The 57,671-nt window shown below is 55.6% G+C and carries 50 protein-coding genes, 1 pseudogene and 1 riboswitch (1 of these 52 running past the window's edge); of the genes and pseudogenes, 22 read left to right on the forward strand and 29 right to left on the reverse strand.

Annotated features, from left to right (window positions below; all coding sequences use genetic code 11):
• Positions 1 to 382: 382 nt before the first annotated feature.
• Complete coding sequence (gene murI / locus G6Q29_RS18835; protein ID WP_165466700.1) at positions 383 to 1,264, reverse strand: glutamate racemase; 882 nt, start codon at positions 1,262 to 1,264, stop codon at positions 383 to 385.
• Positions 1,209 to 3,059, reverse strand: a complete 1,851-nt coding sequence (btuB, locus tag G6Q29_RS18840; RefSeq protein WP_165466701.1) for a TonB-dependent vitamin B12 receptor BtuB — start codon at positions 3,057 to 3,059, stop codon at positions 1,209 to 1,211. The genes murI and btuB overlap by 56 nt, the downstream gene beginning before the upstream one ends.
• A gap of 66 nt (positions 3,060 to 3,125) precedes the next feature.
• Positions 3,126 to 3,301: riboswitch (cobalamin riboswitch) on the reverse strand.
• 104 nt (positions 3,302 to 3,405) lie between these two features.
• Between btuB and trmA the strand changes: the two genes are divergently transcribed.
• On the forward strand, positions 3,406 to 4,506 hold the full coding sequence (gene trmA, locus G6Q29_RS18845; protein ID WP_165466702.1) for a tRNA (uridine(54)-C5)-methyltransferase TrmA: 1,101 nt from the start codon (positions 3,406 to 3,408) through the stop codon (positions 4,504 to 4,506).
• Between the two features lie 72 nt (positions 4,507 to 4,578).
• Here trmA and G6Q29_RS18850 read toward each other — a convergent pair whose 3' ends face one another.
• Both G6Q29_RS18850 and fabR read right to left on the reverse strand, forming a co-directional pair.
• Positions 4,579 to 4,938, reverse strand: coding sequence for a YijD family membrane protein (locus G6Q29_RS18850; RefSeq protein ID WP_165466703.1), 360 nt, complete (start codon positions 4,936 to 4,938; stop codon positions 4,579 to 4,581).
• 9 nt (positions 4,939 to 4,947) lie between these two features.
• A complete protein-coding gene (gene fabR / locus G6Q29_RS18855; protein ID WP_003862059.1) occupies positions 4,948 to 5,586 on the reverse strand; it encodes an HTH-type transcriptional repressor FabR in 639 nt (212 codons plus the stop codon).
• A gap of 196 nt (positions 5,587 to 5,782) precedes the next feature.
• Between fabR and sthA the strand changes: the two genes are divergently transcribed.
• Positions 5,783 to 7,183 (forward strand): Si-specific NAD(P)(+) transhydrogenase, encoded by a 1,401-nt coding sequence (sthA, locus tag G6Q29_RS18860; RefSeq protein ID WP_165466704.1) that lies wholly within the window; start codon positions 5,783 to 5,785, stop codon positions 7,181 to 7,183.
• Here sthA and oxyR read toward each other — a convergent pair.
• The 4 genes from oxyR to argC form a co-directional block, all read right to left on the reverse strand.
• Complete coding sequence (gene oxyR / locus G6Q29_RS18865; RefSeq protein WP_165466705.1) at positions 7,166 to 8,083, reverse strand: DNA-binding transcriptional regulator OxyR; 918 nt, start codon at positions 8,081 to 8,083, stop codon at positions 7,166 to 7,168. The genes sthA and oxyR overlap by 18 nt on opposite strands.
• 314 nt (positions 8,084 to 8,397) lie before the next feature.
• Positions 8,398 to 9,771 (reverse strand): argininosuccinate lyase, encoded by a 1,374-nt coding sequence (gene argH, locus G6Q29_RS18870; RefSeq protein WP_165466706.1) that lies wholly within the window; start codon positions 9,769 to 9,771, stop codon positions 8,398 to 8,400.
• Between the two features lie 74 nt (positions 9,772 to 9,845).
• On the reverse strand, positions 9,846 to 10,622 hold the full coding sequence (argB, locus tag G6Q29_RS18875; protein WP_006808651.1) for an acetylglutamate kinase: 777 nt from the start codon (positions 10,620 to 10,622) through the stop codon (positions 9,846 to 9,848).
• 6 nt (positions 10,623 to 10,628) lie between these two features.
• On the reverse strand, positions 10,629 to 11,633 hold the full coding sequence (gene argC / locus G6Q29_RS18880) for an N-acetyl-gamma-glutamyl-phosphate reductase (RefSeq protein ID WP_165466707.1): 1,005 nt from the start codon (positions 11,631 to 11,633) through the stop codon (positions 10,629 to 10,631).
• Between the two features lie 88 nt (positions 11,634 to 11,721).
• On the opposite strand from argC, the gene argE reads away from it, so the two are divergent.
• The 4 genes and pseudogenes from argE (at position 11,722) to gldA (ending at position 17,118) form a co-directional block, all read left to right on the forward strand.
• Positions 11,722 to 12,873, forward strand: a complete 1,152-nt coding sequence (argE, locus tag G6Q29_RS18885) for an acetylornithine deacetylase (RefSeq protein WP_165466708.1) — start codon at positions 11,722 to 11,724, stop codon at positions 12,871 to 12,873.
• A 271-nt stretch (positions 12,874 to 13,144) separates the two neighbouring features.
• Positions 13,145 to 15,796 (forward strand): phosphoenolpyruvate carboxylase, encoded by a 2,652-nt coding sequence (gene ppc, locus G6Q29_RS18890; RefSeq protein ID WP_165466709.1) that lies wholly within the window; start codon positions 13,145 to 13,147, stop codon positions 15,794 to 15,796.
• Between the two features lie 86 nt (positions 15,797 to 15,882).
• Positions 15,883 to 16,002 (forward strand): annotated as a pseudogene (locus G6Q29_RS21765) (fructose-6-phosphate aldolase); the annotation flags it as partial.
• A gap of 12 nt (positions 16,003 to 16,014) precedes the next feature.
• Positions 16,015 to 17,118 carry a bifunctional L-1,2-propanediol dehydrogenase/glycerol dehydrogenase gene (gene gldA, locus G6Q29_RS18900; protein WP_165466711.1) on the forward strand — a complete coding sequence of 368 codons (1,104 nt, stop codon included), beginning with the start codon at positions 16,015 to 16,017 and terminating at the stop codon, positions 17,116 to 17,118.
• A gap of 91 nt (positions 17,119 to 17,209) precedes the next feature.
• On the opposite strand, the gene katG is transcribed toward gldA, so the two are convergent.
• From katG to metB, 4 genes are all read right to left on the reverse strand, one after another.
• Positions 17,210 to 19,390, reverse strand: a complete 2,181-nt coding sequence (katG, locus tag G6Q29_RS18905; RefSeq protein WP_165466712.1) for a catalase/peroxidase HPI — start codon at positions 19,388 to 19,390, stop codon at positions 17,210 to 17,212.
• Positions 19,391 to 19,533: 143 nt separating this feature from the next.
• Positions 19,534 to 20,424 (reverse strand): methylenetetrahydrofolate reductase, encoded by an 891-nt coding sequence (gene metF, locus G6Q29_RS18910; RefSeq protein WP_003862045.1) that lies wholly within the window; start codon positions 20,422 to 20,424, stop codon positions 19,534 to 19,536.
• 226 nt (positions 20,425 to 20,650) lie between these two features.
• On the reverse strand, positions 20,651 to 23,083 hold the full coding sequence (locus tag G6Q29_RS18915) for a bifunctional aspartate kinase/homoserine dehydrogenase II (protein WP_165466713.1): 2,433 nt from the start codon (positions 23,081 to 23,083) through the stop codon (positions 20,651 to 20,653).
• A 2-nt stretch (positions 23,084 to 23,085) separates the two neighbouring features.
• Entirely contained in the window at positions 23,086 to 24,246 is a 1,161-nt protein-coding gene (gene metB, locus G6Q29_RS18920) for a cystathionine gamma-synthase (RefSeq protein WP_032615276.1), read from the reverse strand.
• Positions 24,247 to 24,521: 275 nt separating this feature from the next.
• Between metB and metJ the strand changes: the two genes are divergently transcribed.
• On the forward strand, positions 24,522 to 24,839 hold the full coding sequence (metJ, locus tag G6Q29_RS18925; RefSeq protein WP_003862042.1) for a met regulon transcriptional regulator MetJ: 318 nt from the start codon (positions 24,522 to 24,524) through the stop codon (positions 24,837 to 24,839).
• A gap of 42 nt (positions 24,840 to 24,881) precedes the next feature.
• On the opposite strand, the gene G6Q29_RS18930 is transcribed toward metJ, so the two are convergent.
• Both G6Q29_RS18930 and rpmE read right to left on the reverse strand, forming a co-directional pair.
• On the reverse strand, positions 24,882 to 25,562 hold the full coding sequence (locus tag G6Q29_RS18930; protein WP_165466714.1) for an oligogalacturonate-specific porin KdgM family protein: 681 nt from the start codon (positions 25,560 to 25,562) through the stop codon (positions 24,882 to 24,884).
• 319 nt (positions 25,563 to 25,881) lie between these two features.
• A complete protein-coding gene (gene rpmE / locus G6Q29_RS18935; protein ID WP_003862040.1) occupies positions 25,882 to 26,094 on the reverse strand; it encodes a 50S ribosomal protein L31 in 213 nt (70 codons plus the stop codon).
• Between the two features lie 200 nt (positions 26,095 to 26,294).
• On the opposite strand from rpmE, the gene priA reads away from it, so the two are divergent.
• The 7 genes from priA (at position 26,295) to rraA (ending at position 34,229) form a co-directional block, all read left to right on the forward strand.
• Positions 26,295 to 28,490, forward strand: a complete 2,196-nt coding sequence (priA, locus tag G6Q29_RS18940) for a primosomal protein N' (RefSeq protein WP_165466715.1) — start codon at positions 26,295 to 26,297, stop codon at positions 28,488 to 28,490.
• 119 nt (positions 28,491 to 28,609) lie between these two features.
• Positions 28,610 to 29,635 carry a DNA-binding transcriptional regulator CytR gene (cytR, locus tag G6Q29_RS18945; protein ID WP_165466716.1) on the forward strand — a complete coding sequence of 342 codons (1,026 nt, stop codon included), beginning with the start codon at positions 28,610 to 28,612 and terminating at the stop codon, positions 29,633 to 29,635.
• A 92-nt stretch (positions 29,636 to 29,727) separates the two neighbouring features.
• Entirely contained in the window at positions 29,728 to 30,696 is a 969-nt protein-coding gene (gene ftsN, locus G6Q29_RS18950; protein ID WP_165466717.1) for a cell division protein FtsN, read from the forward strand.
• A 94-nt stretch (positions 30,697 to 30,790) separates the two neighbouring features.
• Positions 30,791 to 31,321 (forward strand): ATP-dependent protease subunit HslV, encoded by a 531-nt coding sequence (hslV, locus tag G6Q29_RS18955; protein ID WP_003862036.1) that lies wholly within the window; start codon positions 30,791 to 30,793, stop codon positions 31,319 to 31,321.
• A gap of 9 nt (positions 31,322 to 31,330) precedes the next feature.
• Positions 31,331 to 32,662: an HslU--HslV peptidase ATPase subunit gene (gene hslU / locus G6Q29_RS18960; RefSeq protein WP_003862035.1), complete on the forward strand. Its 1,332-nt coding sequence runs from the start codon at positions 31,331 to 31,333 to the stop codon at positions 32,660 to 32,662.
• 62 nt (positions 32,663 to 32,724) lie between these two features.
• Positions 32,725 to 33,651 (forward strand): 1,4-dihydroxy-2-naphthoate polyprenyltransferase, encoded by a 927-nt coding sequence (gene menA, locus G6Q29_RS18965; protein WP_087924327.1) that lies wholly within the window; start codon positions 32,725 to 32,727, stop codon positions 33,649 to 33,651.
• Positions 33,652 to 33,743: 92 nt separating this feature from the next.
• Positions 33,744 to 34,229 carry a ribonuclease E activity regulator RraA gene (gene rraA / locus G6Q29_RS18970; RefSeq protein ID WP_165466718.1) on the forward strand — a complete coding sequence of 162 codons (486 nt, stop codon included), beginning with the start codon at positions 33,744 to 33,746 and terminating at the stop codon, positions 34,227 to 34,229.
• An 82-nt stretch (positions 34,230 to 34,311) separates the two neighbouring features.
• On the opposite strand, the gene zapB is transcribed toward rraA, so the two are convergent.
• Positions 34,312 to 34,551, reverse strand: coding sequence for a septal ring assembly protein ZapB (gene zapB / locus G6Q29_RS18975; RefSeq protein ID WP_003862031.1), 240 nt, complete (start codon positions 34,549 to 34,551; stop codon positions 34,312 to 34,314).
• A gap of 399 nt (positions 34,552 to 34,950) precedes the next feature.
• Here zapB and G6Q29_RS18980 point away from each other — a divergent pair, with 399 nt between their 5' ends.
• The 4 genes from G6Q29_RS18980 (at position 34,951) to fpr (ending at position 39,350) form a co-directional block, all read left to right on the forward strand.
• Positions 34,951 to 35,796 carry an MIP/aquaporin family protein gene (locus G6Q29_RS18980; protein WP_165466719.1) on the forward strand — a complete coding sequence of 282 codons (846 nt, stop codon included), beginning with the start codon at positions 34,951 to 34,953 and terminating at the stop codon, positions 35,794 to 35,796.
• A 21-nt stretch (positions 35,797 to 35,817) separates the two neighbouring features.
• Positions 35,818 to 37,326 (forward strand): glycerol kinase GlpK, encoded by a 1,509-nt coding sequence (gene glpK, locus G6Q29_RS18985; RefSeq protein ID WP_165466720.1) that lies wholly within the window; start codon positions 35,818 to 35,820, stop codon positions 37,324 to 37,326.
• Positions 37,327 to 37,496: 170 nt separating this feature from the next.
• Positions 37,497 to 38,507, forward strand: coding sequence for a class II fructose-bisphosphatase (gene glpX, locus G6Q29_RS18990; RefSeq protein WP_165466721.1), 1,011 nt, complete (start codon positions 37,497 to 37,499; stop codon positions 38,505 to 38,507).
• Positions 38,508 to 38,603: 96 nt separating this feature from the next.
• Positions 38,604 to 39,350: a ferredoxin--NADP(+) reductase gene (fpr, locus tag G6Q29_RS18995; RefSeq protein ID WP_165466722.1), complete on the forward strand. Its 747-nt coding sequence runs from the start codon at positions 38,604 to 38,606 to the stop codon at positions 39,348 to 39,350.
• On the opposite strand, the gene G6Q29_RS19000 is transcribed toward fpr, so the two are convergent.
• Positions 39,351 to 39,770 (reverse strand): DUF805 domain-containing protein, encoded by a 420-nt coding sequence (locus G6Q29_RS19000; protein WP_165466723.1) that lies wholly within the window; start codon positions 39,768 to 39,770, stop codon positions 39,351 to 39,353.
• A gap of 112 nt (positions 39,771 to 39,882) precedes the next feature.
• Between G6Q29_RS19000 and G6Q29_RS19005 the strand changes: the two genes are divergently transcribed.
• Positions 39,883 to 40,479: a DUF1454 family protein gene (locus G6Q29_RS19005; protein ID WP_165466724.1), complete on the forward strand. Its 597-nt coding sequence runs from the start codon at positions 39,883 to 39,885 to the stop codon at positions 40,477 to 40,479.
• Positions 40,480 to 40,590: 111 nt separating this feature from the next.
• The gene (gene tpiA / locus G6Q29_RS19010; RefSeq protein WP_006808674.1) at positions 40,591 to 41,358 is read left to right on the forward strand and encodes a triose-phosphate isomerase; all 768 of its coding nucleotides are present in this window, start codon (positions 40,591 to 40,593) and stop codon (positions 41,356 to 41,358) included.
• Positions 41,359 to 41,461: 103 nt separating this feature from the next.
• Here the strand turns inward: tpiA and G6Q29_RS19015 are convergent, their stop codons facing one another.
• From G6Q29_RS19015 to cpxP, 6 genes are all read right to left on the reverse strand, one after another.
• Positions 41,462 to 42,766: an SLC13 family permease gene (locus G6Q29_RS19015; protein ID WP_165466725.1), complete on the reverse strand. Its 1,305-nt coding sequence runs from the start codon at positions 42,764 to 42,766 to the stop codon at positions 41,462 to 41,464.
• A gap of 73 nt (positions 42,767 to 42,839) precedes the next feature.
• Positions 42,840 to 43,583, reverse strand: coding sequence for a CDP-diacylglycerol diphosphatase (locus tag G6Q29_RS19020; protein ID WP_165466726.1), 744 nt, complete (start codon positions 43,581 to 43,583; stop codon positions 42,840 to 42,842).
• Between the two features lie 111 nt (positions 43,584 to 43,694).
• Positions 43,695 to 44,684 carry a sulfate ABC transporter substrate-binding protein gene (locus G6Q29_RS19025; RefSeq protein WP_165466727.1) on the reverse strand — a complete coding sequence of 330 codons (990 nt, stop codon included), beginning with the start codon at positions 44,682 to 44,684 and terminating at the stop codon, positions 43,695 to 43,697.
• A 232-nt stretch (positions 44,685 to 44,916) separates the two neighbouring features.
• Positions 44,917 to 45,879, reverse strand: coding sequence for a 6-phosphofructokinase (pfkA, locus tag G6Q29_RS19030; protein ID WP_003862009.1), 963 nt, complete (start codon positions 45,877 to 45,879; stop codon positions 44,917 to 44,919).
• 184 nt (positions 45,880 to 46,063) lie between these two features.
• Positions 46,064 to 46,948 carry a CDF family cation-efflux transporter FieF gene (gene fieF / locus G6Q29_RS19035; protein WP_165466728.1) on the reverse strand — a complete coding sequence of 295 codons (885 nt, stop codon included), beginning with the start codon at positions 46,946 to 46,948 and terminating at the stop codon, positions 46,064 to 46,066.
• 153 nt (positions 46,949 to 47,101) lie between these two features.
• Entirely contained in the window at positions 47,102 to 47,608 is a 507-nt protein-coding gene (cpxP, locus tag G6Q29_RS19040) for a cell-envelope stress modulator CpxP (RefSeq protein WP_165466729.1), read from the reverse strand.
• A 150-nt stretch (positions 47,609 to 47,758) separates the two neighbouring features.
• Between cpxP and cpxR the strand changes: the two genes are divergently transcribed.
• Both cpxR and cpxA read left to right on the forward strand, forming a co-directional pair.
• Positions 47,759 to 48,457, forward strand: a complete 699-nt coding sequence (gene cpxR / locus G6Q29_RS19045) for an envelope stress response regulator transcription factor CpxR (RefSeq protein WP_028018126.1) — start codon at positions 47,759 to 47,761, stop codon at positions 48,455 to 48,457.
• Positions 48,454 to 49,827 carry an envelope stress sensor histidine kinase CpxA gene (gene cpxA / locus G6Q29_RS19050; RefSeq protein WP_165466730.1) on the forward strand — a complete coding sequence of 458 codons (1,374 nt, stop codon included), beginning with the start codon at positions 48,454 to 48,456 and terminating at the stop codon, positions 49,825 to 49,827. Before cpxR ends, cpxA begins: the two co-directional genes overlap by 4 nt.
• Positions 49,828 to 49,914: 87 nt before the next feature.
• Here the strand turns inward: cpxA and yiiM are convergent, their stop codons facing one another.
• The 7 genes from yiiM to sodA all read right to left on the reverse strand — a co-directional run.
• Positions 49,915 to 50,673: a 6-hydroxyaminopurine reductase gene (yiiM, locus tag G6Q29_RS19055; RefSeq protein WP_431732541.1), complete on the reverse strand. Its 759-nt coding sequence runs from the start codon at positions 50,671 to 50,673 to the stop codon at positions 49,915 to 49,917.
• Positions 50,660 to 51,370, reverse strand: a complete 711-nt coding sequence (locus tag G6Q29_RS19060; protein ID WP_165466776.1) for a fimbrial biogenesis chaperone — start codon at positions 51,368 to 51,370, stop codon at positions 50,660 to 50,662. The genes yiiM and G6Q29_RS19060 overlap by 14 nt, the downstream gene beginning before the upstream one ends.
• Positions 51,371 to 51,378: 8 nt before the next feature.
• Complete coding sequence (locus tag G6Q29_RS19065) at positions 51,379 to 52,695, reverse strand: fimbrial protein (protein ID WP_165466731.1); 1,317 nt, start codon at positions 52,693 to 52,695, stop codon at positions 51,379 to 51,381.
• Positions 52,696 to 52,711: 16 nt separating this feature from the next.
• Positions 52,712 to 55,216 carry a fimbria/pilus outer membrane usher protein gene (locus tag G6Q29_RS19070; protein ID WP_165466732.1) on the reverse strand — a complete coding sequence of 835 codons (2,505 nt, stop codon included), beginning with the start codon at positions 55,214 to 55,216 and terminating at the stop codon, positions 52,712 to 52,714.
• A gap of 16 nt (positions 55,217 to 55,232) precedes the next feature.
• Positions 55,233 to 55,952, reverse strand: a complete 720-nt coding sequence (locus G6Q29_RS19075; protein ID WP_165466733.1) for a fimbrial biogenesis chaperone — start codon at positions 55,950 to 55,952, stop codon at positions 55,233 to 55,235.
• Positions 55,953 to 56,014: 62 nt separating this feature from the next.
• Positions 56,015 to 56,560, reverse strand: coding sequence for a fimbrial protein (locus tag G6Q29_RS19080; RefSeq protein ID WP_165466734.1), 546 nt, complete (start codon positions 56,558 to 56,560; stop codon positions 56,015 to 56,017).
• Between the two features lie 533 nt (positions 56,561 to 57,093).
• Positions 57,094 to 57,671, reverse strand: partial view of a superoxide dismutase [Mn] gene (gene sodA, locus G6Q29_RS19085; protein WP_165466735.1) — the 3' portion only. The gene runs 43 nt beyond the window's last position; only the last 578 of its 621 coding nucleotides appear in the window; the start codon falls outside the window, past its right edge — the gene reads right to left on this strand; the stop codon is at positions 57,094 to 57,096.

Raw genomic sequence — 57,671 nt, forward strand, 5'->3', positions numbered from 1 at the left:
TGAGCCATGATCAAACTCTTCAATTTAAAAGTTTGATGCTCAATGAATTAAACTTCGTAATGAATTACGTGTTCACTCGTTGAGACTTGGTATTCATTTATCGTCCGAGGACGTTAAGAATCCATGTCACTTTGAGTGCCCACACAGATTGTCTGATAAATTGTTAAAGAGCAGTTGCAACGCGGCTTTCAGCTCATCGTTGCGAGGTCCCGTATATTACGTTTTCCTCATTCAGAGTCAAGCAATTATTTTCACTTTTCTCTGTTGGCGTTCATCTCTGAACCCCGCTGTCCCGGCGGCTTGTAAGCCGTTGTTCCGTGTCAGTGGAGGCGCATTATAGGGAGTTCTCAGACGTTGACAACCCCTCTTTGAAAAAAAACGTTCAACCGTCTCTTTTTTGCTCAAAAGCGTGCTTTAGCGCCAGTTTTTCGAGCGTTTCGAAGCCATAACGCTGCAAAACGGGCAAAAGTTGTTCGGTTTCTTTTGTTCTCGCCATACAGAACGCGATGTTCGCATCCGCTGATTTCGCATCCGGTGCCTCATGTTCCAGCAGCCAGGCCGTCCGACGCGCAATCGCCGCACCGGAATCCACCAGACGGGTCCCTTCAGGCAGGACCTTTAATAGCTCCTCCTGTAATAGCGGGAAATGGGTGCAGCCAAGAACAACCGTATCCGGTGGTTCCTGCATCCTCAACCATGGACGTAGAATGCGACGCAGCTCTTCAAGCGATACCGTCTCGCCGTGCAGTTTCGCTTCCGCCATTTCCACCAGCTCCGCAGAGCCGAGCATGGCGATCTGGCATTCGTTGGCAAAGCGCTCAATAAGCTCACGCGTATAAGGACGTTTTACCGTACCGCGCGTAGCCAGCAACCCCACAATGCCATTCGCCGTCAGACGCGCCGCGGGTTTGATTGCAGGAACAACGCCCACAACCGGGAACGGAAATTTTTCGCGCAGGGCAGGAAGAGAGACCGTGCTTGCCGTATTACAGGCAATGACCGCCAGCGCCAGGGGATAACGCTTTTGTACCGCGGTGACGATTTCAACCACGCGTTCAACAATAAAGTCTTCACTCTTTTCCCCATACGGGAACGCGACGTTATCGAAGGCGTAGATATAATGGAGATCCGGCAGGAGTTGCCGAATCTCATCATAGACCGAAAGCCCACCGACGCCGGAATCGAACACCAGCACGGTGGGACGCGGATCAGAAGGTGTAGCTGCCAGACAAGGTGTATTCCCGTCCTGCAGTTTGGTAGCCATAAACTGTCTCGTAATCTTTATCGAACAGGTTGGCTATTTTACCACGAACTGTGAGATGAGAGGTGACAGGATATGAAACCGCGACGTCCCACAGGCTGACGCCGCCCATTTTAACGCGTTCTGTGGCATAGGTATTCGGATCAACGGCGACGTCATAGCGGGTGCCCAGATAACGGTACGCCACATTCCAGTCGAGATCCCACACCTGCCAGTCAAGCTGATACTTCACCTGTTGCTTAGAACGGCGGGCCAGAATTTCATTGGTTTTGGTGTTACGTGGGTCAACATAGTCATAGGAAATCTTGTGCCCTACCGGACCTGTATCAAACTGCGCCGTGGCTTCAATGCCTTTAATACGCGCTTCGTCCACATTGTAGTAACGGTAGTTTGCGTCGTAGCCAATTAGGTTATCAATGTCGTTACGATAACCCGTTACGCGCCAGTTAACCGGCCCCGTCAGACCTTCAAAGCCACCTTCCCACTGTTTGCTCTCTTCAGGCTTAAGCTTCGGGTTACCGTATTTCTCGCTGTGGATTTGACTCATCGTTGGCGCTTTATACGCCGTACCGTAAGAGGCAATGATGCGATACCCTTCTACAAATTCCCACGCAGCGCTGGTTTGCCAGGTGCTGTGGTTTCCGAAGTTAGAGTTATCGTCATTACGGGCTGCGGCTTCCAGCGTTACGCTATTAAACTGCTGCATACCGGAGAGGAAGACGCCCGTATTGTGCTGCTCATAGCCCTGGTTAAGAAGACCTGTACCCGCCTGCGTTTTTTGCTTTTGCCAGTCCAGACCTGCACCGATGTTACCGTGACCGACCGTCACGTTATTCATCCACTGAGCGGTATATTGCTTCACATCATCCATAGTGGAGGATACCGCATAGCGCCCTTTGCTCGGATCATAGTTCAGGTCTTTGCTACGGCCATAACCCGCCACCAGCTGAGACTGGTAAATTCCCTGGCTATAGCGCAGCCCGGTATCCCAGTTTTGGCTATAAAGCTGACGCGTATCCGGCGTGCCCGTTTTATTAAAGTTATCGTCGTAACTGTCATAGCCATCATAACCGTTACGGTTATCATAGCCAAAGCCGCGGAAGAACCCACTGACGCTGTCGGTAAACTGCTGTTCCACCGAGCCAAACAGAGATTTACTCATAAAACCATCGCGGTCTGGCTGGCGCGGCGCATCTTTTGCGGCAATGTCAAAACCACGGGTATAGGTATAATCACCCGCCATTGTGATTTTGGTTTTATCAAACACCTGCTGGAAGGCACCGTTATAGTTTTGATACCCCTTTGAACCGACACCCGCAGAAATTTCCGCACCCGGCTTGTCGCGCCCGGTAATGATGTTAATCACACCGCCAATCGCGTCGGAGCCATACAGCGCCGAACGCGGGCCGCGAATGTACTCAATACGCTGAATCAGCGACGTCGGAATTTGACTTAAATCGGGAACGTTACTGATCCCGGCATTGTTCAGGGGGATGCCATCAATCAGTACCAGAACATGGCGGGATTCCGTACCGCGAATAAACGTTGAAGAGGTCGACCCCATCCCGCCGCTCTGTGCGATGTCCACACCCGGGAGGCGTGACATGATTTCCACAACACTCGTTGCCTGCCAGCGTTCAATATCCTCACGGGTCACGACGGATGTCGGAGCCAAAACGGTTTTTGCCGGTTGTTCGAAACGGTTTGCTGTCACCACCAACGAGTCGGCGCTTTCCTGCGCCCAGCCCGAAAATGCCGTGACGGAAAACGCCGTCAACAGCGAAACTTTTTTAATCATTGTTAAAGCATCCACAATATAAGAAGGATGCCGCAGGCCTCATCGATAGCACGCGATGATGAAACCAAATGCGACGTGATCCCGGCAGGTCTTCGGGCTGGGTGGCGTTATACGGATGAAGACTTCCCATTTTCACAGTGTCTACAACTCTCATCCCGCCAGTCGTTACCGCTGCGCGTCAGCTCCAGATTTACACTGGATTCCCTTTTCACTCTCAGGAGACCGGAAACAGAATGCTACAATTAGACACGTATAGATGTCCAGACAGCTATGAGCCATTAAATCTGGACATCCCCTGCACAATCCCTACAATCCCCGCGTAATTCTTTATCACTCAGGACGCATCATGACCCCAGAACACCTCCCGACAGAACAGTACGACGCGCAGCTGGCAGAGAAAGTCGTCCGCCTGCAAAGTATGATGACGCCTTTTAACGCGCCCGTTCCCGAGGTGTTCCGCTCCCCTGTCAGCCACTACCGTATGCGCGCCGAGTTCCGTATCTGGCATGACGGCGACGACTTGTACCACATCATTTTCGATCAGCAGACGAAATCCCGCATTCGCGTTGACAGTTTTCCGGCGGCGAGCGAACTGATAAACCAGCTGATGACGCTGACGATCGACGGCGTGCGTAACAACCCGGTGTTGCGCAACAAGCTGTTCCAGATTGACTACCTGACCACGCAAAGCAACCAAGCGATTGTCTCTCTGCTCTACCACAAAGCGCTGACCGACGAATGGCGCGAACAGGCAGAAGCCCTGCGCGATGCGCTGCGGGCGCAGAACATCAACGTTCACCTGATTGGCCGCGCGACCAAAACCAAAATCATGCTCGATCAGGATTACGTCGACGAACGTCTGCCGGTGGCAGGTAAAGAGATGGTTTATCGTCAGGTGGAGAACAGCTTCACCCAGCCGAATGCCGCCATGAACGTGCAGATGCTGGAGTGGGCGCTCAAGGCGACGGAAGGGTCTAAGGGCGACCTGCTTGAACTATACTGCGGTAACGGCAACTTCTCGCTGGCCCTGGCGCGTAACTTCGAGCGCGTGCTCGCGACGGAAATCGCCAAACCCTCGGTGGCAGCCGCGCAGTACAACATCGCGGCTAACCATATTGATAACGTACAAATCATTCGTATGGCGGCAGAAGAGTTTACCCAGGCGATGAACGGCGTACGGGCGTTTAACCGCCTGCAAGGGATTGATTTGAAGAGCTACCAGTGTGAGACAATTTTTGTCGATCCGCCGCGCAGTGGCCTGGACAGCGAAACCGAGAAGATGGTGCAGGCGTACCCGCGTATTTTGTACATCTCCTGTAATCCGGAGACACTGTGCAAGAATCTGGAAACATTAAGCCAGACGCACAGGGTTGAACGTCTGGCGCTATTCGATCAGTTCCCGTATACGCACCATATGGAGTGCGGCGTACTGCTCACGGCGAAGTAATGCGTGCCCTGAAGGGCAGGTAAGCGAAGCGCCACCTGCCAAAAACGCCGGATGGCGCTTCGCTTATCCGGGCTACTCGGATAATTGGCTCTTGCGACTACGCATGCGAGAGCCAATCCAGAACACCAATGCCACAGACAGCACCGCAGGCAGGAAATTAGAACCAATATCCGGATACTCTGCACGCACAACGGTGCTGTACAACAGTACTCCCAGAATAAAGCAGGCTGCGGCCAGCCCCGGTAATCCGACGGGCATAGTGCGGTTCAAATAACGTTGATGCAGGCAGTATACCGTCAGCACCAGCGCGATAATTGGGAAAATCGAGAACGGTACAATGGAGCTGAAAACCGCCGCAAACGTACCGTTAATGGATAAGCCAGCGATCAATGCCAGCAACAACGTTCCTTTATCCTGACCTGACTGTTTCATTACTCACCTTCACTCATCATTTTGATGTGCCAACTTCTCTTGTTCACGGCGATACCAGTAGTATGCACCTTTAGAAATCATCCGCAGCTGCAATACCAGTCGCTCTTCGAGTTGCTTACGTTGTTCAATGCTGACATCCAGTGCTTCGGCACCTGCGCTGAAAACAATCGTCACCATCGCCTCGGCCTGTGCTTCAGTAAACGCACGCGGCATATGGTTTTCGAGTTCAAGATAGTCGGCAAGTTCCGCGATGAAGTGCTGAATTTCACGCGCGACGGCGGCACGAAATGCCGCCGATGTGCCCGAACGCTCGCGCAAAAGCAGACGAAACGCGTTGGGGTTATTGCCGATAAATTCCATAAATGTCGACACGGAGGTGCGGATCACGCTGCCGCCTTTGGCAATACGCTGCCGCGCCTGGCGCATAAGCTGACGCAGCATGAGTCCGCTCTCGTCGACCATGGTCAGACCCAGTTCATCCACATCACGGAAATGACGATAGAAGGACGTTGGCGCAATCCCGGCCTCGCGCGCAACTTCACGCAGGCTTAAACTGGCAAAACTACGCTCGGCACTCAGTTGACTGAATGCGGCTTCCACCAGCGAACGCCGGGTTTTCTCTTTTTGTTGTGCTCTTACGCCCATCACGATAGTTGAATCCTTCCAAAGGCCCGTTGGCACTATACCAGAGAATAAAATTAATCTGTTTACCTGGCTTTGTGAATGATTGTTTACGGGCGGTTTGTGCTCCACTGCCCGAAAAAAGCACAACGATAATTGGGTTACCCTGGCAATGATGTTATGATTCTGTTGCTTTTATGTATAAGAACAGGTAAGCCTTGCCATGCCACATTCCTACGATTACGACGCAATAGTTATTGGTTCCGGCCCCGGCGGCGAAGGTGCTGCTATGGGTCTGGTAAAACAGGGAGCCAGAGTCGCGGTTATTGAGCGCTACCATAACGTCGGCGGCGGTTGCACCCACTGGGGTACCATCCCTTCGAAAGCCCTCCGCCACGCCGTTAGCCGCATTATCGAATTTAACCAGAACCCTCTTTACAGCGACCATTCCCGACTTCTTCGTTCTTCCTTTGCCGATATCCTGAATCACGCAGACACGGTCATTAACCAGCAGACGCGCATGCGTCAGGGTTTTTATGAGCGCAACCACTGTGAAATTCTGCAAGGGAACGCGCATTTTGTGGATGAACACACCCTGGCGCTGGAGTGCCACGACGGTTCGATCGAGACACTTACCGCTGAAAAGTTTGTGATTGCCTGCGGTTCTCGTCCGTACCACCCGGCAGACGTAGATTTCTCCCACCCGCGCATTTACGACAGCGACTCTATCCTCAGCCTTCATCACGAGCCACGCCATGTGATCATCTATGGCGCGGGCGTGATTGGCTGTGAATATGCGTCGATCTTTCGGGGTATGGAGGTCAAGGTTGATTTAATCAACACCCGCGACCGGCTGCTGGCGTTCCTCGATCAGGAGATGTCAGATTCGCTCTCCTACCATTTCTGGAACAGCGGCGTGGTGATTCGCCACAACGAAGAGTACGAGAAAATCGAAGGCTGCGACGACGGTGTGATCATGCACCTGAAATCCGGTAAGAAGCTGAAAGCCGACTGCCTGCTGTATGCCAACGGCCGTACCGGCAACACGGATTCATTGCAGCTGGAGAATATCGGGCTTGAAACCGACAGCCGCGGTCAGCTCAAGGTCAACAGCATGTATCAGACCGCGCTGCCGCACGTATACGCGGTGGGCGACGTGATTGGTTATCCAAGCCTGGCCTCCGCCGCTTACGATCAGGGCCGCATCGCCGCACAGGCGCTGGTGAAAGGTGAAGCGACGGCGCATCTGATTGAAGATATCCCGACGGGTATTTACACCATTCCTGAGATCAGCTCAGTCGGCAAAACCGAACAGCAACTGACGGCCATGAAGGTGCCTTACGAGGTGGGTCGCGCCCAGTTTAAACACCTGGCGCGGGCGCAAATCGTGGGGATGAGCGTAGGTACGCTGAAGATCCTGTTCCATCGCGAGACGAAAGAGATCCTCGGTATTCACTGCTTTGGTGAACGCGCGGCAGAAATCATTCACATCGGCCAGGCGATCATGGAGCAAAAAGGTGGTGGCAACACCATTGAGTACTTCGTTAACACCACCTTTAACTACCCGACCATGGCGGAAGCCTATCGGGTAGCCGCGCTGAATGGCTTAAACCGCCTGTTTTAACGCGCTGTCGAAATGGCCATCCATCGCACCGCGGATGGCCTCTGCCAGCTGCTCATAGCGGCTGCGCAGCGGTGAACCCGGGCGATACACCAGGCCGATAGTACGACGCGGTTCTGGCTTAATGCACGGCAGATACACCACACCATCACGCTTACGCTCTTTCGGCACCGCCAGCGCAGGCAGCAGCGTAATACCGCTTCCCGCCGCGACCATATTACGCAGCGTTTCAAGGCTGGTTGCGCGGAAATGGGTATCTTCATCGGCACCCGCTTCGAAGCAGAAACCCATCGCCTGATCGCGCAGACAGTGGCCGTCTTCCAGCATCAGCAGTTTTTCACCGGCCAGATCGGCCATCGGCACACGATCGCGATTCGCCCACGGGTGATCTTCATAGATCGCCAGCATCATCGGCTCATCGAACAACGGCACTTCAATAAACGCTTCACTCTCTTTGACTAGCGCCAGAATGGCGCAGTCGAGCTTGCCACTGTCCAGCTGCGCCAGCAGCTGATGGGTTTGCGCTTCATGCAGGTACATTTCGAGTTTTGGGAACGTCTGGTGCAGCATCGGAATGATGTGCGGCAACAGGTACGGGCCAACGGTTGGGATCAGGCCAATATGCAGCGGGCCGGACATCGCTTCCCCCTGCTGGCTTGCCATTTCCTTGAGCACTTTGACCTCGCGCAGTACGGTGCGCGCCTGATCCACCAGCAGCAGACCTGCCTGCGTGAACAGTACCTTACGGCTGGTGCGCTCCAGCAGCATCACGCCCAGCTCATCTTCCAGCTTGCGGATCTGACCGCTCAGCGTTGGCTGGCTGACGTGGCAGGAGTCTGCCGCGCGGCGAAAATGGCGGTGCTCGGCTAACGCTACCAGGTATTCAAGATCACGAATATTCATTATTCATCCTCCGTCGCCACGATAGTTCATGGCGATAGATAGCATAGCAACGAACGATTATCCCTATCAAGCATTCTGTTGAATAATACATCACATAGACGAGCGGTACGTGTTTGACCCAAAACGACCCCGCACCGTCAGCGAGTTTCTCTCATAACTCGAAAAACTAAAGCCAACGTGAACTTTTGCGGACCCCGTGGTCCGCTTTTTTTTGCGTAAAAAAAAGCCCAGCACTAAGCCAGGCTCCGTTTTTCTCCCTCTCCCTGTGGGAGAGGGCCGGAGTGAGGGCACCAGCCCGCACTATTCAAACCAATTCAAACCAACCGGTTTTTCGCATCCGTAATCGCCTGCGCTACCTGCTTCGGCGACACGCCGCCTTTCGCTGCACGCTTATCCAGGCAGGATTGCAGGGCCAGAATCGGGTAAACATCCTCACCGATAACCGCGCTGAACTTTTGCAGATCGGCAAGCGTCAGCTCTTCAAGGGCTTTACCCTGACGAATCGCTTCCACCACCGCTTCACCCACAATATGGTGCGCCTCGCGGAACGGTACGCCTTTCGCCACCAGGTAGTCCGCCAGCTCGGTAGAGTTAGCATACCCCTGCTGCGCCGCTTCCTGGCAGCGCGGACGTTTCACCTGAATGCCGTCCAGCACCAGCGCGCCCATATGCAGACAGTCCAGCCAGGTGTCGAGCGCGTCGAACAGCCCCTCTTTGTCTTCCTGCATGTCTTTGTTGTACGCCAGCGGCAGCCCTTTCAGGGTCATCATCATACCGGTCAGCGCGCCCTGTACGCGGCCACACTTACCGCGGATCAGCTCCAGCGCATCCGGGTTTTTCTTCTGCGGCATCAGGGAGGAGCCGGACGTCACGCGGTCGGACAGCTCCACAAACCCGGCTTCGCCAGAGTTAAAGAAGATCAGGTCTTCGGCAAAGCGCGACAGGTGCACCATCCCGATAGAGGCATTTGAGAGCAGCTCCAGCACGTGGTCACGGTCAGAGACACTGTCCAGGCTGTTGCGGGTGGCAGAGGCAAAGCCCAGCCAGCCTGCCAGCTGCTCACGGTCGATTTCATAAGCCGTACCAGCCAGCGCGCCGCTGCCCAGCGGGCTCACGTCCAGACGCTTTAAGGTATCCTGTAAACGGCTCTCATCACGCGCCAGCATCTCAACGTAGGCCAGACACCAGTGCGCGAACGTCACCGGCTGCGCGCGTTGCAGGTGGGTATAACCCGGCATCACCGCGTCCTGATTGTTCTGCGCGGTGTCCACCAGTGCGCTCTGCAACTGACGATTCGCTGCCAGCAGTTCGCCGACGGTCTCTTTACACCACAGCTTCAGGTCGGTCGCCACCTGGTCATTACGGCTGCGCCCGGTATGAAGCTTTTTGCCCAACTGGCCGACTTTGTCGATCAGTTTGCCTTCCACCCAGCTGTGAATATCTTCGGCATCGCTCTGGAGGATTTGCGCTGGATCCAGACGCACCTCTTCCAGCAGATTGTTCAGCGCCACTTCCAGCTGCTGCTGTTCATCTGCGGTCAGCACGCCAACGGTCACCAGCGCTTTGGACCAGGCTACAGAGCCGACAATATCCTGTTCGGCCAGGCGGTAGTCGAAGCGCAACGAGTCGTTGAACTGTTTGAACCGCTGATCCGCTGCCTGTGTAAAACGCCCACCCCAAAGTGCCATAACATCGTTCCTTTATTCGTTAGTTCCGCCGGGTGGCGCTGCGCTTACCCGGCCTACGGTCATCCACTAAAAACTTACGCTAAAATACGCGTGCCAATCGGCGTGCCGTTAAACAGCGCCGGGAGCTGCTCCGCGTGACGCCAGGAGGCGATATCGACCGGGCGACCCAGCGTGCGGGCCGCATCCAGCGCGGCGTTCACTTTAACGATCATGCCGTCGGTAATAATGCCCTGATCGATCAGCTGCTCGGCTTTCGCGGCAGTCATTTCCGCAATGCGCTGGCCTTTGCCATCAAGAATGCCGCTCACGTCGGAAAGCAGGATCAGGTCTGCGCCCAGCGTGGCAGCCAGCGCCGTCGCCGCCTGGTCGGCGTTGACGTTCATCAGCTCGCCCTCTTCGGTCACGCCGATAGAGCTCACCACCGGCAGGAAGCCGCCTTCGAGCAACGTATTAATCAGCTTAGGCGAACCCGGCTGCGCCAGTCCAACGTGACCAAGCTCTTCGTCGAGCTGGGTCACTTTTACGCTGTCGCCATCGCCCAGATAGAGGCCCACGGAGGCGATGTGATGTTTCTTCGCCCACGCCAGCAGCGTTTTGTTCGCCGTGCCCGCCAGCGCACCGGTAATGATGTCAATCTGGTCAGCAGGCGTCACGCGCAGGCCGTTTTTCTTCTTCACGGGCAGGTTGAGCCCTTTCATCAGCTCATCCACCACGCAGCCGCCGCCGTGCACAATCACCAGCGGACGTTGGTGTGATTCGCGATAGTTAACCAGCGCGGTAAACAGACGCTCCAGCGCTTCTTCGCTGTCCAGCAGTACACCACCGAGTTTGATAATTAATGGGTTCATCATCACACCTTAAATAAGAGCCTGCGTTTCAGGGAAGCCGAAACGAATATTTGCACACTGCATTGCCTGGGCAGCAGCGCCTTTGAGTAAGTTGTCTTCTGCGGCAACCACAATCAGATGCTCGCCCTGCACGGCGAAGCCGATGTCGCAGAACGGCAGGCCAACCACGTTTTTCAACGCCGGCACGCCTTTGTCGTACAGACGCACCAGTGGTTTATCCGCATACGCCTGCGTGAAGACCTCGCTCACCTGCTCTTTCGTCACGCCCGGCTTCAGGCGGCAGGTAATGGTTTCAAGGATCCCACGTGGGAAGCTGCCGAGGTGCGGAGTGAAAATCACCTCCGCCCCCAGATGGGTGGTGATTTCAGGGTGATGGCGGTGATTAAACACGCCATACGGCTGAAGGCTCACTTCGCAGAAGCTGTTAGAGATCGCCGCTTTGCGCCCGGCGCCGCTCACGCCGCTGGTGGCGTTGATCACCGGCCACTGGTGCAGATCCAGCAAACCGGCGTCGATCAATGGCTTCAGGGAAAGCTGCGCCGCCGTCGGGTAGCATCCCGGCACGGCAATCAGGTTCGCTTCTTTCAGCTTATCTGCGCTCCACTCCGCCAGGCCATACACCGCTTTTTCGAGCAGATCCGGATGCTGATGGATGAAACCGTAATATTTTTCGTAGAACGCACCGTCGTTAACGCGGAACGCGCCGGAGAGGTCGAACACCACGCAGCCGGCCGCCAGGAACTGCGGCGCCAGGTCGTGACTGACTTCGTGCGCGGTGGCTAAAAACACTATGTCGACGCCGTCGGTGAACTCGCTGATGTCAGACATGGGCTGTAAAGGCAAATCAACCACGCCCTTAAGCTGTGGATGCAAGTCGGAAATTAACTTTCCGGCATCATTGCTTTGCGCTGACACGGTCAAAGCGGTTATGGTCATATGTGGGTGGCGATTTACGTAGCTTACAAGCTCTGCGCCCGCATAACCGCTAGCGCCTACAATCAGCGTATTCAACATCGGGTTCCTTTATGCTCAACGTTAATGTATTTTTATTCACATTTATTGCATGAATATTGATACTATCACGACCTAAGGTGTGTCAACAATGAAAATGAACTTACCGCCATTTATCGAGATCTACCGCGCCCTGATTGCCACACCGTCCATCAGCGCAACGGAAGAAGCGCTGGATCAAAGCAATGAGTCTTTAATCAATCTGCTGGCGGGTTGGTTTAGCGATCTTGGATTTAACGTTGAGGTACAACCCGTCCCCGGAACCCGCCACAAATTTAACCTGTTGGCCAGCACCGGACATGGCGCAGGCGGCCTTCTGCTGGCTGGCCACACCGACACCGTGCCGTTTGACGATGGCCGTTGGACGCGCGATCCGTTCACGCTGACCGAGCATGACAACAAGCTTTATGGTCTGGGCACCGCCGACATGAAAGGTTTCTTCGCCTTTATCCTTGACGCGCTGCGTGACGTGGACGTGACAACCCTGAAGAAGCCGCTCTACATTCTGGCGACCGCCGATGAAGAGACCAGCATGGCGGGCGCACGTTATTTCTCTGAAAATACATCGATTCGCCCGGACTGCGCGATCATTGGTGAACCCACCTCTTTGCAACCGATTCGTGCGCACAAAGGCCATATTTCGACGGCCGTGCGCGTGCTGGGCCAGTCCGGCCACTCCAGCGATCCGGCGCGCGGTGTAAATGCGATTGAGCTAATGCACGACGCCATCGGCCGCATCATGACCCTTCGCGACTCGCTGAAAGAACGTTATCACTACGAGGCGTTTACCGTGCCTTACCCGACGCTGAACCTTGGCAGCCTGCACGGCGGCGATGCCTCGAACCGCATTTGCGCCTGCTGCGAGCTGCATATGGACATCCGCCCGCTGCCGGGGATGACGTTGAGCGATCTCGACGGCTTGCTGAATGAAGCGCTGGCCCCGGTGAGCGAGCGCTGGCCGGGCCGCCTGACGGTCTCTGAACTGCATCCGCCAATCCCGGGTTACGAATGCCCGCCGGATCACCAGCTGGTGGAAGTGGTAGAAAAGCTGCTCGGTGAGAAAACCGACGTGGTGAACTACTGCACCGAAGCGCCGTTTATTCAGACGCTTTGCCCTACGCTGGTCCTGGGCCCTGGCTCAATTAACCAGGCGCACCAGCCGGATGAGTATCTGGAAACCCGCTTCATCAAACCCACCCGCGAACTCATTACTCAGGTTGTGCATCACTTCTGCTGGCATTAAAACCGCACCGAAAATTCCCCTCTCCCTGTGGGAGAGGGTTCGGCTGAGGGCAACAAATCGCATGATCTCCGTCACATTCCCATAAGCATCTCTTATCTGACGCAATGCGAATTAAATTTCGTAAATTGCCCGCATTTATCCGTTTGCTGAACCGTTTTCGCAGCAATTGACGACGGGGGTTTTACGTGGCTTTATAAAGGGAGATGACAAAATAATGTCCAGAAGATTTTCGCATGGGCATAAACAAAAATGATGGGGTGACTGGGTTTTTATGAACGAACAATATTCCGCGTTGCGTAGTAATGTCAGTATGCTCGGCAAAGTGCTTGGAGATACCATCAAAGATGCGTTGGGGGAGAACATCCTCGACCGCGTTGAAACCATCCGCAAGCTGTCTAAATCATCCCGCGCCGGTAACGAGGCCAATCGTCAGGAGCTGCTCACCACCTTGCAGAACCTCTCCAACGATGAGCTGCTGCCTGTTGCCCGGGCCTTCAGCCAGTTCCTGAATCTGGCAAACACTGCTGAGCAATACCACAGCATTTCGCCGAAAGGCGAAGCGGCCAGCAACCCGGAAGTCATTGCCCGCACCCTACGCAAACTCAAAGACCAGCCCGACCTCAACGAAGCGACCATCAAAAAAGCGGTGGAATCCCTTTCGCTGGAACTGGTTCTGACCGCGCACCCAACTGAAATCACGCGTCGTACGCTGATCCATAAAATGGTGGAAGTGAACAACTGTCTGAAGCAGCTGGATAACAAAGACATCGCCGACTACGAACGTAACCAGCTGATGCGCCGTCTGCGCCAGCTGATTGCCCAGTCCTGGCACACGGATGAAATTCGTAAACACCGCCCAAGCCCTATCGACGAAGCCAAATGGGGCTTTGCGGTGGTGGAAAACAGCCTGTGGGAAGGGGTACCTAACTATCTGCGCGAGCTGAACGAACAGCTGGAAGAGAACCTCGGCTACCGTCTACCGGTTGACTTTGTGCCAGTACGCTTCACCTCCTGGATGGGCGGCGACCGCGACGGCAACCCGAACGTCACCGCGGAAATCACGCGCCACGTTCTGCTGCTGAGCCGCTGGAAAGCGACCGACCTGTTCCTGAAAGATATTCAGGTGCTGATCTCCGAACTGTCGATGGTAGAAGCGACGCCGGAACTGCGCGCGCTGGCCGGTGAAGAGGGCGCCAGCGAGCCGTACCGTTTCCTGATGAAAAAACTGCGCGGTCAGCTGATGGCGACTCAGGCCTGGCTGGAAGCGCGTCTGAAAGGCCAGCGCCTGCCGAAGCCGGAAGGCCTGCTCAGCCAGAACGAACAGCTATGGGAACCGCTGTATGCCTGTTACAAATCGCTCCAGGCCTGCGGGATGGGCATCATCGCCAACGGTGAACTGCTCGACACCCTGCGCCGCGTGAAGTGTTTCGGCGTGCCGCTGGTGCGTATCGACGTTCGTCAGGAAAGTACCCGTCATACCGAAGCGCTGGGCGAGCTGACCCGCTATCTCGGCATCGGCGACTATGAAAGCTGGTCAGAAGCCGACAAACAGGCGTTCCTGATCCGCGAGCTAAACTCCAAGCGCCCGCTGCTGCCGCGCAACTGGGAACCGAGCAACGACACCCGCGAAGTGCTCAACACCTGTAAAGCGATCGTCGATGCACCGAAAGGATCGGTGGCCGCCTATGTGATCTCCATGGCGAAGACGCCGTCCGACGTGCTGGCCGTTCACCTGCTGCTGAAAGAAGCGGGCATTGACTATGCTCTGCCGGTGGCCCCGCTGTTTGAGACCCTTGATGACCTGAACAACGCCAACGACGTCATGACCCAGTTACTGAACATCGACTGGTATCGCGGCTTTATTCAGGGCAAACAGATGGTGATGATTGGCTATTCCGACTCCGCGAAAGATGCGGGCGTGATGGCCGCCTCCTGGGCGCAGTACCAGGCGCAGGACGCGCTAATCAAAACCTGCGAGAAAGCCGGTATTGAACTGACTCTGTTCCACGGACGCGGCGGCTCAATTGGTCGTGGCGGTGCGCCTGCCCACGCAGCCCTGCTCTCTCAACCACCGGGAAGCCTGAAAGGCGGCCTGCGCGTGACCGAGCAGGGCGAGATGATCCGCTTCAAGTACGGCCTGCCGGAAGTCACCATCAGCAGCCTGTCGCTTTACACCAGTGCGATCCTCGAAGCGAACCTGCTGCCGCCGCCGGAGCCAAAAGAGTCCTGGTGCCGAATTATGGACGAGCTGTCAGACATCTCTTGCGATCTGTACCGCGGCTACGTACGTGAAAACAACGATTTCGTCCCATACTTCCGTTCAGCCACGCCTGAACAGGAGCTGGGTAAATTGCCGCTGGGTTCGCGTCCTGCCAAGCGTCGCCCGACTGGCGGTGTCGAATCCCTGCGCGCCATTCCGTGGATCTTTGCCTGGACGCAGAACCGTCTGATGCTGCCAGCCTGGCTGGGTGCCGGTGCGGCGCTGCAAAAAGTGGTGGAAGACGGTAAGCAGAGCGAACTGGAAACCATGTGCCGCGACTGGCCGTTCTTCTCTACCCGTCTGGGCATGCTGGAGATGGTCTTCTCGAAAGCCGACCTGTGGCTGGCGGAATACTACGATCAGCGTCTGGTGAAACCCGAACTGTGGGCGCTGGGTAAAGAGCTGCGCGAGCTACTGGAAGGCGACATTAAAGTGGTGCTGGATATTGCCAACGACTCCCACCTGATGGAAGACCTGCCGTGGATTGCCGAATCAATCCAGCTGCGTAATATTTACACCGACCCGCTGAACGTTTTACAGGCAGAACTGCTGCACCGTTCCCGCCTGGCGGAAGAGGAAGGTAAAGAGCCGGACCCGCGCGTTGAACAGGCGCTGATGGTGACGATTGCAGGCGTTGCGGCGGGTATGCGCAACACCGGTTAATGCTCGGTGCCCGGCAGCGTTACGCTTGCCGGGCACATCTCGATCTCCTCCCCTCCCTGATATTCCACACATTTTTTGCCACCGGTCAGGCAATCACGTTTCCCTTAGACGTAGCGCAACAAATGTCCGGCACGCCGGGAGTAGAGTCACTCTCAGAGCAGTTCGAACAGGACAGGAAAAACGCGTTTGTTTACCTCAAACACTAAGGGAGTAATGTTATGGACCGTATCATTCAATCGCCGGGAAAATATATCCAGGGCGCAGATGTTCTCACCCGTCTCGGCGACTACTTGAAGCCGCTGGCGAATCGTTGGCTTGTGGTGGGCGATAAATTTGTACTGGGTTTTGCTGAAGAAACCCTGCGTCAGAGTTTTAAACAAGCCGGACTCCATGCTGAAATCGCACCGTTTGGCGGCGAATGTTCACAAAACGAAATCGATCGTTTGAAAAAGCTGGCCGACAGCGCCGACTGCCTCGCGGTGCTGGGTATCGGCGGCGGTAAAACGCTGGATACCGCCAAAGCGCTGGCCCATTTTATGGACGTGCCGGTGGCCATTGCCCCGACCATTGCCTCCACCGATGCGCCGTGCAGCGCCCTCTCCGTGATTTATACCGACAGCGGCGAGTTTGATCGCTATCTGATGCTGCCGCATAACCCAAACATGGTGATTGTCGACACCAAAGTAGTGGCCAGCGCACCTGCGCGCCTGCTGGCCGCCGGGATTGGCGATGCCCTCGCCACCTGGTTTGAAGCCCGCGCCTGTTCGCGCAGCGGTGCCACCACCATGGCCGGCGGCAAGTGCACGCAGGCGGCGCTAGCGTTGGCTGAGCTGTGCTACAACACGCTGGTTGAAGAAGGTGAGAAGGCAATGCTCGCGGCGGAACAGCACGTGGTAACGCCTGCACTGGAACGCATTATCGAAGCCAACACTTATCTGAGCGGCGTAGGCTTTGAAAGCGGCGGGCTGGCGGCGGCACACGCTATTCACAACGGCATGACGGCGGTGCCAGATGCGCATCATTTCTATCATGGTGAAAAGGTTGCGTTCGGCACGCTGACGCAGCTGGTACTGGAGAACGCGCCGGTTGAAGAAATTGAGACCGTCGCCGCGCTTTGCCACAGCGTTGGGCTGCCGATCACTCTGGCGCAGCTAAACATCAAAGAAGATATTCCGGCCAAAATGCGTCTGATCGCGGAGGCGTCCTGTGCCGAAGGGGAAACCATTCACAACATGCCTGGCGGCGTAACGCCGGATCAGGTCTATGCGGCGCTGCTGGTGGCGGACCAGTACGGACAGCGTTTCCTCCATGAGTGGGAGTAATAAAAAAGCCGGGTAGCGCTGCGCTTACCCGGCCTACATGGCACTTTAATTTGTAGGCCGGGTAAGGCGTAGCCGCCACCCGGCACAAGGGTTACTTCACGTCAAACCGATCCAAATCCATCACTCGCGCCCAGGCGGCAACGAAGTCGCGGACGAACTTCTCGTGTGCATCGCTGCTGGCGTAAACTTCGGCCAGCGCACGCAGGACGGCGTTCGAACCGAAGACCAGATCGGCGCGGGTGGCGGTATATTTCACTTCTCCGCTGGCGCGATCGCTACCGGCAAACAGCTCGTTTGAGTCGTCGGCCGCTTTCCACTGGGTGTTCATATCCAGCAGGTTCACGAAGAAGTCGTTGCTCAGTACGCCCTCGCGGTTGGTGAACACCCCATTCTTGCTGCCATCAAAGTTTGCGCCAAGTACGCGCAGACCGCCAATCAGCACCGTCAGTTCCGGCGCGGTCAGAGTCAGCTGTTGGGCTTTATCAATCAACAGTGACTCGGTGGTGGACACATCCACCTGCGCACGGTAGTTGCGGAAGCCGTCGGCAATCGGTTCGAGCAGGTTAAACATCTCGATATCCGTCTGGTCCTGACGTGCATCCACGCGGCCTGGGGTGAACGGAACGTTGACGTAAACGCCTGCCGCTTTCGCCGCCTGTTCAACGCCCACAACGCCTGCCAGCACGATGATATCGGCCAGTGAAGCTTTATTCGTAGTGCGCTGGATTGCTTCCAGAGCCGGTAACGCCCGCACCGCCGCAGCGTTCACATCCCAGTCGCGCTGAGGCGCCAGCGCCAGACGCGCACCGTTAGCGCCGCCACGCTTGTCACCGCCGCGGAAGGTCGATGCCGACGCCCAGGCCACGGAAACCAGCTCGCTCACGGAGAGACCAGAGGCCGCGATTTCCGCTTTCAGGCTTTCAATATCTTCCTGAGTTGGATGGAATACCGGCTGAGGCAGCGGATCCTGCCAAATCAGATCTTCTTTCGGCACTTCCGGACCAATATAACGGGATTTCGGCCCCATATCGCGGTGGGTCAGCTTGAACCACGCGCGCGCAAAGGCTTCGTTGAAGGCCTGCGGATCGTTCAGGAAGCGACGGGAAATTTTCTCGAATTCCGGATCAAAACGCAGCGTCAGGTCGGTGACCAGCATGGTTGGCTTGCGTTTTTTCGACGGGTCGAACGGGTCAGGCATAATTTCCGGCGCATCCACGGCTTCAAACTGAATTGCGCCCGCCGGGCTACGCGTCTGCACCCATTCGTATTTGAACAGGTTCTCGAAGAAGTAGTTGCTCCACTGGGTCGGGGTTTGAGACCAGATCACTTCCAGCCCGGAGGTGATGGCGTCAGCGCCAATACCGGTGCCGTGCGTGCTGGCCCAGCCCAGCCCCTGCGCTTCAATCGGCGACGCTTCCGGGTCAGTGCCCACATGCGTGGCTTCGCCTGCGCCATGCGTTTTACCGAGCGTATGGCCGCCTGCAATCAGCGCGACGGTCTCTTCATCGTTCATGCCCATGTTGCCAAAGGTAGCGCGGATCGCCGCCGCGGCAGACAGCGGTTCACCGCTGGCGTTTGGCCCTTCCGGGTTAACGTAAATCAGGCCCATTTCGGTGGCCGCCAGCGGGCGCTTCGCCAGTGCTTCCGGGTCACGGTGGGTCAGCCAGGCTTTTTCATCGCCCCAGTTCACGTCCAGATCCGGTTCCCAGACGTCTTCACGCCCGGCACCAAAACCAAAGGTGCGGAAGCCGGAGTTTTCCAGCGCCACGTTACCGGCAAGGATAAACAGGTCGGCCCAGGAAATTTTTTGTCCGTGTTTTTGTTTGATTGGCCACAGCAGACGACGAGCCTTATCCAGGCTGACGTTATCCGGCCATGAGTTCAGCGGCGCAAAGCGTTGCTGACCGCGTCCGGCGCCGCCGCGCCCGTCAACGGAGCGATAGGTACCGGCGCCGTGCCAGGCCATACGGATAAACAGACCCGCATAGCTGCCCCAGTCGGCAGGCCACCACGGTTGTGAATCGGTTAAAAGGGCTTTGAGATCGCCTTTAAGGGCGGAATAGTCGAGCTTGCTGAATTCTTTGCGGTAGTCGAAGTCTTCACCCAGAGGGTTCGAACGGTTGGAATGTTGGTTTAAAAGATCGATGCGAAGTTGTTTAGGCCACCATTCTTTGCTGCCGGTACCTGCACCCGCGCTATGATCGACGCCGCCCTGGTGGAACGGACATTTGCCGGCGGATGCCGCGTTATTGGTCTCGTCTGACGTGCTCATCGCTATGCTCCCTTTACAGTGTTACCGTTACGATATACACCACTAGCGATAAGAGATAGTTGAATTAATCCACAGATTCGATAGCTAATACCTTTTAACTCTCTGTTCGTTTAAAAAACCCTCATTTTATGAGGGTTTTTACTTTATAGCGCCGGGCGAACACCGAGCGTATGGCAAATGGCGTAGCTCATTTCCGCGCGGTTCAGGGTATAGAAATGGAAATCTTTCACCCCTTCGCGACTTAAAATCTTCACCATGTCCATCGCAATATTGGCCCCCACCAGCTTACGGGTTTCCGGATCGTCGTCCAGCCCTTCATACATTTTGGACATCCACAGCGGAATGCGCACGTTGGTCATATCTGCGAATTTCTTCGCCTGTTTGAAGTTCGAGACCGGCAGAATGCCAGGGATAATTTCGACATCAATACCCGCTGAGACGCAGCGGTCGCGAAAGCGCAGGTAGCTTTCAACGTCAAAGAAGAACTGAGTAATTGCGCGGTTGGCACCGGCCTCCACTTTACGCTTCAGGTTGAGCAGGTCCGCCTGGGCGCTTTTTGCTTCCGGGTGAACTTCAGGGTAGGCAGCCACGGAGATATCAAAGTCGGCAACGTCTTTCAGCAGCCCGACCAGATCGGCGGCAAACATCTCTGGCTTACCGCTTCCAGGCGGAAGGTCGCCGCGCAGGGCCACAATATGGCGAATGCCGTTATTCCAGTAGTCCTGGGCAATGGCGCGCAGTTCATCTCGGGTGGCGTCGATACAGGTGAGGTGCGGCGCAGCTTCCAGGCCGGTACGGTCTTTAATGCCTTTAATGATGCTGTGCGTACGGTCACGCTCACCGGAGTTGGCGCCGTAGGTCACGGAGACAAACTTTGGTTTCAGGCTGCTCAGGCGATCGATAGAGCTCCACAGGGTTTGCTCCATTTCACTGGTGCGCGGCGGGAAAAATTCAAAAGAGACGTTAATCTGGCCATTTACTTCGGCCAGGCTCTGATTCAGGGCTTCCCGCTGGTTGGCGTGAAAAAAGCTCATACCTTACCTCTATCTTTCGCGTGTCGTTGTTTGTTGTGTTGTGAACTTCTATACGTTTAGACGTCCAGATGTAAAAATGACGGAAAAGCGGGATGACGTCAACAGAAATAATCAACATTAACGGTGAGGTTTGTTCAGGGAAGATGAAGGGCGTTCATGATGGGGGTGAGTGCGGTTTGATACCCTCACCCTGACCCTCTCCCACAGGGAGAGGGAAATGCAGACGTTACAGCAGCTTAGCCAGACGATTAATGTCGGACTGAATGGCTCCGGCGGTGACATCGCGTCCCGCGCCAGGACCGCGGATCACCAGCGGGTTATCGCGATACCAGCGGCTTTCGATGGCGAAGACGTTGTCGCATGGCAGGAGCGCCGCCAGCGGATGTTCAGGACGCACCGCCTCCACGCCCACGCGCGCTTTACCGTTCGCCTCGAAGCGCGCCACATAGCGCAGCACCAGGCCCATCTCGTTAGCCGCTTCCAGACGTTGCACCATCTGCTCGTTAAGCTCGTCACCGTTCTCGAAGAAGTGATCGACAGACCCTTCCTCGCAGCCCGCTGGCACCAGAGACTCAACGCGCACCTGACCCGGCTCAATGTCGTAGCCCGCTTCACGCGCCAGGATGACCAGCTTACGCATCACATCTTTACCGGCAAGGTCCACACGCGGATCCGGCTCGGTTAAGCCCTGCTGCCACGCCTGATCCACCAACTCAGTGAACGGAACGGTGCCGTCAAATTGCAAAAACAGCCAGGAGAGCGTGCCGGAGAAGATACCGCTCAGCGCAAGTATGCTGTCGCCGCTTTCAATCAGGTCGCGCACGGTATGGTTAACCGGCAGACCTGCGCCAACGGTGGCGTTGTAAAGCCAGTGACGACCCGTTTTTTCGAACGCGTCATGGATCTGGCGATATTTGTCAGTGCTGCTCGCTCCCGCCAGCTTGTTGGCGCTGATGACGTGGAAACCGTGGCTGGCGAAATCCAGATACTGATCGGCCAGCTGTTCGCTGGCGGTCACATCCAGCACCACCAGATCGTCATACGGGTGCGCGCGCATCCACAGGAACAGCGACTCTTCGTCTTGCTCAACCGCTTCATCGTTAAAGAAGGCCAGCGCACGGCTGGCGTCCAGCCCTTCGTAGTTCAGCAGGCTGCGGCGGCTGTCCACCACCCCTGCCAGAATAAATTCAAACCCGGTACGCGCCGACAGCGTCACCTGCTCGCGGGCGAACAGCTCCAGCCAGCGGGAACCGATATTCCCTTTACCGAACAGTACCAGACCGATACGTTTTTCGGCGCGGAACAGCGAGGTGTGCAGACCCTGAATCAGGCTTTCGGTTGGCCCTTTACGCAGCACGGCAACCAGGCTGATACCCTCTTCCGACTGCCAGGTAAACTCAACCGGCTGGCCTTTAAGCTGCTGCCAGAAGCGGTGGCAGTGCAGCGGGTTTCGGGTAACGCCCGCGCCCACCATCGCCACCATCGCCAGCCCCTGACGCAGACGAAGCTCACCCGGCAGGCCCGCTTCATCAAGAATTTTCAGGGCACTGTCCACCACTTCGGCGGTATAGCAGAACTGCAACAGTTGACGATCGTTATGTACGCCAACGGCCAACGGACGCATCTGCGCTCGCTTCAGGATAGTGTCGATATCTTTGTGCGCCAGTTTGAAATCCTGACCTGCTGGCACCTGGAACTCAATCAGGCAGATGTCGTCGTGGCTGGTAACAATGCGCGCGCCCGTGCCGGATGCCAGCACGCGCTCGATGCGAGTGGAACCCTGATCCGGCGTGTAGCTACAGCGTAGTTGCAGGTCGATGTCGCTGCCGGATACCGGCTGTAGCGTGCGCGCGTGCAGCACCGGGGCCGCCAGACGCGCCAGCTCGCTCGCTTCGTCGAGACGCAGCAGCGGCAGCAGGCAGGCATCTTTCACTTTGCGCGGGTCAGCGCTGTAGACGCCGGCCACGTCGCTCCAGATGGTAACGCGGGACACCCCCGCCAGGGCACCAATCTGCGTGGCCGAGTAGTCCGAGCCGTTACGGCCCAGCAGCACGGTTTCGCCGGCATTGCTGCGGCTGATAAAGCCGGTGACGACAATACGTTTACCAGGATGTTGCACCAGCAGCTGTTGCAGCAGCGGGTAAGACAACCCTTCGTCCACCTGAGGCTGCGCGGCACGTTCGGCACGCAGGAAATCACGCGCGTCAAGCCAGGCGGCATCCACACCAAGATGTTGCAGCACGGCGGCCATCAGGCGCGCGGACCACACTTCACCGTGGCCAACCACTTCGGCATACACCGCGTCGGTGATCCCGCTGTCCAGCAGGGCCGCCAGACGTTCAAGATCGTGCGTGAAAGCGCTGATCAGCCCGTCAGCTACGTCCGCTGGCAGCAGGCCAGCAATCAGTTCGCTCTGATAGCGACGTAAAGATTGTTGCACCTGATGCGCAGAGAGGCGATCGGTCTGGCTCAGTTTCAGCCAGCTAATCAACTGGTTGGTGGTGCTGCCCGCCGCGGAGACAACCATCATGTCCCCCGGCATCGAATACTCTGCCATGATCCCCGCGACCCGCAGGTAACATTTCACATCAGCAAGACTACTACCACCAAACTTGTGCAGCTGGCGACCCTTCGCCCCTGCCTGCGCTATCACACTCATGATTACCCCTTGGCTGCGACCCGGAAGCCATTTTCCAGATCGGCAATTAAATCTTCACAATCTTCAATACCGGTTGAGATACGCAGTAGCGTCTCAGAAATTCCGGCGGCGGCACGCGCTTCTGGCGCCATGCCTGCGTGCGTCATTGTTGCGGCGTGGGAGATTAAGCTTTCGACTCCCCCTAAAGATTCCGCCAGCGTAAACAGTGACAACCCGCTGAGGAAGCGACGCAGCGTCTGCTCATCGCCATCCAGTTCAAAACTTAACATCGCGCCGAACCCCTTTTGCTGACGCGCCGCGATCTCGTGTCCCTGGTTCTCCGGCAGCGACGGGTGATAAAGCTTTTTCACCAGCGGCTGGGTCTTCAGGAAATCGACAATCGCCTGGGCATTACGCTGCGCCACGTCCATACGCGGCGACAGGGTACGTAACCCACGCAGCAACAGGTAGCTGTCAAACGCACTGCCGGTGACGCCGATGTTATTCGCCCACCATGCCAGTTCGGTGACAAGCTCTGGATCTTTGGCAATAACGACCCCCGCGACAACGTCGGAGTGGCCGTTCAGGTATTTGGTGCATGAATGCAATACCAGATCCGCTCCCAGTGCCAGCGGGTTCTGCAAGGCCGGACTGAGGAACGTATTATCCACTACACTTATCGCTCCCGCATCCCTTGAAAGCTGACAAATTTTTGCAATGTCCACGACGCGCAGCAGTGGGTTGCTTGGACTTTCGACTAAAACCAGCTTCGGCTTTTCTGCCAGCGCCTGTTTCAGCGCCTGCTCATCACCCTGATCGACAAACAGCACGCGATAGCAACCGCGCTTCGCCAGGCTGTCGAACAGTCGGTAGCTGCCGCCATAACAGTCGTGCGGCGCCACCAGCAGATCGCCAGGTTTCAGGAACACGGTGGTCACCAGGTGGATAGCCGACATGCCGGTATTGGTCATCACCGCGCCTGCGCCGCCTTCCAGTTCCGCCAGCGCACGCTGGGTCACATCACGTGTCGGGTTACCACGGCGCGAGTAGTCATGGGCGCGTGGTTCATTAAATCCGGTGAAGTTATAGGTACTGGAGAGATGAATCGGCGGGACAACGCAGCCGTACTGCTCGTCATCATTCAATCCGCTACGCACTGCGATGGTGGCCTGTTTACGCGTCATGGTGAGGCTTCCTGGCGAATGAGGTGAAAAGTCAGGCACCAGAGTAAACATTGAAAGTATGGACGTCAATACATCTGGACATCTAAACTTCTTTGCGTATAGATTGAGCAATGCGCAAATAGCCGTTAAAATTATATGCTTTAGGACACGCTACAGCGGCAATATCCGTGCCTCGGTATCGTCTCTACGGTAAACTACGCAAGATTACGGTTCAAAACCGTCGGTTATCGGTTTTGCACCTTTAGATTAATGACTGAGAGGATTAAAGGTATCTCATGGCTGAATGGAGCGGCGAATATATCAGCCCATACGCTGAGCACGGTAAGAAGAGTGAGCAAGTCAAGAAAATCACGGTGTCCATTCCTCTGAAGGTGTTGAAGATCCTCACCGATGAACGCACGCGTCGTCAGGTGAACAACCTGCGTCACGCAACCAACAGCGAATTGCTGTGCGAAGCGTTCCTGCATGCGTTTACCGGCCAACCGTTGCCGAACGATGACGATCTGCGCAAAGAGCGCAGTGATGAAATCCCGGAAGAGGCGAAGGTAATCATGCGTGAACTGGGCATCGACCCGGAGACGTGGGAATACTAACAGCGGTGCGATCCCGCTGAGGGCGCTCAGCGGGAAGGTTTCTCAGAAGTTATAGCCTAAGCCGACACGCAGACGCGTCTGCCGATCGTCAGTGGTAGCAGTGTTATAGCCGGATGAGACGTTACCCACTTCAACAAACGGCACCCACGAATCAATGTTATACGCCACGCGGAAGTTGTATTCGTAATCTTCTTTCTTGCTGTTATACAGATTTTCGTTGTCGGCGAACTTATAAATTCCGTTCAGTTCGAACATCCAGTTATCGATATTATACCCCAGCCACATTTCCGGGCGATATACCGTTCGGTCATCTTTACCGTCTGCATTACGACGGGTATATTCCGTACGATAACGAAACGCCGCCCACCAGATATCATTAATATTATACTGCACGCGCAGATACGGTTTATATATAGCCATATCGTCGCCCATTTCAACCGCGACACCCGGCTGCCAGATAAATCCCTGCCAGGTGAACTGGTAGCTGGCCGTATATTCGCTGCTGTTGCTCTCCATATTATTTAGCGCATCATTAGATTGCTTTTCATCGGACCGCGACACCGCCTCTACCGCCACGCCAAAGCCCGTGCCAAAACGGTGTGACATGTACACACGGTCATAGTTACGCCCATCATCGTAATACTCGTGTCGGTAATCAACATAACCCGCCTGCGCCGCGCACGATAGTAATGGAAGCACGAATAAAAGTTGCTTCAGTTTCATCTTTTTTCCCTTAAAGTAAATACACCCTGAAAGCCATTGCTGTTGAAATGGCAAATAAGATATATGTCGAGCGCAGTGTAATTTTACGCCCAGAGGGAAACCTTTTATTTATTGCCATATCTGGCAACTAAATGGCAAACAGGCCAAGAAAACAGAGATAAAGTTCACTATCCGTATAAATAGGAATATATTAAGACGTCATGATAATTTTCAGAAAAATTAAAATATATATTTGAAGAGAATATATAACGATAGAATTAATTCAGGAGAAATATTACAGGCACAAAAAAACCGCCCGGAGGCGGTTTCTTCTGGATGCTTATTTAGCGCCCGGGATGCTGAAACGCTTGTTGAAGCGGTCAACACGGCCACCGGTTGCAACATCACGCTGCTTACCAGTGTAGAACGGGTGGCATTTGCCGCACACGTCCAGGTTCAGATCGTGACCCACGGTGGAGCGGATCTGGATAGAGTTACCGCAAGAGCAGTTTGCAGTAATCATTTCGTATTTCGGGTGAATATCTTTTTTCATGGGAGAACCTCAGTTAAGGCCGCGTCGCTCTTCCAGCCCTAACGCCAGACACCACGCGATGTTGAATGTAAGTTCTTTGGCGTAAAATACACCAAAGGCGGCGAATCATACAGAATTTGACCAACGTATGCAAACTGATCCGCACGCCGCTTTCACTAATGTGTATACTAACGCGCCACTTTTCAAGTCAGGAAGATTCGATGCCCGTCGCTCACGTTGCCCTGCCCGTTCCGCTTCCCCGCACCTTTGACTACCTGCTGCCCGACAGCATGAGCGCCAATGCGGGCTGTCGCGTGACCGTGCCGTTTGGCAAACAGCAGCGCGTGGGGATCGTGGTTTCCGTCAGCGAACACAGCGAACTGCCGCTTAACGAACTGAAATCGGTTGTTGAGGTGCTGGACAACGAGCCGCTTTACTCCACCAGTACCTGGCGACTGCTGCTGTGGGCGGCAGATTATTATCATCATCCGATTGGCGACGTGCTGTTCCATGCCCTGCCCATTATGCTGCGCCAGGGCAAGAGCGCCAGCCACGCGCCAATGTGGTACTGGTTTGCCACCGAGCAGGGCCAGGCTGTGGACATTAACAGCCTGAAGCGCTCGCAGAAACAGCAGCAGGCGCTGGCCGCGCTGCGCCAGGGAAAAATCTGGCGCCATCAGGTCGACGAGCTTGAGGTAAGCGAAACCGCGTTGCAGGCATTAAGGAAGAAAGGGTTGAGCGAGCTGGCCAGTGAAGCACCTGCCCTTCACGACTGGCGCGACGGCTTTTCCGTCTCGGGCGATCGCCTGCGTCTGAATACCGAGCAGGCCACCGCCGTAGGCGCGATTCACAGCGCCGCCGATCGTTTTTCCGCCTGGCTACTGGCGGGCGTCACCGGCTCCGGTAAAACCGAAGTGTATCTGAGCGTGCTGGAAAACGTGCTCGCGCAGGGCAAACAGGCGCTGGTGATGGTGCCGGAAATCGGCCTGACGCCGCAAACCATCGCGCGTTTCCGTGAACGCTTTAATGCGCCCGTTGAGGTTCTGCACTCCGGCCTGAATGACAGCGAGCGCCTCAGCGCCTGGCTGAAAGCGAAAAACGGCGAAGCGGCGATTGTGATTGGCACCCGTTCATCGCTGTTTACGCCGTTTAAAAATCTCGGCGTTATCGTGATCGATGAAGAGCATGACAGCTCCTATAAACAGCAGGAAGGCTGGCGCTACCACGCCCGCGACTTAGCCGTGTACCGCGCCCACAGCGAGCAAATACCCATTATTCTCGGGTCTGCCACCCCCGCGCTTGAAACGCTGCACAACGTTCGCCAGCGTAAATACCACATGCTGCGCCTGACGCGCCGTGCCGGGAATGCCCGTCCGGCCATTCAGCACGTGCTCGATCTAAAAGGCCAGCAGGTTCAGGCGGGACTAGCGCCCGCATTGATTTCCCGCATGCGCCAGCATTTACAGGCGGGCAACCAGGTGATTCTGTTCCTGAACCGCCGCGGCTTCGCACCTGCGCTGCTGTGCCACGACTGCGGCTGGATCGCGGAGTGCCCGCGCTGCGATCACTACTACACCTTCCACCAGGCTCAGCGCCACTTACGCTGTCACCACTGCGACAGCCAGCGTCCGGTCCCCCGTCAGTGCCCATCCTGCGGTTCAACGCATATTGTGCCGGTCGGTCTGGGTACGGAACAGCTTGAACAGGCGCTCGCGCCCTTCTTCCCGGACGTGCCCATCTCCCGTATCGACAGGGATACCACCAGCCGTAAAGGGGCGCTGGAACAGCAGCTGGCGGAAGTGCATCGCGGCGGCGCGCGCATCCTGATTGGCACTCAGATGCTGGCGAAAGGGCACCACTTCCCGGACGTGACGCTGGTCGCCCTGCTGGACGTCGACGGCGCGCTGTTCTCCGCGGATTTCCGCTCCGCCGAGCGTTTTGCCCAGCTTTATACCCAGGTTGCCGGTCGCGCCGGTCGAGCGGGTAAACAGGGCGAGGTGGTACTGCAAACGCACCACCCTGAACATCCGCTGCTGCAAACCCTGCTGCACAAAGGCTATGACGCCTTCGCGGACCAGGCTCTGGCCGAACGTCAGACGATGCAGCTTCCCCCGTGGACCAGCCACGTTATCATCCGTGCGGAAGATCATAATAATCAGCAGGCTCCGCTGTTCCTGCAACAGCTGAGAAACCTTCTGCAAGCCAGCCCTCTGGTGGATAATCAGCTATGGATTTTAGGTCCGGTGCCCGCGCTCGCCCCGAAACGCGGCGGCCGTTTCCGCTGGCAACTCTTACTTCAGCACCCTTCGCGTATCCGTTTGCAGCAGATCGTCAGCGGCACGCTGGCACTGATCAATACCCTGCCGGAAGCGCGAAAAGTGAAGTGGGTTCTTGACGTCGATCCGATTGAAGGCTGAAGACGGATCGAAAAATTTAATGCGCCTCACACTTTTTATGAAAATTCTGTAACCGATTCCATTAACTATCTGTAAAAATGGTGCTGTCCGCAGTTCGGTGTTCAGGCGAGGAGAAGACGTTGAAGTCCAGGAAAGAGGTTGCCTCGGCGACCATGAAAGACGTTGCCGAGAAAGCACAAGTCTCAACAGCAACCGTGTCCCGCGCATTAATGAACCCTGATAAAGTCTCCCAGGCGACCCGAAACCGGGTTGAAAAGGCGGCGCTTGAGGTCGGTTATTTCCCGCAAGCCATGGGGCGCAACGTTAAACGCAACGAATCCCGCACCATCCTGGTGATCGTGCCGGACATCTGCGATCCCTTCTTCAGCGAAATCATCCGTGGCATTGAAGTCACTGCGGCAGCCCAGGGGTATCTGGTGCTGATTGGTGATTGTGCCCACCAGAACCAGCAGGAAAAAACATTCATCGATCTAATCATCACCAAGCAGATTGATGGCATGCTGCTGCTTGGCTCACGCCTGCCGTTTGATGCCAGCATTGAAGAACAGCGCAATTTGCCGCCGATGGTCATGGCGAACGAATTCGCGCCGGAGCTGGAGCTGCCGACCGTTCATATCGACAACCTTACCGCCGCGTTCAACGCCGTGAACTATCTTCAGGAACTGGGGCATAAGCGCATCGGTTGTATCGCCGGACCAGAAGAGATGCCACTGTGCCATTACCGATTACAGGGCTACGTTCAGGCGCTGCGCCGTACCGGTTCTGTCGTCGATCCGCACTACATTGCGCGCGGTGATTTCACCTTTGAAGCAGGCGGGCAGGCGCTGGAAAAATTGCTGGCCTTACCAGAACCACCCACCGCGGTCTTCTGTCACAGCGACGTGATGGCGCTGGGGGCGTTATCCTACGCCAAACGTCACGGCCTGCGCGTGCCGCAGAACCTGTCGATTATCGGTTTTGATAATATTTCGCTTTCCGAATTTTGCGATCCGCCGCTTTCGACCGTTGCACAGCCGCGGTATGACATTGGCCGGGAAGCGATGCTGCTTTTGCTGGATCAGCTGCATGGTCAATCCGTTAGCAGTGGTTCACGGCTACTGGACTGTGAGCTGATTGTGCGCGGCTCTACCCAGGCATTAACTTAAAGTAAATACCTTTCGACACCCTTATCTGGTCAAAGCCCCGTCGCTTAAGTAACATGGCGGGCTGACGAACGAATAAATACAGCGAAACGATAGTGGCACAACGAGATTATGTACGTCGCGGCCAGCCGGCACCTTCGCGACGCAAAAAGAGTAGTTCAAAAAGCAAGCAACGTAGCCTGTCTGCTGTCTCTCCAGCCATGGTCGCCATTGCTGCGGCCGTGCTGGTGGCCTTCATTGGCGGCCTCTACTTCATTACGCATCATAAAAAAGAAGAGTCTGAAGCCCTTCAGGGCAACAAGGTCGTCGGCAACGGCCTGCCTCCGAAGCCTGAAGAGCGCTGGCGCTACATTAAAGAGCTGGAAAGCCGCCAGCCAGGCGTACGTGCGCCTACCGAGCCTTCTGCCGGGGGGGAAGTGAAGAATGCCGATCAGCTGACGGACGAACAGCGACAATTGCTCGCTCAGATGCAGGCGGACATGCGCCAGCAGCCTACGCAGCTGAACGAAGTGCCGTGGAACGAACAAACCCCGGCGCAGCGTCAGCAAACGTTGCAGCGCCAGCGCCAGGCTCAGCAGCAAACGCAACAGCAGCAGTGGACCCAGACGCAGCCGGTACAGCAGCCACGTACGCAACCGCAGCAGCAAACGCGTACCGTACAAACTCAGCCCGTCCAGCAGCAGCCGAAAGCGCAGCCGCAGAAGCAAACGGCACAGCCGTATCAGGATCTGTTGCAGACGCCAGCGCATACCACTGCGCAACAGCCCAAAACGCAGCAGGCTGCACCGGTCACCAAAGAGGCCGAGGCACCAAAGCAGACGGCTGAGAAAAAAGATGAACGCCGCTGGATGGTTCAGTGCGGTTCGTTTAAAGGCGCCGAGCAGGCAGAAACGGTGCGAGCTCAGCTGGCATTTGAAGGATTTGACTCACGCATTACCACCAACAACGGCTGGAATCGCGTGGTGATTGGCCCGGTCAAAGGCAAAGAAAATGCCGATGGCACTATTTCTCGTTTGAAAGTGGCAGGCCATACAAACTGCATTCGACTCGCCTCCGGGGGTTGAAACCCCCAAAATCTCCCCCATCTATCATTTAATTCGGCCCTGAGCACAGGCTCAGGGCTTCTGTTTCCCGAATTTGTAACCAGGGGGTCTGTTCGTGACAACAATAGTAAGTGTACGCCGTAACGGCCAGGTGGTAATTGCCGGTGATGGCCAGGCCACGCTGGGTAATACCGTCATGAAAGGCAACGTGAAGAAAGTACGTCGTCTCTATAACGACAAAGTGATCGCCGGTTTCGCAGGCGGCACGGCTGATGCCTTCACGCTGTTTGAACTGTTTGAACGCAAACTGGAAATGCATCAGGGTCATCTGGTGAAAGCCGCCGTTGAGCTGGCAAAAGACTGGCGTACTGACCGCATGCTACGCAAGCTCGAAGCGCTGCTGGCCGTGGCTGACGAAAACGCCTCGCTGATCATCACCGGTAACGGCGACGTGGTTCAGCCTGAAAACGACCTGATTGCCATCGGCTCTGGCGGCCCGTACGCCCAGGCCGCAGCCCGTGCGCTGTTGGAAAATACCGACATGAACGCGCGCGATATCGCGGTGAAAGCGTTGGATATTGCAGGCGATATCTGCATCTATACCAACCACAATCACACCATCGAAGAATTACCGTCTAAAGCGTAAGGATCGCCCATGTCTGAAATGACCCCACGCGAAATTGTCAGCGAACTGAACAAACACATTATCGGCCAGGACAACGCCAAGCGCTCCGTGGCTATCGCACTGCGTAACCGCTGGCGTCGCATGCAGCTCGACGAAGAGCTTCGCCACGAAGTGACGCCAAAAAATATTCTGATGATCGGCCCGACCGGTGTGGGTAAAACCGAAATCGCCCGTCGTCTGGCCAAATTGGCTAACGCGCCGTTCATCAAAGTTGAAGCCACCAAGTTCACCGAAGTGGGCTATGTGGGTAAAGAAGTGGACTCCATCATCCGCGACCTGACCGACTCGGCGATTAAGATGGTGCGTGTCCAGGCGATTGAGAAAAACCGCTATCGCGCCGAAGAGATGGCCGAAGAGCGTATTCTCGACGTGCTGATCCCACCGGCAAAAAACAACTGGGGACAGGCTGAACAGCAGTCTGAACCTTCTGCTGCGCGTCAGGCATTCCGCAAAAAACTGCGCGAAGGCGAGCTGGACGATAAAGAGATTGAGATCGATCTCGCTGCCGCGCCAATGGGCGTGGAAATTATGGCGCCTCCGGGCATGGAAGAGATGACCAGCCAGTTGCAGTCCATGTTCCAGAACCTGGGCGGGCAGAAGCAAAAAGCGCGTAAGCTGAAAATCAAAGACGCGATGAAGCTGCTGATTGAAGAAGAAGCCGCGAAGCTGGTTAACCCGGAAGAGCTGAAACAGGACGCTATCGACGCGGTTGAGCAGCACGGTATCGTGTTTATCGACGAAATCGATAAGATCTGTAAGCGCGGCAACGCGTCCGGCCCGGATGTCTCCCGTGAAGGCGTTCAGCGCGACCTGCTGCCGCTGGTGGAAGGTTGCACCGTCTCCACCAAGCACGGCATGGTTAAAACTGACCACATTCTGTTTATCGCCTCCGGTGCGTTCCAGATTGCCAGCCCGTCTGACCTGATCCCTGAACTCCAGGGTCGTCTGCCAATCCGCGTTGAGTTGCAGGCGCTGACCACCGAAGATTTCGAGCGTATTCTGACCGAGCCAAACGCGTCTGTAACCGTGCAGTACAAAGCGCTGATGGCGACCGAAGGCGTGAACATTGAATTTACCGATGACGGTATCAAACGCATCGCCCAGGCCGCGTGGCAGGTCAACGAAACCACCGAAAACATCGGTGCGCGTCGTCTGCACACCGTGCTGGAACGCCTGATGGAAGATATCTCTTATGATGCGAGCGACCTTAACGGTCAAAGCATTACCATTGACGCAGACTACGTGGGCAAACACCTGGATGCGTTAGTGGCAGATGAAGATCTGAGCCGTTTTATTCTATAATCGCGTTCAATGCATTTTCATCACTGTTGATGGGGGCTATGGCCCCCATTTTTATTGGCTAAATAACTATGACTGATATCAGCCGTACACAGGCGTGGCTCGAAAGTCTGCGCCCTAAAACGCTTCCTCTGGCTTTTGCCGCCATTATTGTCGGTACCACGCTTGCCTGGTGGCAGGGTCATTTCGATCCGCTGGTTGCAGGTCTGGCGCTTGTCACCGCCGGGCTGCTGCAAATCCTCTCTAATCTCGCCAATGATTACGGCGATGCGGTAAAAGGCAGCGATAAGCCTGACCGTATCGGGCCGCTGCGCGGGATGCAAAAAGGGGTGATTACCCAGGCACAGATGAAGCGGGCGCTGATTATCACCGTGGTGTTGATTTGCCTGTCCGGGCTGGCGCTGGTGACGGTCGCCTCGAAAACCACCAGTGATTTCATTGGCTTCCTGGTGCTGGGCTTGCTCGCTATTATTGCAGCCATTACCTATACCGTCGGGACGCGTCCTTACGGGTATATTGGCCTGGGTGACATCTCCGTGCTGGTATTCTTCGGCTGGCTGAGCGTGATGGGAAGCTGGTACTTACAGGCGCATACGGTGATCCCTGCCCTGTTCCTGCCGGCGACCGCCTGTGGTCTGCTGGCGACGGCGGTGCTGAATATCAATAACCTGCGCGACATCGACAGCGACCGCGAGAACGGTAAAAACACGCTGGCCGTGCGTCTGGGTCCGGTGAATGCACGGCGCTATCACGCCTGCCTGCTCATCGGCGCGCTGGTCTGCCTGGCGCTGTTCAATCTGATCTCTCTGCACAGCCTGTGGGGCTGGCTGTTTGTGCTCGCCGCACCGCTGCTGATTAAGCAGGCCCGCTACGTCATGCGTGAACTCAGCCCGGCCGCCATGCCACCGATGCTGGAACGTACGGTAAAAGGCGCGTTGCTGACTAACCTGCTGTTCGTCATCGGGATTGTCTTAAGCCAGACGCTGAGTTAGCTGACAAATATCAATTAACAATTGATGATTTTGCCAACAACGCATTTCGCACGATATACTGAACACATTCGCAGCAACAGAGCGTTAAACCTATGAAATACGATACCTCCGAGCTTTGTGACATCTACCAGGAAGATGTCAACGTCGTTGAACCCCTGTTCTCCAACTTTGGTGGACGGTCGTCGTTTGGCGGACAAATCATCACGGTGAAATGTTTCGAGGACAACGGGTTGCTGTACGATCTGCTCGAAGAGAACGGCCGTGGCCGCGTTTTGGTCATCGATGGCGGCGGTTCCGTGCGTCGTGCATTGATTGATGCCGAACTGGCTGGCATCGCCGTGCAGAACGAGTGGGAAGGCATTGTGGTGTACGGTTCCGTGCGCCAGGTGGACGATCTGGAAGACCTGGATATCGGTATTCAGGCCATTGCCGCCATTCCGGTTGGCGCAGCGGGTGACGGCATCGGCGAAAGCGACGTGCGCGTTAACTTCGGCGGCGTGACCTTCTTCTCGGGTGACCACCTTTATGCTGACAATACCGGCATTATCCTTTCTGAGGATGCGCTGGATATTGAATAGTTAATCGGTAAGCGAGCTCTATAAAAAAAGCCGGGTGGCGGCTTCGCCTTACCCGGCCTGTTCAATTCATTCCCTAAGGAAATCAAACTTCTTCCATACGTCCCAACAGCGCCTGCAAGCGTTCCTGCCAGCCGTTCTGCTGTTCGCGCAGCTGGTTGTTTTCGCGCTCCAGTTCTTCACGGCTGTGCTGAGCATTCTGAACTTCCTGTGACAGGGAGTTGTTCTTCTCTTTCAGCTCTTCAATTTCCATTTGCAGCAGCGTGATGGTGTCAATCGCCTGCTGTACTTTCGATTCCAGTTTCTCAAACACTTCTAAAGACATGATCCTACCTCTCCTGAATTGCAAGGCGACGCTTTAACGTAAACGCGCACAACATATATTCCGATTGTATGGAGCGCCGTCGCCCCTGTCCAGCGGCATGCCACGCAGATCGCGGTTTGCAACACTTTTCGGCCTCGTCCTGGTGCGTTCGCCGCATATACCCCTAAGTTGTTAACCCATAGGTTAAAGAAATGATTCACCCCACAATCATTACCTGATGTAAAAACGCGCTTTATGGCGCGAAAACGCTCATTTTATTGACACAGACCACACATTTAGATTTCGATATTTCTCGTTTGTGCTCGTTAACGATAAATTAACACTATGTCTACAGGGCATCGTGACTGTCACGGGCGGTCACGCAAACAATAAACATTACTCTTTTGCAGGATTCCGATTATGAGTCAGACATCAACCTTAAAAGGCCAGTGCATTGCCGAGTTCCTGGGTACCGGGTTGTTGATATTCTTCGGAGTAGGCTGTGTCGCTGCACTGAAAGTGGCGGGTGCCAGTTTTGGTCAGTGGGAAATCAGTATTATCTGGGGTCTGGGCGTGGCGATGGCCATCTACCTGACCGCAGGGGTTTCCGGCGCACATCTTAACCCGGCGGTGACCATCGCGTTGTGGCTGTTCGCATGCTTTGACGGACGCAAAGTTGTTCCTTTCATCATTTCGCAATTTGCCGGCGCCTTTTGCGCAGCGGCGTTAGTTTACGGGCTTTATTACAATCTTTTCATCGACGTCGAACAGACGCATCATATGGTGCGTGGCAGTGTCGAAAGTCTGGATCTGGCAGGCATTTTCTCAACGTATCCAAATCCGCATATCAATTTTGTGCAGGCGTTCGCGGTTGAAATGGTGATTACCGCTATTCTGATGGGCGTTATCATGGCGCTCGGTGACGACGGAAACGGCATTCCGCGCGGCCCGCTGGCGCCACTTTTGATTGGCCTTCTCATTGCGGTAATTGGCGCATCCATGGGTCCGCTGACCGGCTTTGCGATGAATCCGGCGCGTGACCTGGGTCCGAAAACCTTCGCCTTCTTTGCGGGATGGGGCGAAGTCGCCTTCACGGGCGGCAAAGACATTCCTTACTTCCTGGTTCCGCTGTTCGGGCCCATCGTAGGGGCGGCGCTGGGCGCATTCGGCTATCGCAAACTCATTGGTCGCCACTTACCGTGCGACACCTGTGTGGAAGAGGAAAAAGAGACGACTTCCACCACACAACAAAAAGCTTCGCTGTAATCTGACTACGGGACACATACCATGACCGAAAAAAAATATATCGTTGCGCTCGACCAGGGCACTACCAGCTCCCGCGCTGTCGTAATGGATCACGACGCGAACATTGTCAGCGTGTCTCAACGCGAATTTGAGCAAATTTATCCGCGTCCAGGCTGGGTTGAACACGACCCGATGGAAATCTGGGCATCACAAAGCTCCACGCTGGTGGAAGTGCTGGCGAAAGCCGACATCAGTTCTGACCAGATTGCCGCTATCGGTATCACCAACCAGCGTGAAACCACCGTGGTCTGGGAGCGCGAAACCGGTAAGCCAATTTACAACGCTATTGTCTGGCAGTGCCGCCGTACGTCTGAGATCTGCGAACAGCTTAAGCGCGAAGGAATGGAAGAGTACGTGCGCAACGCCACCGGCCTGGTGGTTGACCCGTATTTTTCCGGCACCAAGGTGAAGTGGATCCTCGACCATGTGGAAGGTTCACGCGAGCGTGCACGACGCGGTGAACTGCTGTTCGGCACCGTCGATACCTGGCTTATCTGGAAGATGACTCAGGGACGCGTTCACGTCACCGACTACACCAACGCCTCGCGTACCATGCTGTTCAACATCAACACCCTGGAGTGGGATGACAAGATGCTGGACGCGCTGGACATTCCGCGTGCAATGCTGCCAGAAGTCCGTAAGTCTTCAGAAGTGTACGGCCAGACCAACATTGGCGGTAAGGGCGGCACGCGTATTCCTATCGCCGGTATCGCCGGTGACCAGCAGGCGGCCCTGTTCGGCCAGCTGTGCGTCAAGGAAGGCATGGCGAAAAACACCTACGGCACCGGCTGCTTTATGCTAATGAACACCGGCGAGAAAGCGGTGAAATCAGAAAACGGTCTGCTGACTACCATCGCCTGCGGTCCACGCGGTGAAGTGAACTACGCGCTGGAAGGTGCGGTGTTTATGGCGGGTGCGTCCATCCAGTGGCTGCGCGACGAGATGAAGCTCATCAGCGATGCCTTCGACTCCGAATACTTCGCGACCAAAGTGAAAGACACCAACGGCGTATATGTTGTACCAGCATTCACCGGTCTGGGCGCACCGTACTGGGATCCGTATGCACGCGGTGCGATTTTCGGTCTGACGCGCGGCGTGAACTCGAACCACATTATTCGCGCCACTCTGGAATCTATCGCCTACCAGACGCGCGACGTGCTGGAAGCGATGCAGGCTGACTCCGGCATTCGTCTGCACGCCCTGCGCGTGGACGGCGGTGCGGTCGCGAATAACTTCCTGATGCAGTTCCAGTCCGACATTCTGGGCACCCGCGTTGAACGTCCTGAGGTGCGAGAAGTGACGGCGCTGGGCGCAGCGTATCTGGCAGGCCTGGCGGTTGGCTTCTGGCAAAACCTCGACGAGCTTCAGGAAAAAGCGGTAATCGAACGCGAATTCCGTCCAGGCATCGAAACCACCGAGCGCAACTACCGCTACAGCGGCTGGAAGAAAGCGGTGAAACGTGCCCTGGCGTGGGAAGAGCACGACGAGTAAGAAAACCGCCCCCCTCACCCCGGCCCTCTCCCCTTTTGGGAGAGGGTGTTTTTTAGTCCCCTCGCCCCTTTGGGGAGAAGGTTAGGGTGAGGGGTCCAGACCGCACCCCCTTCCCCCTCCCCACTCTGTGATAAACTTCGTGCAATTCCTTTTGATTGTACGAGTACCTCATGAAACGTGAACTGGCTATCGAGTTTTCCCGCGTCACCGAAGCTGCCGCCCTCGCAGGCTACAAGTGGCTGGGCCGTGGCGACAAAAATACCGCAGACGGCGCAGCCGTCCACGCCATGCGCATTGTGCTTAATCAGGTCAATATCGATGGCACTATCGTCATTGGCGAAGGCGAAATCGACGAAGCCCCAATGCTCTACATCGGTGAAAAAGTCGGGACCGGCAAAGGCGATGCGGTGGATATCGCGGTCGATCCTATTGAAGGCACACGCATGACGGCGATGGGTCAGGCCAACGCGCTGGCGGTGCTGGCGGTGGGCGATAAGGGCTGCTTCCTCAACGCGCCCGATATGTACATGGAAAAGCTGATCGTCGGTCCTGGCGCTAAAGGCGCTATCGACCTTAGCCTGCCGCTGGACGCCAACCTGCGCAATATCGCGGCGGCGCTGGGCAAAGGGCTTAGCGAACTCACCGTGACCATCCTGGCAAAACCGCGCCACGACGCTACCATCGCCTGGCTGCAAACGCTTGGCGTGCGCGTGTTTGCTATTCCGGATGGCGACGTGGCTGCGTCTATTCTGACCTGCATGCCGGACAGCGAAGTCGACGTACTTTACGGCATCGGCGGTGCGCCGGAAGGTGTGGTTTCTGCGGCAGTGATCCGCGCGCTGGACGGCGATATGCAGGCGCGTCTGCTGCCACGCCATGAGGTCAAAGGCGACAGCGACGAGAACCTTCGCATTGGTGCAGACGAACTGGCGCGATGTGCAGCGATGGGCATTGAGGCCAATAAAGTGCTGGCGCTGAACGACATGGCACGCAGCGACAACGTGGTCTTCTCTGCAACCGGCATCACCAAAGGCGACCTGCTGGACGGCATCACCCGCAAAGGCAACATGGCGACCACCGAAACGCTGCTGATCCGCGGTAAATCCCGCACCATTCGCCGCATTAAGTCCGTTCACTATCTCGATCGGAAAGATCCGGACGTGCAGACGCACATTCTGTAAAACCGTTTGATCGATAGAGCTTTCCGGCCCGAATGGGCTGGAAATGTTTCCCACAAGTACGGAAGATAGAAGAGAGAAACAGCACAGGAGAAGATCATGGCGGACTGGGTAACAGGTAAAGTCACAAAGGTACAGTTCTGGACCGATGCGCTATTTAGTCTCACGCTGCACGCTCCCGTCCATCCGTTTACTGCCGGGCAATTTGCCAAGCTCGGGCTGGATATCGACGGTGAACGCGTACAGCGCGCCTACTCTTACGTTAATGCGCCTGATAACCCGGACCTTGAGTTCTATCTGGTTACCGTCCCGGACGGTAAGCTCAGCCCGCGCCTCGCCGCGCTGAAGCCGGGCGATGAAGTGCAGATTGTCTCCGACGCGGCGGGGTTCTTCGTGCTGGATGAAATCCCCGATTGTGACACACTCTGGATGCTGGCGACCGGCACGGCCATCGGCCCGTATCTCTCCATTCTGCAATACGGCAAGGATCTGGAGCGCTTTAAAAATATCGTGCTGGTTCACGCCGCGCGCTACGCCGCAGACCTGAGCTATTTGCCGCAAATGCAGGCGCTGGAGCAGCGATATGGCGGAAAGTTAAAAATTCAGACGGTGGTCAGCCGCGAAACCGCAGCCGGCTCGTTAACCGGTCGCGTTCCGGCGTTGATTGAAAGCGGCGCGCTGGAAGAGGCTGTAGGTTTACCGATGAATACCGAAACCAGCCATGTGATGCTGTGCGGTAACCCCCAGATGGTACGAGATACGCAGCAGCTGCTGAAGGATTCCCGGCAGATGACGAAGCACCTTCGCCGCCGGCCGGGCCATATGACCGCCGAACACTACTGGTGATCAGCGGTACTTCACCTCAAGGGTATCTTTTCCGTATTTGTTCTCGTTCTGGGTGCCGATAAACGCGCCCAGTTCGACAACCATCATCACAAAGATCACCGTCGGCAGCAGTCTGCCCACCACCCACGGGAGGATTGAGGGCAGCATTGACCAGTTCCCCGCCACCAGCATCCACGCCAGAATAACCAGTAAAGCCCATGCACCGGAGCGGCCACGATCGTGCAGACGTTTCACCACTACGGCGGCGGTTGGCCACAGTAAACAGACCAGCGCAAATGCCGCCGTTTGCGTGCTCAACCATGCGTTGTAGGCAACAAAAAACAGAAGCAGCATGGCGACAACCCACGTTGCAATCCAGATCCAGAAGTCGCGGCGTCCAATACGCCCTTTGAATGAAAACAGCCACTGCTGTATGGTCATGTAAGGTTCCTTATTATTGTTTAGCCCACATTTTACCCTGGAGTTGTGACCTTTTGACAAGCCGACCAGATATCGTTTTAATCATGGGCTATGACGGCCAGGGGCAATGTTGATGAAAAGTTCGGCACACTCTCTTTATTTGTGTTTAGCGATGCTCAGCGCCAGTTTTCCCCTGTACGCCGCAGAAACGCCTTCCCCGGCCACCGCCCCCTATCTTCTGGCGGGTGCCCCTTCTTTCGATCAATCTATCAGCCAGTTCCGCGAAGCTTTCAACAAAGAAAATCCCTCCCTTCCGCTGGGAGAGTTCCGTGCCATTGACAGCGCCCGCGATACGCCGACCCTGACCCGCGCGGCAAGCAAAATCAACGAGAATCTGTATGCCTCTACCGCCCTTGAGCGCGGAACGTTAAAAATCAAAAGCATGCAGATCACCTGGCTGCCGATTCAGGGGCCAGAGCAGAAAGCAGCGAAAGCGAAAGCGCTGGAGTATATGAGCGCAATTTTGCGCGCCTTTACCCCCACCTTCACAAAAGCGCAAAGCCAGCAGAAGCTGCAAAAATTGCTTACCGCCGGGAAAAACAAACGCTATTACGCCGATACGGAAGGTGCCGTTCGCTATGTCGTCGCAGATAACGGCGAAAAGGGGCTGACCTTCGCGGTTGAACCGATTAAGCTGGCCCTATCAGACGCACTCGAGGGGGCGAATTAATGACAAAAAGCAAAGCCTTTCGAGGGAAAATCTCTATACTGATTCACAGACCATGCTGCCCTTAAGGGTGGCCATATTCCTTAATTCGCTTATTGAGCGTGGAGAATTGAAATGCGACATCCTTTAGTGATGGGTAACTGGAAACTGAACGGCAGCCGCCACATGGTAAACGAACTGGTTGCTAACCTGCGTAAAGAGCTGGCTGGCGTGACCGGCTGCGCGGTTGCTATCGCTCCGCCGGATATGTACCTGGATCTGGCTAAACGTGCCGCTGACGGCAGCCACATCGTGCTGGGCGCGCAAAACGTTGACGTTAACCTGTCCGGCGCATTCACCGGTGAAACCTCCGCTGAAATGCTGAAAGACATCGGCGCGAAATACATCATCATCGGCCACTCTGAGCGTCGCACCTACCACAAAGAATCTGACGAGTTCATCGCGAAGAAATTCGCCGTGCTGAAAGAGCAGGGTCTGATCCCGGTTCTGTGCATCGGTGAAACCGAAGCAGAAAACGAAGCAGGCAAAACCGAAGAAGTGTGCGCACGTCAGATCGACGCTGTGCTGAAAACCCAGGGCGCGGCAGCGTTCGAAGGCGCGGTTATCGCTTACGAGCCAGTCTGGGCGATCGGTACCGGCAAATCTGCAACTCCAGCGCAGGCACAGGCGGTGCACAAGTTCATTCGTGACCACATTGCAAAAGCAGACGCGAAAGTGGCTGAGCAGGTCATCATCCAGTACGGCGGTTCCGTTAACGCATCAAACGCAGCTGAGCTGTTCACCCAGCCAGACATCGACGGCGCGCTGGTTGGCGGCGCATCCCTGAAAGCAGACGCTTTCGCGGTGATCGTTAAAGCGGCAGAAGCGGCTAAGCAGGCGTAATTGCCTGTGTGGCGGGTGGCGCTTGCGCTTACCCGCCCTACGCTCTTCTCCTCCCTCACCCTTCGGGAGAGGCTTGGGGTGAGGGGAAACACCTCGCACCGAACTACACTTTCCCCAGCAGGCTAAACCATAAATAATCCAGCGGCAGCAGCACCAGATACGTCGCAATCGCCAGCGCCAGACAGAGCAGCATCCCCGCCTTCGCAGGCACTTTCCCTAAGCCCATCGCCACCACAATCGGCGACGCCTGATACGGTAGCAGCGGCGTGGAATACCCCAGAACCTGAATCATGATCACCGACAGCAGCGGGAAGCCGGTCGCGTCGGAGAAGCTCTGCGCCAGCGTGGTGTACAGCGCCGGCACGCCGTTGGCGGTCATAATGAAGTTGAGCGCCGTGGTGATCCCCGTCAGCGCCAGGAAGCTGGTAAACGGGCGGTCTGCATCCAGCGGCATGATATGGAGCAGCGCCTCGCCTACGGCCGCACCGATACCGGTCTGCGTCACCGTTATGGCCAGCCCGAGTATACCCGCGACGTAAATACAGGTACGCATATTCACCCCCGCAGAAAACTCCTCCCCGGTGATAAAACCGACGCGCGGCAGCATAACGATGACCGAGGCCGCCAGGCCCGTCCACGCTGGCCCAACGCCGTGCCAGCTCTCAGTCACCCACATCGTCAACACCACCGCCAGCAGCCAGGCGAGTCGTTTTTCGTCACGCCCCATCGGTTCCGATGGCGCGAGCTCCTTCGCCGGTTTCGGGTTGCCGGGGAACAGCCAGCAGATCAGGCCAATCAGAATCAGGCCTTTGAGAATACCCAGCACCGGCGTGTGCAGCAGCAGATACGGGACATAATTGAGGTGAATACCATACGAGCCTTCCGCCGCACCGCTCATTACCAGGTTGGGGACATTGGCGGGCAGGATAGTGGCCGAGAGCTGGAAGGTGCCAAACCCAACCGCCAGCGCCAGGCCGAACCAGGCGCGGGAGCCATCAGGAATGCCGGCCCGCTTCGCCATCGCGGCGACAATCGGCATCAGCAGCGCAATACGTCCCATGTTCGACGGCATCACGAATGCCAGGGCATAGCTCAGCAGCACAACGCTTGCCACCATCAGCATCCAGGAGTCGGTAAGCTTTGCGGACAGCGCCCGGGCGGCCCTGTCCGCCAGGCCGGTTTTCCGAATCGCCACGCCCAGCACAAAGCCGCTGAACACCAGCCAGAAGGCAGACGAGGCGAAGCCGCCGAAGATCACTTCCGGCGGGGCGATTCTGGCGGCCATCGCCGCCGTAAAGAACAGCAGCGCGGTGATAAATTCCGGCAACAGCGACGTCGCCCACAGCACGATGGTGACGCCGACGATCAGCGAGGGAAGCAGCAGAGGATGCGTTAACCAGAGCGACATACCTGTCTCCTGTAGAATTTTTCAGCAAGTCTACGGCGACAGGCAGGGCGAGTAAACGCTATTTATGGTGGGGTCACTTCAGGATATCGCATTGATGATCCTGCAATTCCTCAGCCGACGCGCGGTTAAAGGTAAGCAGGTTACGCTCTGTCGCCAGCAATACAAACGAGCCGTCCGACTGCTGCGCCATCGCCAGTGCGAAGCGTCCCATATGGTCGCGCGCTTCCGGCAGTTCTTCCGCCAGCATCATAAACGGGCTTCGCTGCACCAGTTCGTTCTCCGTTACCCGACGGGCAAGGTACTCATGCCCTTCCAGCCCGCCCGGAAGCGGTAGCCACTGGGTGCTGATTTGCCCCTGCGCCGCGTTCAGCTTCTCGCGCACGTCCTGGCGCAGGCAGGAAATGTGGATATGAAAATGGTTTTGCGTGCGCCCGGTTGGTGAGTTGATGGTCAGCGAAATAGCGCTGTCAGGCACATCGCCCCCCCGTTTCATGCTCATAAAATGACGTGACTGCCACGCCAGCCAGAAGAAATTCGGTGTATGCGGCTCCGTCAGCAGCGGGCTTTCGGTGCCGTTAATACGGTACGTGGGCATCAGGAGGTATTGCAGCGGCCCGTTGCGGTCTTTAAACACCACGTAGCCCGCATCCGGCTTTACCTGCGCACACGGCGCCGGGTTACGGTTGTGCAGCTGGTTGGGCACACACTGGTCGAGAACAATATGACGCAACGCATTTGGATTACCCGCTTTCATCCAGTACACGCCGCCTGCGGTAATGGCGAGAACAATCAGGATCAGTACGATAATTTTCTTCACAACGCGTTCCCTGTTTTCAATAGAGGCAAAAGAGTAACGCAAAATGATGACCAAATAAAAAACCCGGCGGATTTCTCACGCCGGGTTACCGTGTCGTTCTTTGTAAAACGCTTAGCGCTTGCTGATCTGATCGAAGGTGCCGCCGTTAGAGAAGTGCTCTTTCTGCGCTTTGGTCCAGCCGCCAAAAACCTCATCGATAGTAAACAGCTTCAGTTTCGGGAAAGCGTTTTCGTATTTCTTCGCGACGGCCTCATCGCGCGGGCGGTAGAAGTTTTTCGCCGCAATTTCCTGCCCTTCCGGTGAGTAAAGGTACTTCAGGTAGGCTTCCGCCACCGCTTTGGTCCCTTTCTTATCAACGACCTTATCGACCACGGAGACGGTCGGCTCAGCCAGGATCGATTCGCTCGGGGTGACGATCTCGAACTTGTCTTTACCCAGCTCGTTGGTCGCCAGCAGAGCTTCGTTTTCCCAGGCGATCAGCACATCGCCAATGCCGCGCTCGACGAAGGTGTTGGTTGCGCCGCGCGCGCCGGAGTCCAGCACCTCGACGTTTTTAAACAGTGCTTTGACGAAGTCTTGTGCTTTGGCCTGATCGCCGTTGTTGTGGTGCAGCGCGTAACCCCAGGCCGCCAGATAGTTCCAGCGTGCGCCGCCGGAGCTTTTCGGGTTCGGCGTGATAACAGACACGCCCGGCTTAACCAGGTCGTTCCAGTCTTTAATCTGTTTTGGGTTGCCTTTACGCACCAGGAAGACGATGGTCGAGGTGTATGGCGCGGAGTTGTCCGGCAGGCGTTTGATCCAGTTTTTATCGATACGGCCACGTTCCGCAATCGCATCCACGTCATAGGCCAGCGCCAGGGTGACCACATCGGCTTCAATGCCGTTGATCACCGATGTCGCCTGCTTACCGGAACCACCGTGGGACTGGCGAACCACCACGTTATCGCCGGTTTCCTGTTTCCAGTGCGCCGCGAAAGCTTTGTTGTACTGGTCGTACAGTTCACGCGTCGGATCGTACGACACGTTCAGTAACTGAATGTCCTTTGCCAGAACGCTGGTCGATGCCAGCAATAATGTTAACCCCACGCCCCATTTATTCATCGCCCGGCTCTCTTATGCAGTGTTTTAATGAATGCAGCGTGCCAGAAAGCTAACCGATGATTAAAGAATAAAAAAAGATTGGCTATAACGTGGAGGAATAAAAAGAAGAATGTGAGCAGCCAGATGTCCTCACCCCAATCCTCTCCCACGGGAGAGGGAGCAAAAATAAAAAACGGTAACCCAAAGGTTACCGTTTTGCATTTACCTTGCCGCCACCGGGCAACAGCGCCAATCAGTACAGTTTTTTCGCGCAGTCCAGCCAGTCACCTTTGAACGGACGCTTCATGTTTTCAATAGCGTCGATGATGTCATGATGAACCAGTTTCTCGTTCTGAATACCGACGCAGCGGCCGCCATGGCCCTGTAGCAGCAGTTCGATCGCGTAAGCACCCATGCGGGATGCCAGGATACGGTCGTACGGGCCCGGGGAACCACCGCGCTGAATGTGGCCCAGAACCGTCGCGCGAGTTTCGCGTTTGGTTTCGGTTTCGATGTACTTCGCCAGCTCGTCAACGTCACAGATGTGTTCGGTGATAGCCACAATCGCGTGTTTCTTACCTTTCGCGATACCGGCTTTGATTTCGGCGACCAGATCTTCACGGCTGAATTCCACTTCCGGCACCACCACGAACTCACACCCACCGGCAATGGCCGCTGCCAGAGTCAGATCCCCGCAGTAACGGCCCATGACTTCAACAATGGAAATACGCTGGTGAGAGGAAGAGGTGTCACGCAGGCGGTCAATCGCCTCTACAACGGTACCCAGCGCGGTGAAGTAGCCGATGGTGTAGTCGGTGCCTTTGATGTCGTTGTCGATGGTGCCAGGCAAACCGATGCACGGGAAGCCCATTTCAGTCAGACGTTTTGCACCCATGTACGAGCCGTCGCCGCCGATAACCACCAGCGCGTCCAGGCCACGTTTCTTCATGTTTTCGATAGCCACTTCACGGATGTGTTCGTCACGAAATTCAGGGAAGCGCGCAGAACCGAGGAAAGTACCACCACGGTTGATCATGTCAGACACGCTGTAGCGGTCGAGCTGAACCATACGGTCTTCATACAGACCCAGGTAACCGTCATAGATACCAAAAACTTCCAGGCCTTCCGTCAGCGCTGCCCGGACAACCCCACGGATTGCCGCGTTCATGCCCGGCGCATCACCGCCGCTTGTCAACACACCGATTTTCTTAATCATGACTACCTCTGAACTTAGGAATGCAAAATTGAAATCTGCTGCCGGAAGAAACTGTTCAACCGTCGAATACTGCAAATAGTATATCAATCCCTTCCAGCTGAATTGATTCAGGTCAGGCCATATGGTGGTAATTTATCCACAAAATGCTGCTCTGGCTCACTTTTTTACAACGAATTACGAAAGCTCAAAACGCCCTGGGTACGACAGAGCACGGATCCTGGTGAATAATGACGTCTGACCCAGGGAAACGCTGCAAAATCGCCTGCTCCACCTGTTCAGCGACCATATGCGCCTGAACCAGTGGCAGGTTGTCTTCCATTTCCAAATGAATCTGTATAAAGCGGGTCGGCCCTGACTGCCGCGTACGAAGATCGTGAGCACCACTGACGCCGGGCCATTGGGTCACGATGGCATAAATTTCATTACGTTCTGCGTCCGGAAGCGCACGGTCAAGAAGCGACTGTACCGCGTCATACCCCATCCGCAACGCGCTATATAAAATATAGATCCCTATCCCTAACGCAAACAACGCATCGGCCCGATGCCAGCCATACCAGGCCAGACCGAGCGCAATAAGAATAGCCCCATTCATCATAACATCAGACTGATAATGAAGCATATCGGCCCGTACAGCCTGGCTTTGTGTTTTGCGTACGACCCAGCGCTGGAACGTTACAAGAACAAGTGTGCTTATAAGTGCGACTACCGTTACGACCACGCCAACGCCCGGATCGTTCATCGGGGAAGGCGAAATAAGGTGCTGAATGCCGGTCAAAAACAGGAACAGCGCAGAGCCGGAAATAAACATGCTTTGCGCCAGCGCGGCCAGCGATTCCGCTTTGCCGTGGCCAAACGTATGTTCTTCATCCGCCGGTTGCAGCGAGTAGCGGACCACCAGCAGATTCGTCAGCGAGGCGGCAATATCCACTAACGAGTCCACCAACGCCGCCAGAATACTGACCGAGCCGGTGTACCACCATGCGAAAATTTTAATGATCAGCAAACACGACGCCATCACCGTCGCGGCTATTGCGGCCCGGCTTACCAGCCGTCCATAGGATTGATTCATAAACACTCCTGTCATGCCATGGCGCTAGTATAACGGATGGTGGTGGAGTGAAAGGATGAATAAAGCGTTAACAAACCTGAACGACGGGCAAAAAAAACCCCCACATCATGTGGGGGAAGACAGGGATGGTGTCTATGGCAAGGAAAACAGGGTTTACTGGTTACTACGGGTACTGCTATTGCTACTGAAAAGCGTCATATCTGAGCTTCGCTGCATCCGTGCAACCTCACGCAACTGGTTCATACGTTGCTGATGTTTGGTATTCAAAACCGCTTGCTGCTCGGGCGTTAGCAGGTGGAACATCTGGTTGCGGACCTTCGCCATCTCTACCTGGCGGGCAACCTGTTCCTGCGCCATTTTTTCGGCCTGAGCGCGCACAGCGCTTTCGTCAAAATTTTCTGCGGTGACAAGGCGATGCATTGTCTCCATTTCGCTAACATTAGCAGGGGGCTGGTCGTGTCTTGCCCTCTGCATCAGATCTCGCATCTGTTGACGCTGATGTTCGGTTAAACTTATGCCGTCAAACATATGGCTTTGGCTGCTGTGCTGCGTGGTGCCCTCTGCTAAGGAGCCGTTATCGCTGATGATAGCTACAGCAGCCTGGCTAAACGTACTGAAGGCCAGCGTTGAGGCCATGACGGCAGCGGTAACTTTGCGCATCACTTGCTCCCAAAATCTTTCGTGTCGCGATTCAACGAGAGACAGTCTACGATTCAGGCTGCAAACATGCGTCAGGGGGTGTAAAACAACGTAAAGTCATGGATTAGATAGCCTTGATGTCGTAATTTCTGCCTCGGAGGTATTTAAACAATGAATAAAATCCTGTTAGTTGATGATGACCGAGAGCTCACATCCCTTTTAAAGGAGTTGCTCGACATGGAAGGCTTCAACGTCCTGGTTGCCCATGATGGCGAGCAGGCGCTGAGTCTCCTTGACGACAGCATCGATTTACTTTTACTCGACGTCATGATGCCGAAGAAAAACGGTATTGATACGCTGAAAGAACTTCGCCAGACACACCAGACCCCCGTTATTATGCTGACCGCACGCGGCAGCGAACTTGACCGCGTGCTTGGCCTTGAGCTGGGTGCGGATGACTATTTGCCTAAGCCGTTCAACGATCGTGAACTGGTGGCCCGTATTCGCGCTATCCTGCGCCGTTCTCACTGGAGCGAGCAGCAGCAGAATACCGACAACAGCTCGCCGACGCTGGAGGTAGACTCCCTGAGCCTGAATCCGGGTCGTCAGGAAGCGAGCTTCGACGGCCAGGCACTGGAGTTGACCGGCACAGAGTTCACGCTGCTTTATCTGCTGGCACAGCACCTCGGTCAGGTGGTATCACGTGAACACTTAAGTCAGGAAGTGCTGGGTAAGCGTCTCACACCGTTTGACCGCGCCATCGACATGCATATCTCTAACCTGCGCCGCAAGCTGCCGGAGCGTAAAGACGGTCACCCATGGTTTAAAACCCTGCGTGGGCGCGGCTATCTGATGGTTTCCGCTTCATGATAGGCAGCTTAACCGCCCGCATTTTTGCCATCTTCTGGCTAACGCTGGCCCTGGTTTTAATGCTCGTGTTGATGTTGCCAAAACTCGACTCACGCCAGATGACGGAGCTTCTTGACAGCGAGCAACGTCAGGGCGTGATGATCGAGCAGCATGTTGAAGCGGAGCTGGCAAACGATCCGCCGAACGATTTAATGTGGTGGCGCAGGCTGTTTCGCGCTATCGACAAGTGGGCGCCGCCCGGGCAACGTCTTTTGCTGGTGACCAGCGAAGGCCGCGTCATTGGGGCCGATCGCAATGAAATGCAGATTATCCGCAACTTTATTGGCCAGGCGGATAATGCCGATCACCCACAGAAAAAGAAATATGGTCGGGTAGAGATGGTTGGTCCTTTCTCGGTACGCGATGGGGAAGACAATTACCAGCTCTACCTGATTCGCCCTGCGAGCAGTTCCCAGTCCGATTTTATCAACCTGCTGTTCGACCGTCCGCTCCTGCTGCTGATTGTTACCATGCTGGTCAGTTCCCCGCTGCTGCTATGGCTGGCGTGGAGTCTGGCGAAACCCGCACGTAAGCTTAAAAACGCCGCCGACGAAGTGGCACAGGGTAACCTGCGACAACACCCTGAGCTGGAAGCGGGGCCGCAGGAGTTCCTTGCCGCCGGGACCAGCTTTAACCAGATGGTCTCTGCTCTTGATCGCATGATGACCGCGCAGCAACGCCTGCTGTCGGATATCTCCCACGAGCTGCGGACGCCGCTCACGCGCTTACAGCTGGGTACCGCCCTGCTGCGCCGCCGCAGCGGTGAGAGCAAAGAGCTGGAGCGTATTGAGACGGAAGCGCATCGCCTGGACAGCATGATCAACGACCTGCTGGTAATGTCACGCAATCAGCAGAAAAACGCGCTGGTGAGTGAAACGGTGAAAGCCAATCACCTCTGGCATGAGGTGCTGGACAACGCGGCGTTCGAAGCGGAACAGATGGGTAAATCATTCACCATCAACTTCCCGCCGGGCCCGTGGCCGTTGTACGGTAACCCCAACACGCTGGAAAGCGCGCTGGAGAATATTGTGCGTAACGCCCTGCGCTACTCGCATACGAAGATAGAGGTGGCGTTCTCGGTGGATAAAGACGGCATCACCGTTATCGTGGATGACGATGGTCCTGGCGTCAGCCCGGAAGATCGCGAGCAGATTTTCCGCCCCTTCTACCGCACCGACGAAGCGCGTGACCGGGAATCTGGCGGTACGGGGCTGGGCCTGGCGATTGTTGAAACCGCCATGCAGCAGCACCGTGGCTGGGTGAAAGCCGACGACAGCCCGCTGGGCGGGTTGCGGTTAACGCTGTGGCTGCCGCTGTATAAGCGTTCGTAGTTTTCCCCTCACCCCGGCCCTCACCCCAAAAGGGCGAGGGTGCTTCAAGTCCCCTCTCCCCTTTGGGGTGAGGGGTAAGGCGTAGCCTTATCTCCCCCACAGTCTCCGCGAACTGCTCTCGATCTTGCCGCTTATACGCCGCTTCTGCATCGTTCTCGTCCAGCTGGTCGATAACCCCGCCGCCGACAGCAGGCGGTGATACTGCTCGTCGTCAAACGGCATATGCCACGCAATGGCACAGGCTTCATAAACGGAGACATCGCTCAGCCGCGACGCCAGCTCAAGCGGCGCATCCGCTGAAACCTGTCCAGCCAGCACCACGCGGTACAGCCAGCCGGTCTTGCCCGCATTTTGTAGCTGGGCCGACATATCCTGAATGCCGAAATGGTAGTTGAGCTTGAAGCACGGCGAGCGGGGCTGCGTCACCTGAATCAGGGCATCGCCCCAGCGATAAATATCGCCAATAAAGACGTTCTTCTCCGTCAGCCCTTCCGTTGAGAGATTTTCGCCAAACGCTGGCGCGACGAAGAGGTCCGCCTGTTCGGGGAATTCGGCTTTCCAGTGCTGATAGTGCTCACGCGGATAGTGGCACAGCGCGCGTTCGGGCCCGCCGTGGATTTTCTTTTCGGCCTGCTCATCGCCCGCCAGACCGAGATCGGTTAACGTCAGTTCACCGTCGACCTGCACTTTGGCAATGGCGCTCGGGCGGCTGCCGTCGTACTCCCTTACCTTGCCTGTAAACACATTCACCGGGTAATGCATCGCTGCCTCCATTACGCAGATACAAAAAAGCGAGTCATCAGACTCGCTTCTCACAGGCGTCAATGCAACCTTATTTTTTTGCATGAAGCGGGTACTGCCTCACGGCATGATTCCCGTAATCGTCAATGACTACTGCGTTCACGCTTAACGCCATCGTTAATGGTTTTCCTTCCACAAGCGGATAGCGCTTCGTACTCAAAGGGGACGACATCATGTCCGGTAATTGCTCAACCGCCCGACGTGTGTCGTGTGTCGTTACGGATAACGCCGCAAATGAAACATAATACGGCGTAGGGTTTTCACAGACGATAGCGTCGCCATCCCTGTAAAATCGCAGCTTTTCTGCCGCCGTTTCCGGTGCAGTAAGCGAAGCAGGCCGCCAGAAAACTTTCATCTGCGTATTCATCGTCAGCACCACGCTCTGCGCCTGAGCGGGTTGCTCAGCCTGAGTGGGTGGGATTTCGTAAAGATTGAGCCAAAATACCGATTCGCGATCGGCGGGAAGCGACGACCCATTGTATATCAACCGAAGCCCCTGCATGGCCTTAGGCTGCAAGCGGAACAGCGCAGGCACGGCGACAAACGGGGTTTTGACGCGACCGGGCAAAACCGTCACGTCCCCCTCATCAACCCATGTCTGCACAACGATGGGCCACGGGTTGGTATTCACCACCATCAGGCTTTGCTGTGTCTGGCCTTCCCGGAACACCACGCGCGTCGAAGAGGCAATAATGCCTCCGGATGCGGCAAACGAGCAGAGCGTGAGCAGGCTGATGAGCATAAGGCGCATCATTGCACTTTTACCCATACGTAGGCTTTCGCATCCACTTTTCCTGCCGTCACCTGCGCCCCAGGGAGCCGGGTCAGGAAGGCATTAAAATTAATCACATAGTCGCTCATTTTGCTGGTCGGATCCGTACTTATCAGCGTTGCCCCGGCGCGCACCGGATACCATCCGGCACTGTTTCCGAGTGCGCAATTCGATGTTGTGCAGCGATTCCAGCCTATAAACTGGCGCATAACGCCATCGCTGGCGTTCTGGATTTGGATCCCTACGCCACCCGCCACGCCCGCCTGCCCGTAACCATCGGAAAGCAGATGACTGACCCCACCGCTGCCGTTTACCAGGCCTAAGCTTTGCGCGGTAAGATAACTTTCGTAAGGCACCTGTAGACCCAGCGCCGTCTGGTTCTGGTCGACACCGCTGGTTGCGGCCCCCTCGCACCGTACGCGGACGGTAAAACCGGCCCGGGCAGATTTACCGTTCTGGAGATCGTTTTTCGATATCGTCGGGAACACCACCACTGGCGTCACGTACTTTGCCACGCAGGTCGCGGTGGTGGTCAGCGTTGACGCCGGCGCATTGCCCATATTCAGAGCCATCCAGTTGTCGTACCACCAGCCTGCGAAGCTGAAAGCGGAATCACCGGTATCGCAGTACGCATCATTATTTTTACTGCCCGGAGAGCAAAAGGAGACATACCCGTTTGGCTGGTTACAACCGCCATAATTACCGCTGCTGATGGGGGTGCCGCAGTAAGCGTTTGGTGCCCCGCCTGAGGGGGTGATAGCACTGACCCGGATAGCCTCCGCCCGGATTGGGCTGAAGTCTTTCACCCGGATTTGAATCTGCTTTCCATCTGCCGAAACAGCATAATTTTTCATGGGAATACGCTGGTAGTTGCGGGTAAAGACCGTCCCGGAATTCATATGCGTCAGGCGCAACCCAACATAGTTAAACCAGGTCCCAAACACGTTCGGATTACCGGACGCCTGACCCATGTCCCAGAACCCGCTGCTGCGATCGTCGCCGTTGGTCGCGATGATTTCAAAGATGTTGTTGGCGTCAGAGATGTCGCAGACCCACAGAATATCATCCGGGCTGTTGTAGCGCGGGTTGTCGGAGAAACGCACAACGCTGCTGGCGAGAACCGTCCCCACAGGCTGAAGCTCAACGCTGGAGAGATTAATGCGCCCCAGGCCAATCCCGGTGCCATAGCTGTCCTCTTCCGTTCGCTGGAAGTTTGGCCCTTTTTGGCACTGTGCGCTGACGGCCACGCTGGCCCCGCAGAGCACAAGTGCCAAAACACAACGTGGAATAGTCATTTGAAATTATCCTCCTTTAGCGGCAAGGGAGCGACAAAAGCTGCAACGGCTCGTCGGTTGCAGGAGCAGTCCAGTCAATCCGGCAGCGATCAGCCGCGCGCTCTCCCCATTTCACCTGTAACGTTCCCTTTTGCCCGTTAGCACGAAGGTAAATCTGGTTCGCCTGCCCGACCATACCAACGCTGTTGCCGTATTCGTCATACGCAGCCGCCCCCAGCGGGATCGGATCTGTGCCTTCACGAAGCGCGGTAATAAGCATGGCCTGCCCGCGCAGTGTTGCGAAGCGCAGACGAACCATCGCACCCGCTGAGGGTGCAACGCGCTGCTGGGTTGTTTGCAGTTCAGCCTGGTCATTCATATTTTGCGGATCGAGACTCACCACGTTGTACTGATAAGGCATCAGCGCCGGCGCAAGGCCATGCCCAAAGCGGTTGACCGTCGCGCCTTGCCCGCCCATGATTTTTGCGCCATCGGCTCCGGGGGCCTCGACAAGCGCAAAGGTATCGCCGATATAAGGGCCCGGTGTGATGCCACCACGATGCGCCACCAGCCCTCCCTGTAGCGAGGCGGAGGCCTGCCAGTATTGTGGGGAGACCGAGACTGACGCCGCCCCATTAGCCCAAGGGAAGTTTTTCTGCACATTCCCGCCCCAGACCGACTGGCCGCCTTTTTCGTCAGTCGCATAGTTCAGGCTGTAGCTAAGCGGATTGTGCTCGCCATACTGTCCGCTCAGCGTTGTCTGATAGCTGCCCTCTTCATCTTTCACGTGGTTGGCGCTAACGGACAGCAGCGGAGAATAACGGCCGCTGCCGAGTGGAATTGACATCGACAGCGACCACATCGTCTGGCTCTCAGCCTGCCAGGTAGGTGTCCAGGATGTCGTTGTGCTGTCAGGCGCAAGGCGGTACGTTCGTGCACCGGCCAGACTCAGCGAAATACCGTTCGCGAACGTTTTGTTCCAGCTTATCTGTAACTGCTTGTCTCGCCCCTTGCTGTCGCGATAATCCTGCGTAGAAACAGAGAGATTGAGACTCCCCAGGACATCCATCGTCTGGCTGGCGGAAAGCTCGACACGCGAACGCTGACGCCAGGAGGCCGACTGCCACTCGTCTCCAGAGGAAACAGCATTCCGCGCCCCCAGCACGTCATACAATTCGGCATAGTTGGCTGTCGAATAGCGGTATCCCGCCAGCGCAACTGACGTCCCGGTTTGTGGGAAAAATTTGCTGTAGTTGATGCGAAACATCCAGCCGTTCTGCCAGCCGTTGTCCATGATCTGAGCATGGGAGAAGGTGCTGTCGACTCCCACCGCGCCCAGCGATGAGCTGTACACGCCGCCAAGCATTATCGCCTGAAAACCGTTCGCCAGCTGGTTACCCATGTTGAGCGTTAGCGCATTGTTAACCCCCTGCTGCCAGACAATTTCACTAAACACATCGTCATCGCCCACATCACGCACGCGCCCTACGGTGGCGGAATATTCAAATTGCCCTGCCCGAATGGATTCCGGCAGAGCGGAAAACGGTACGTTGAAGGTACTTTCACTGCCATCGGCTTCGGTGACGACCACTGTCAGATCGCCAGCAAAATTGGTGGGATAAAGATCGTTAATTTCGAACGCACCCGGCGCAACCGTGGTTTCGTAAAGCGAAATAGTGCCCTGACGGATGACCACTTTCGCATTGCTATGGGCAATGCCCCGCACGACAGGTGCATAGCCACGCTGCGAATCAGGACGCATACGCAGATCGGACGCCATCTGAACACCCCGGAAACTCATCCCGGAAAAAAATCGGCCATCGGTAAAACCCTCTCCCAGCGTCAGTTCACTTCGTAATGGAAGAACCGCTCGCTGGACATAACGCCGCGCCGTGGTCCAGCGGCTTCCGTAGTCAGTGTCATAGTTCAACGTCGATTGCTGGCGGTAACGCCATAGCCCAAGGTTAAATCCGCCGTTCAGGCTCAGGTAGGTTGAGTCGGAGGTATCATTGCCCTGCCCCCGCTGGGTTACCCGATACTGGTTCACCATGTAGTTAACTAACAGCATGGTTTCACCCGCATCTACCTGGCTTTCATTAACGCCCCCTCGCGGCAGCGTGTTAAGCAAGTTCTGGGGTATGGAGAAATCGAGCCGGGCCTGCGCAAGAGACCAACTGACGCTTACCGTCTGTAAAGCGGTGCTGGAAGGGCGGTAACACTTTTCGCCCTGGGTCATCGGCTGCATCTTTAAGCCAATGCGGTCAAGCAAGTCCCGGCTAAAGCAAGGCGTAACCCCTGCGCCATCTGGCGAAAACGTCACGTCTTCCTGCGACAGGCGCTGCTGATTGATATACACATCAAGCGAGTAATTCCCGGGCTTTATCAATGTGTCGCGATCTAAGCGCTGGAGATCTTGCTGGCTTAATCCCATGCCGCGCAGGAGGTCTGCATCAAAAAAGACGTCCTGTTTGTCCGCTTCACAGGAGAATGTGGTCGCCAGTAAAACACCGGACAGCGAGAGGAGACCGGGTGAGCGCATCATGTTCACCTCCCCGTATCTATTGCGGCATTGTCACGGTATGGCTGACGGCAGCACCGTAATCATTGATGGCATAAAGCGTAATAGTGCCACCCTTTACTACAGGTAACGCCCAGCGCGTTGAGCCGAAAGGTGCAATCATCCCAGGCTGTCCCACCGGCGTTTTACGTGTTCCCGTGACAATGTCCGCATTGCGCAGAGAGATATGGTAAGGCGTAGGGTTCGTCAGCACGATCGCATCGTTAAGCTTCTCAATGCGTAACGCCGTCAACGCCTGGCTGGCATCTCCGGCGAGCCCGTCCGGACGGTAAAAAATCTTCAGCCGACTTTTCACCACCAGCGCGAGACGATTCTTTTCAGCGTCAGCAGATTTGATCGCCGGATATTGCATAAAGTTAAACCAGAATACAGATTCACGATCTTGTGGCAGTCCCTTCCCGGTAAATTTAAGACGTAACGCGTGACCCGAATTTGCATTCATGCGAAATAATTGTGGCAATGCAATAAAGGGGGCATCGGCATTATCAACCGTCGAGTCCGGATTATTGATATCCATCCAGACCTGAACCAACATCGGCACATCGCCATTGTTGCTAAATTCCACCGTTTTTTCTTTTGCGCTGGCAGGATAAATTATCCTGTTACCCTTCAGGACTACACTGGAATATAATGCGGTTGAAAATAAGAGACAAAAAATAAAAGTCAGAAGCGACCCTATCGCTTTATATTGGATATTCATAAGCGGACGCCTGTTATTAAAAAGCAGAAAACGGCGCTGCACAGGGCAGCGCCACAGCCTTGTTACAGGTAAGTCACAGCAAATTGCGCGCTGGCTTCCACGGCACCGGCAGTTGCACCGCCAGCTGCGGAGTAATAACGTGCCGTCATATCAAACGTTGCCGAACTCTGGCCAGCCTCTCCACCTATCGTTTTAGCAGCGGTTTTTGCGTCACCGCTGGTAAAATCGAGCGGTGAAGTTCCATCCAGCAGTTGAATCGCCACGTTGGTCGCCGGGCTGGCAGACGCAATGTTTTTCAGGTTAGTCCCATCAATATTAGTGCTAACAAAACGGATTTTTGCCTGTTTTGATACAGACGTTGCGCTGACATCACATCCGCTCAGCGTGACGGTAAATGGCGTTTCACCTGCGCTTGATCCCGCGCCCACTAGCGTGCTTTTACTGACTGTTGGCAGAAGCACAACCGGATATGATTCAGAACCATTTATTTGAATGGTACAGGTTTGATCGGTTACTTCACCTAAAAAACGCACGGTGTTATCTGCATATACAATATTATTAACGCCTGCAAATATAACGGCCGTTGCAATTAATGTTTTAATTTTCATTTTGCGAACTCCTTAAAAAATCGCATGACCAGATAAGTATTTCATCTGGGTGTAAATGCGCCGGCAAGTTAACAATACCCATAATAACTAAAGGTGTAAAGATGTAAGAAATGTTAACAGGCAAAGGAAAAAGATAATGCGGGGAGATAATATTATATTCATCCCATTCACAGAACAAATATAACAAGCCTAAAAAATAAGCGTGGTGTTGCGCGATTTTTATCGGGGAACACGATAACTGCATGATTCATGCTAATGTTTTAAATGCAACACGGCAAGAAGGTCATATAAACCCAGTGATTATATTTTTTAAAAAATGAATTAAATTCTCGTTAATCCGTTTAATCTCATCCACGCACAATATGAATAAACTTTAAATCATCATTGTTAATGATGTTTTTATTTTAACAGAGTTTATCGCAGATCACATTTTACGGCTTCCGCCCACAGTGGACTGAACCCATAGCCAGGGGTTTCCTGTAGACAAAAAAAGCGAGTCATCAGACTCGCTTCTCACAGGCATCAATGCAACCTTATTTTTTAGCGGCGAAACGCGCTGCTGCTTCGTCCCAGTTCACCACATCCCAGAAGGCTTTGATGTAGTCAGGGCGACGGTTCTGGAACTTCAGGTAATAAGCGTGTTCCCACACGTCCAGACCCAGGATTGGGAAACCGGATGCGCCAGAAATCGCTTCACCCATCAGCGGGGAGTCCTGGTTAGCAGTGGAAACCACCGCCAGTTTGTCACCCTTCAGCACCAGCCACGCCCAGCCAGAGCCGAAACGGGTTGCAGCGGCTTTTTCGAATTCCGCTTTAAAGTTGTCAACGGAACCGAAGTCACGCTCGATAGCCGCTTTCAGGTCGCCCTGAAGGATAGTACCGGTTTTCAGGCCTTTCCAGAACAGGCTGTGGTTAGCGTGGCCGCCCGCGTTGTTGCGCAGCACGGTTTTCTTGTCCGCTGGCAGCTGGTCCAGCTTGGTGATCAGCTCTTCAACAGGCAGATTAGCGAACTCTGGCAGGCTTTCCAGCGCAGCATTCGCGTTGTTTACATAGGTCTGGTGGTGTTTAGTGTGATGGATTTCCATCGTCTGCTTGTCGAAATGCGGTTCCA

The organism is Enterobacter cloacae (genome assembly GCF_011078175.1).
GTDB lineage: Bacteria > Pseudomonadota > Gammaproteobacteria > Enterobacterales > Enterobacteriaceae > Enterobacter > Enterobacter cloacae_Q.

What these genes read in the sequence shown, in the direction of transcription:
- fpr (WP_165466722.1), top strand. Translation starts at nt 38,604, where the DNA reads ATGGCGGACTGGGTAACAGGTAAAGTCACAAAGGTACAGTTCTGGACC.
- glpK (WP_165466720.1), top strand. Translation starts at nt 35,818, where the DNA reads ATGACCGAAAAAAAATATATCGTTGCGCTCGACCAGGGCACTACCAGC.
- argB (WP_006808651.1), bottom strand. Translation starts at nt 10,622, where the DNA reads ATGATGAACCCATTAATTATCAAACTCGGTGGTGTACTGCTGGACAGC.
- murI (WP_165466700.1), bottom strand. Translation starts at nt 1,264, where the DNA reads ATGGCTACCAAACTGCAGGACGGGAATACACCTTGTCTGGCAGCTACA.
- pfkA (WP_003862009.1), bottom strand. Translation starts at nt 45,879, where the DNA reads ATGATTAAGAAAATCGGTGTGTTGACAAGCGGCGGTGATGCGCCGGGC.
- gldA (WP_165466711.1), top strand. Translation starts at nt 16,015, where the DNA reads ATGGACCGTATCATTCAATCGCCGGGAAAATATATCCAGGGCGCAGAT.
- yiiM (WP_431732541.1), bottom strand. Translation starts at nt 50,673, where the DNA reads ATGCAAAAAAATAAGGTTGCATTGACGCCTGTGAGAAGCGAGTCTGAT.
- ppc (WP_165466709.1), top strand. Translation starts at nt 13,145, where the DNA reads ATGAACGAACAATATTCCGCGTTGCGTAGTAATGTCAGTATGCTCGGC.
- btuB (WP_165466701.1), bottom strand. Translation starts at nt 3,059, where the DNA reads ATGATTAAAAAAGTTTCGCTGTTGACGGCGTTTTCCGTCACGGCATTT.
- cpxR (WP_028018126.1), top strand. Translation starts at nt 47,759, where the DNA reads ATGAATAAAATCCTGTTAGTTGATGATGACCGAGAGCTCACATCCCTT.
- sthA (WP_165466704.1), top strand. Translation starts at nt 5,783, where the DNA reads ATGCCACATTCCTACGATTACGACGCAATAGTTATTGGTTCCGGCCCC.
- G6Q29_RS19060 (WP_165466776.1), bottom strand. Translation starts at nt 51,370, where the DNA reads ATGCTCATCAGCCTGCTCACGCTCTGCTCGTTTGCCGCATCCGGAGGC.
- rraA (WP_165466718.1), top strand. Translation starts at nt 33,744, where the DNA reads ATGAAATACGATACCTCCGAGCTTTGTGACATCTACCAGGAAGATGTC.
- G6Q29_RS19075 (WP_165466733.1), bottom strand. Translation starts at nt 55,952, where the DNA reads ATGAATATCCAATATAAAGCGATAGGGTCGCTTCTGACTTTTATTTTT.
- metF (WP_003862045.1), bottom strand. Translation starts at nt 20,424, where the DNA reads ATGAGCTTTTTTCACGCCAACCAGCGGGAAGCCCTGAATCAGAGCCTG.
- G6Q29_RS19080 (WP_165466734.1), bottom strand. Translation starts at nt 56,560, where the DNA reads ATGAAAATTAAAACATTAATTGCAACGGCCGTTATATTTGCAGGCGTT.
- hslU (WP_003862035.1), top strand. Translation starts at nt 31,331, where the DNA reads ATGTCTGAAATGACCCCACGCGAAATTGTCAGCGAACTGAACAAACAC.
- G6Q29_RS19005 (WP_165466724.1), top strand. Translation starts at nt 39,883, where the DNA reads ATGAAAAGTTCGGCACACTCTCTTTATTTGTGTTTAGCGATGCTCAGC.
- zapB (WP_003862031.1), bottom strand. Translation starts at nt 34,551, where the DNA reads ATGTCTTTAGAAGTGTTTGAGAAACTGGAATCGAAAGTACAGCAGGCG.
- argH (WP_165466706.1), bottom strand. Translation starts at nt 9,771, where the DNA reads ATGGCACTTTGGGGTGGGCGTTTTACACAGGCAGCGGATCAGCGGTTC.
- argE (WP_165466708.1), top strand. Translation starts at nt 11,722, where the DNA reads ATGAAAATGAACTTACCGCCATTTATCGAGATCTACCGCGCCCTGATT.
- glpX (WP_165466721.1), top strand. Translation starts at nt 37,497, where the DNA reads ATGAAACGTGAACTGGCTATCGAGTTTTCCCGCGTCACCGAAGCTGCC.
- katG (WP_165466712.1), bottom strand. Translation starts at nt 19,390, where the DNA reads ATGAGCACGTCAGACGAGACCAATAACGCGGCATCCGCCGGCAAATGT.
- G6Q29_RS18930 (WP_165466714.1), bottom strand. Translation starts at nt 25,562, where the DNA reads ATGAAACTGAAGCAACTTTTATTCGTGCTTCCATTACTATCGTGCGCG.
- G6Q29_RS18915 (WP_165466713.1), bottom strand. Translation starts at nt 23,083, where the DNA reads ATGAGTGTGATAGCGCAGGCAGGGGCGAAGGGTCGCCAGCTGCACAAG.
- G6Q29_RS19000 (WP_165466723.1), bottom strand. Translation starts at nt 39,770, where the DNA reads ATGACCATACAGCAGTGGCTGTTTTCATTCAAAGGGCGTATTGGACGC.
- oxyR (WP_165466705.1), bottom strand. Translation starts at nt 8,083, where the DNA reads ATGAATATTCGTGATCTTGAATACCTGGTAGCGTTAGCCGAGCACCGC.
- metB (WP_032615276.1), bottom strand. Translation starts at nt 24,246, where the DNA reads ATGACGCGTAAACAGGCCACCATCGCAGTGCGTAGCGGATTGAATGAT.
- priA (WP_165466715.1), top strand. Translation starts at nt 26,295, where the DNA reads ATGCCCGTCGCTCACGTTGCCCTGCCCGTTCCGCTTCCCCGCACCTTT.
- G6Q29_RS18850 (WP_165466703.1), bottom strand. Translation starts at nt 4,938, where the DNA reads ATGAAACAGTCAGGTCAGGATAAAGGAACGTTGTTGCTGGCATTGATC.
- G6Q29_RS19065 (WP_165466731.1), bottom strand. Translation starts at nt 52,695, where the DNA reads ATGACTATTCCACGTTGTGTTTTGGCACTTGTGCTCTGCGGGGCCAGC.
- trmA (WP_165466702.1), top strand. Translation starts at nt 3,406, where the DNA reads ATGACCCCAGAACACCTCCCGACAGAACAGTACGACGCGCAGCTGGCA.
- G6Q29_RS18980 (WP_165466719.1), top strand. Translation starts at nt 34,951, where the DNA reads ATGAGTCAGACATCAACCTTAAAAGGCCAGTGCATTGCCGAGTTCCTG.
- G6Q29_RS19015 (WP_165466725.1), bottom strand. Translation starts at nt 42,766, where the DNA reads ATGTCGCTCTGGTTAACGCATCCTCTGCTGCTTCCCTCGCTGATCGTC.
- cpxP (WP_165466729.1), bottom strand. Translation starts at nt 47,608, where the DNA reads ATGCGCAAAGTTACCGCTGCCGTCATGGCCTCAACGCTGGCCTTCAGT.
- fieF (WP_165466728.1), bottom strand. Translation starts at nt 46,948, where the DNA reads ATGAATCAATCCTATGGACGGCTGGTAAGCCGGGCCGCAATAGCCGCG.
- argC (WP_165466707.1), bottom strand. Translation starts at nt 11,633, where the DNA reads ATGTTGAATACGCTGATTGTAGGCGCTAGCGGTTATGCGGGCGCAGAG.
- tpiA (WP_006808674.1), top strand. Translation starts at nt 40,591, where the DNA reads ATGCGACATCCTTTAGTGATGGGTAACTGGAAACTGAACGGCAGCCGC.
- G6Q29_RS19025 (WP_165466727.1), bottom strand. Translation starts at nt 44,684, where the DNA reads ATGAATAAATGGGGCGTGGGGTTAACATTATTGCTGGCATCGACCAGC.
- G6Q29_RS19070 (WP_165466732.1), bottom strand. Translation starts at nt 55,216, where the DNA reads ATGATGCGCTCACCCGGTCTCCTCTCGCTGTCCGGTGTTTTACTGGCG.
- cpxA (WP_165466730.1), top strand. Translation starts at nt 48,454, where the DNA reads ATGATAGGCAGCTTAACCGCCCGCATTTTTGCCATCTTCTGGCTAACG.
- rpmE (WP_003862040.1), bottom strand. Translation starts at nt 26,094, where the DNA reads ATGAAAAAAGATATTCACCCGAAATACGAAATGATTACTGCAAACTGC.
- metJ (WP_003862042.1), top strand. Translation starts at nt 24,522, where the DNA reads ATGGCTGAATGGAGCGGCGAATATATCAGCCCATACGCTGAGCACGGT.